The organism is Micromonospora endolithica, assembly GCF_003626595.1.
Taxonomy (GTDB): domain Bacteria; phylum Actinomycetota; class Actinomycetes; order Mycobacteriales; family Micromonosporaceae; genus Micromonospora; species Micromonospora endolithica.
Genome location: NZ_RBAK01000012.1, coordinates 112,969 through 168,925 on the forward strand (window position 1 = coordinate 112,969; position 55,957 = coordinate 168,925).

The window sequence follows — 55,957 nt, forward strand, 5'->3', positions numbered from 1 at the left end:
GTACGGGTGGACCGGGGTGAGGTGACCTCGGCGGTCGCCGCGACCGGCTCGGTACGGCCCGCGGCGAGCCGTGGACTGGCGTTCACCGCGGTCGGCACCGTGACCGAGGTCCGGGTCCGCCCGGGGGTCGACGTCACCGTCGGGCAGGTGCTCGCGGTGCTCGACGACGCCGAGGCCCACGCCGAGGTGACGCGTGCGGAGCAGGCGCTGGCCGACGCGCGGGCCGTGCTCGACGACCTCGAGGGCGAGCCGGACCCGGACACCCTCGCGTGTGACACGTCGCCCGTTTCGGCCACCCGGGGGGACGGCGCGGGAGGTGCCGCCGGCGGCACGGCGGGCGACACCGTGCGGTCGACGCCATCGGGCGACACGGGATCACCCACACCGGGAGCCGACCCCGACCAGCCGTCGCCGTCGGCCACCCCGTCGGTCACCCGGTCGGCCACCCCGACTCCGACGGGTTCGTCGGACTCTCCCGTCAAGCCCTCGGCGAGCGGTACCGGGAAGGGGCCGGCGGCTACCGTGACGGCCCCGACGCCGGCAGACCCACGAGGTTGCCCGACGGAGCCGGGTGGTTCGGGGCCGGGCGGGAACGCCGCCGGCGCCGACCCGCTGCTGCGGGCGCACCAGCAGGTTACCGCCGCGCAGCTGGCCCTGGCCGAGGCGGCGGACCGGCTCGCCGGTACGACCATCACCGCGCCGGTCGCCGGCCGGGTGCTGTCGGTGGCCGGGCCGGTGGGAACCCGGGTGTCCGCCGGTGCGCGCTTCATCGAACTGGCGGTCGTCGACGGGATGCAGGTCACGGCGACCTTCCCCGAAGCCGACGCCGGGCAGATCGCGGTGGGGCAGACCGCCACGGTGACCCCGGCCGGACGGCCGGACACCGAACTGGACGCCGAGGTGGTCCAGGTAGACCCGGTGGGCACCAGCGACGGTCAGGTGGTCCGGTTCGGGGTCCGGCTCGCGCTGGGCGACGCCCCGGACGATCTGCTCATCGGGCAGAGCGCCGCCGTGCGGATCCGGATCGCCACCGTCGCGGACGTGCTGCGGCTCCCGGCGGGGGCGGTCGAGGTACGACGCGACGGCGCGGGCACCGTACTGGTCGCCGGGGCGGCCGAACCGCGCCCGGTTGTCGTCGGCCTACGGGGGGACCAGTTCGTGGAGATCAGGTCCGGCCTCGCCGAGGGTGACCTGCTGCTCGCCGCCGGATGATCTCGAACAGCTCCGGGACAGGTCGCTCCCAGCTCGCTCCGAGGTTTCCCGGATAGACCTGGCAATCGTGTCTGATCGCCGTACCCGTGTCCTCGTCGTCGACGACGAGGAGAACATCCGTGCCCTGCTGTCGGCGACGCTGCGGCTGGTCGAGTTCGACGTCCGGGTGGCCGGCGGCGGCCATGAGGCGTTGGCCCTGGCCGAGGAGTTCGAGCCGGACCTGGTCGTGCTCGACGTGATGCTGCCCGACCTCGACGGCTTCCAGGTCGCCCGGCGGCTGCGCGGCACGGGGGCCGGGGTGCCGGTGCTGTTCCTCACCGCGCGGGGCACGGTGCAGGACCGCATCTCCGGGTTGACCGTCGGGGCGGACGACTACGTGACCAAGCCGTTCAGCCTGGAGGAGGTGGTGCTGCGGATCCGGGCGATCCTGCGCCGCAGCCGCGCCGACGACGCGCCGGCGCCGGACGGCGTGCTGCGCTACGCCGACCTCGAACTGGACGAGGACGCCCACGAGGTCCGCCGTGGCGGCCGGGTCGTCGAGCTGTCGCCGACCGAGTTCAACCTGCTGCGGTACCTGATGGTCAACGCCGGCCGGGTGGTCAGCAAGGCCCAGATCCTCGACCGGGTGTGGAACTACGACTTCGGCGGCGACGGACGGATCGTCGAGTCGTACATCTACTACCTGCGCAAGAAGATCGACGTGCAGGCACCACCACTGGTCCACACCGTGCGGGGTGTCGGCTACACGCTGCGGGTGCCCCGCACCGGGGGTGGGTGACGGTGGCACACCGTCGCGCCGTCCGCGTGCGGCGACCGCGCCGCTGGGGGCGGTGGACGCTGCGGGCCCGGCTCGTCGTGGTCGTGGCGGCGCTGACCGCGCTGGCGCTGGTGGTGGCGAACACGGCCGGGCTGGTGCTGCTGCGTCGGACCCTCACCGACCGGATCGACGAGCAGCTCACCGCGGTCAGCCGACCGTTCACCCGGGACACCGTCCCGACCTACGACCCGCGCGAGCGCACCCGCGTGCTGCCGCGCGCCCGGCTCGGCCCGGAGCAGGTGGTGCTGCTGTACGGCCCGGACGGCGGCCTGCAGGACGTCCGGCGCTCCGACGAGTCGGCCGCGGTGCCGGTGGTCGAGCCGTACGACAGGCTGGTCACTCGTGCCACCGACAACCGCCCGTACACCGTCGAGGCCGACGACGGCACAGCCGGCTGGCGGGTCCTGGTGGTCGAGCGCGGCGACGACCGGGGCATCGCGGTGCTGGCGGTGTCGCTGCGCGAGGTGGAGGAGACCACCGACCTGCTGCTGCTGATCGACGCGGTCGTGATCGTGGTCGTCCTGATGCTGCTGGCGTCGCTCGCCGCGGTGGTGGTCCGGCTCGGCCTTCGGCCGCTGACCCGGATGGAGCGGACCACGGCGCAGATCACCGGGGGCAACCTGTCCCGCCGGGTGCCCGACGCCGATCCGCACACCGAGCCGGGCCGGCTCGGTGGGGCGCTCAACCTGATGCTGGACCGGATCTCCACCGAGGTCGCCGCCCGCCGCGAGTCGGAGCGCCGGCTGCGGCAGTTCATCGCCGACGCCTCACACGAGCTGCGCACGCCGCTGACCTCCATCCGCGGGTTCGCCGAGCTCTACCGCCGCGGCGGAACGCCACCCGGTCCGGACCTGGACGAGACGATGGCCCGGATAGAGGCCGAAGCCGCCCGGATGGGCCTGCTCGTCGAGGACCTCCTGCTGCTCGCCCAGCTCGACCACGAACGCCCCCTGCGACGCCAACCGGTCGACCTGCTGGCCGTCGCCGCCGACAGCGTCCGCGACGCGCACGCCCGCGCACCCCGGCGCCGGATCCGCCTGGCCGCCCTCGACGAAACCGACGGGTTCGAACCGGTGATGGTCACCGGCGACGAGCACCGGCTGCGCCAGGTGGCCGCCAACCTGCTCAACAACGCCCTGCAGCACACGCCACCGCAGGCCCGCGTGACGGTCCGTGCCGGGCGGCTGCGCCGTACACCCGCCGGGCCGTCGCCCGTCACGGCCGTGGGAGACCCGCTGCCCGCGGCGACGCCGGTCGCGGTGCTGGAGGTGACCGACGACGGGCCGGGCCTCGCCGCCGACCAGGCCGTACGGGTCTTCGAGCGGCTCTACCGCGCCGATCCGAGCCGGACCCGCGGCAGCGGCGGGTCCGGCCTCGGCCTGTCCATCGTGGCGGCCCTCGTGCGGGGGCACCAGGGCCGGGTCGAACTGCTCACCGCCCCCGGCCGGGGGGCCACCTTCCGGGTCCTGCTGCCCTCGGTGCCCGACGCCGACCGCGACGACCTGGCCGACCTGCTGCGCACCATGCGCAGCTGACCCACCGGCGGCTGTCCGGAAACGTCCAGCGGACCCGGAGCCCTGCTCCGAACCGTCGGTCTCGTCTGACCGCCGCCCGACTCCCAGCCGGCTCCGAGGTTGCGCCGGGTCCGCTCCGAGCCGCCACCTCCAGGCTGTCGGGCATGCGTGTGCGACGACTCATCCCTGCCCGCGGCCCGTCCCTGCTCGTCAACACCGGCCTCGCTGTGGCGGTGCTGCTCGCCGGCGGCTGGGCGTACACCGCGTTCACCGCCCCGGAGACGGCGAGCGCCGGCGAGGCCCGGACGGTGCCGGTGAGCCGGGCGACGGTGACGTCGGCGGTCTCGGTACCCGGATCGGTGCGCAGCGCGGCGACCGCGAGCGCGACCTTCGCCACCGCCGGGACGATCACGGAGATCACCGTCGCCGTCGGCGACTCGGTGAAGAAGGGCCAGGTGCTGGCCCGGGTCGACGCCTCGGCCGCGAAGCGGGAACTCGCGGCGGCCGAGGCCGACCTGGACGCGGCGCAGGATGCGGCGGACCGGGCGGCCGGAGCAGACGACTCGACCACCCAGTCGGAGGCAGCGGTGACCCAGGCGGAACTGAAGGTCGCCGCAGCGCGGGAGAAGGTCGACGGCGCCACCCTGACCGCGCCGATCGCGGGCACCGTGGTGGCCGTCAACGGCAGCGTCGGGGACCCCGGCACCTCGGCAGGCGGTGCGGCCACCGGCGGCGCGACCGGAGGCGGCGCCTCCGGGGCCGGGAGCACGACATCCGCTTCGGGGGACGGCGGACTCGTGCAGATCGCCGACCTGGCCCGGCTGGAGGTCACCGCCGCGGTTCCCGAGGCCGACGCGACCCGGCTCAAGGCCGGCATGCCCGCCACGGTCAGCTGGAACGCGCTGCCCGGCGCCACCGCCGAGGCGACGCTCGCCGCGATCGACCCGAACGCCACCACCGCCAACGACGTGGTGACCTACGGCGTCACCCTGAGCCTGAAGGACCGTCCCGACGCCGCCCGGCCCGGCCAGAGCGTGCAGGTCACCGTCACCCTCGACACGTCCGAGAACGTCGTCGCGGTGTCTGCTCTCGCGGTCACCAGCGCCGGCAACCGGCACACCGTGACCGTGCTGGACAACGGCACCCCGGTCGTCCGCCCGGTCGAGGTGGGCCTGCGGGGTGACCAACTCGTCGAGATCACCTCCGGCCTGACCGAAGGCGACCGGGTCGTGCTGCCCAGCACCGGCGGCGCCGACCCGAGCACCGGTGGCGGCGGGCGCGGTGGGCCGGCGGGCGGCGGCCTGACCGGTGGCGGCGGGCGGGGCAACCGGTGACCCTCTACCTGGTCGACGGCGCTCACCGCGCCACCGAGGCTCCGGACCGCCCGGTGCTCGACATCCGTGGCCTGACCAAGGTGTACGGGCAGGGCGAGGCGACCGTGCACGCGCTGCGCGGCGTGTCGCTGAGCATCGCGGCCGGCGACTACGTGGCCATCATGGGTTCCTCCGGATCCGGCAAGTCGACGCTGATGAACATCCTCGGCTGCCTCGACGTGCCCAGCGCCGGCACCTACCGGCTGGACGGGGTCGACGTCAGCCGACTCGACGACGCCCGGCTGGCCCTGGTCCGCAACCGGCGCATCGGATTCGTCTTCCAGTCGTTCAACCTCATTCCCCGCACCTCGGCGGTGGCCAACGTCGAGCTGCCCCTGGCGTACGCCGGCGTCAAGCCGGCCGAGCGACGCCGGCGAGCCCTCGCGGCCCTGGACATGGTAGGTCTCGCCGGCCGGGCCGACCATGAGCCGAACCAGCTCTCCGGCGGGCAGCAGCAACGTGTCGCCGTCGCTCGCGCCCTGGTCACCGAGCCCGCGCTGATCCTCGCCGACGAACCCACCGGCAACCTGGACAGCCGCTCCACCGAGGAGGTGCTGGCCATCCTCGACCAGCTGCACGCCGCCGGCCGGACCATCGTCATGATCACCCACGAGACCGACGTTGCCGCCCGCGCCCGCCGGCTGGTCACCCTCTTCGACGGTCGGATCACCACCGACGTACGACAGGGCGGTGCCCGGTGAGCCTGCTGGAGATCCTCCGCTTCGCCGGCCGGGGCGTCACCACCAACAAGCTGCGCTCGGCGCTGACCATGCTCGGCATCCTCATCGGCGTCGCCGCGGTCATCCTGCTGGTCGCCGTCGGCAACGGCTCCGCGCAGGCGGTCAACCGCAGCATCGAGGCGCTGGGCACCAACACCATCACCGTGTCCAGCACCGCCCGCGGCGCAACGACGCCGTCGGCACTCACGGTCGACATCGCGCAGTCCTTGCGCGATTCGGCACTCGCCCCCGACGTGCGGGCGGTCTCACCGGTGGTCAGCACCGCCCCGACGATGACCCACGCCGGGACCGAGCACCCGGTGGCGCAGTTCCTCGGCACCTACCCGACCTACTTCGGCTCGTCGAACAGCCCGCTCGCCGCCGGCGCCGCCTTCACCGACCAGGACGTGGCCCAGAGTCGGCGGGTGGTCGTGCTCGGGCGTACCGTCGCCACCGAACTGTTCGCCGACACCGACCCGGTCGGCCAGCAGGTCACCGTCGGCGGCGCCCTGTTCACCGTCGTCGGAGTCCTCGCCGAGAAGAGTTCGGCGTCCGGCTTCTCCGACCCGGACGACCTCGCCGTCGCCCCGCTCACCGCCGTGCAGCAGGCCCTCACCGGGTACGGCCCGGTGAACTCCATCCTCGTCGAGGCCACCGGCCCGGACCGGGTGGACGCCGCCCAGCAACAGGTCACCCAGATCCTCAACCAACGCCTCAGGCTGCCGGCCGGCACCACCGCGACCGGCCGCGGTGGCGGCGGCGGCGCGGGCGCCGCGCCGTACCGGATCCAGAACGCCGCGCAACTCCTCGCCACCCGCACCGAAACCGCGCAGACCTTCACCGTCCTGCTCGGCACCGTCGCCGGCATCAGCCTGCTGGTCGGCGGCATCGGCATCACCAACATCATGCTGGTGACCGTCACCGAGCGAACCCGGGAAATCGGCATCCGCAAGGCACTCGGCGCACCGCGGCGCACGATCCTCACCCAGTTCCTCGCCGAAGCGACCATGCTCAGCGTCCTCGGCGGTGGCCTCGGCGTGGCCGCCGCGCTCATCGGCAGTCGCTTCACCATCGTCGGCGTGCAGCCGGTGATCGTGCCCAGCTCCGTCGCACTGGCTCTGGGCGTCTCCGTCGCGATCGGGCTGTTCTTCGGCAGTGTCCCCGCCAGCCGCGCCGCCGGCCTGCGCCCCATCGACGCACTCCGCTACGAATGACAGGTGAAGCATGACGACCGATCTGGACACCGCTCTCGCCGCCGAACCCCGCCCCTGGCGTAGCCGGGCCACCCCGTGGCTCATGGCAGCGCTGCTGCTCGTCGGCGGCTTCGCCGGCGGCGCCCAGGCGCAGCAGGCGTACGGACCGGACTCCGGGCCCGCACCGGCGGGACGCGGAGCAGCGGTCGACGGACCGGCCGGTGGGGCCCGCGGCGGCGGTGCCCGCGGCGGCGGCGCCGCTCCCCCGGCCGCCACCGCCACCCCGGCCACCACCGGCACCGTCAGCGACATCGACGGGGACACGATGAAGATCCGGCGCGAGTCCGGCGAGGTGGTCACCGTGCGGACGGACGACCGTACGCAGGTCCGGCTACCCGGCACGCTCAAGGACCTCCGGACCGGCGACACCGTCGTGGTGACCGGGAACACGCGGAGCGGCGACATCGCAGCCGCCACGATCACCCGACAGAAGTAGCGCCCCCGGTGACCTGGCCGCCGTCCACCACCCCGGCGATCGGGGCGCTGTCCGGAAATGCCTCGGCGAGCACGGCCACCCGTCCTGGGGGTGGACGCGCTCGACCAGCTCGGACCGGGAGTCGCGTTTCTGCGCACGGGCGACGTCCATGGCCTGGTCGCGGTGCCGCGCACGGTCCGGGCGGATGACCAGCCGTCCTCGGGTCCGGCGAGGTCACATCAGCCGCCGCCGCAGTCGCTTGTCGATGGCGACCACGGCAGCGGCGACGACGGCGACCGCCAGGATGCGTAGCCAGACGTCGCCCCCGATCGGCGCGGTGTCGAAGATGCCGTTCATGACCGGCAGGTAGGTGATGGCGAGCTGGGCGAGGGCTTGGATCGCCACGCCGGCCAGGATCCACCGGTTGGCGAAGATGCCGACGTGCCAGGCCGAGTGGATCAGGGACCGGCAGCTGAACAGGTAGAACGTCTCCACCACGACGAAGACGTTGAGCGCCGCGGTCCGTGCCTCGGCCACGCTGGCGCCCCGGTCCCGCTCCCACTGGAACAGCCACCAGGTGCCGACCACGAGCAGCGCCGCCACCAGCACGATCCGGACCACCAGAGCGCCGGTCAGCAGTGCTCGGCCCGGGTCGCGGGGCGGTCGCCGCATGATGCCGGCCTCCTTCGGCTCGAAGGCGAGCATCAGGCCGAGCAGGACGGCGGTGGTCATGTTGATCCAGAGGATCTGTGTCGGCAACAGCGGCAGCGTGGCGCCCAGGACGATGGCCACGAAGATGACCAGCCCCTCACCGAGGTTCGTCGGCAACGTCCAGACGATGAACTTGGTGAGGTTGTCGAACACCCCACGGCCCTCCTCGACCGCGGCTTCGATGGTGGCGAAGTCGTCGTCGGTGAGCACCATGTCGGCGGCCTCCTTGGCCACCTCGGTCCCGGTGCGCGCCATGGCGATCCCGATGTCCGCCTGGCGCAGGGCCGGGGCGTCGTTGACCCCGTCGCCGGTCACCGCGACCACGTGACCCCGCTGCTGGAGCGTCTCGACCAACCGCAGTTTCTGCTCGGGTGACACCCGCGCGAACACCGCGGCGCGGTCCACCGCCTCCGGGAACCGCTCGGCGGGCAACGCCTCCAGGTCTCTGCCGGTGAGCACCCGACCCGCCCGGTCCTCGCCGAGTAGGGCCAGGTGGGTGGCGATGGCGGTGGCCGTCGCCGCATGATCCCCGGTGATCATCTTGACCCCGATACCGGCGGTGTGGCAGGCCCGCACCGCCGATCCGGCGGCGCTCCGGGGCGGGTCCAGCATGGCCTGCAGGCCGGTCAGGCTCAGGGTGCCGGACAGGTCCTCCTCGCCGAAGCCGGCGGACTCGCCGGCCGGACGCACCGCCGTCGCCAGCACCCGAAGTCCCCGCCCGGCCAGTTCCTCCGCCGCACGGGTGACCGCCTGGGCGTCCAGCGGGCGGTGGTCCCCGTGGGCGCCCATCTCGGTCCGGCACATCGACAGAACCCGCTCCACGCCACCTTTGACCAGCACGACCTCACGTCCGGAGTCGCGTTCACCGTGCAGGGTGGCCATGTACTGCCGCTCGGAGCTGAAGGGGATGGTGGCGGTACGCGGACAGCCCTCCTCGAACCGCTCGCGGTCGACGCCGCCCTTCCCGGCCACCACCAGCATCGCGCCCTCGGTCGGGTCTCCGGCGAGGATCCACTCGCCGTCCTCCTCGCGTAGCCGGGCGTCGTTGCAGCCCGCGCCCGCGAGCAGGGACCAGCGCAGTGCCCGACTGGTCGCCTCGCCGGCCGGGGCGCCGGAACCGTCGAGGATCTCGCCCTCGGGCTGATAGCCCGAACCGGTGACGGTGAACTCGCCGTCCGGCGTCCACACCGCCCGTACCGTCATCTGGTTCTCGGTCAGCGTGCCCGTCTTGTCGGAGCAGATGACCGTGGTGCTGCCCAGGGTCTCGATCGCCGGCAGCCGGCGGATGACCGCCCGCCGCCGCGCCATCCGCGTCACCCCGATGGCCAACGTGATGGTGACCGCCGCCGGCAGCCCTTCGGGGATCGCCCCCACCGCCAGAGCGATGGCCGCGGTGAAGGTCTCGGTGGCGTCCTGCCCGCGCAGCACACCGACACCGAAGGTCAACCCGGCCAGGACCAGGATGGCCACCGTCAGCACCTTGCTGAACCGGGCCAACTTGCGGGTCAACGGGGTCGCCAGCGTCTCGGCCGCACCCACCAGCCGGTGGATCTGCCCCAACTCGGTCTGGGCACCGGTGGCCACCGCGATGCCGGCACCACTGCCGGCCGTCACCAGGGTGCCCGAGTAGACCATGTTCCGCCGGTCCGCCACCTCGGTGACATCCGGCAGCTCCGCCTCGTCCTTCGTCACCGGGACCGACTCACCGGTCAACGCCGACTCGTCCACCCGCAGCTCCGCCAGGCGGACCAGACGCAGGTCGACCGGCACCTTGTCGCCCGCCTCCAACACGATCAGATCGCCCGGAACCAGCTCGTCCGAGGAGAGCTTCCGCTCCTGCCCGTCGCGTACCACCCGCGCCTCGGTGCGCACCATCGACCGCAGGCTGTCCAGGGCGGATTCCGCCTTGGACTCCTGCACGTACCCGATCGCCGCGTTGATCAGCACGACACCGAAGATCACCGCCGAGTCGACGTACTCGTCGAGGACCGCGGTGACCACGGCCGCCGCCAGCAGCACGTAGATGAGCGGATGGTGGAACTGTCGGAGAACCCGCCGCAGGACACCGTCGCCACCGGCGGCCGGCAGCACGTTGCGTCCGTACCGCTCCAGCCGACGCGCGGCCTCGTCCCCGCTCAACCCACGGTGCGGGTCCGTCTCGAGCAGGAGCACCACCTCGTGGGAGGGCATGGCGTGGTGGCCGTCCCGGCGCGGTGACTCAGCCGGCTGTCCGGTACTCACCGTCACCTCGCAATCGGGACGTCGGGCTCACACCGCCGGTGTCGGAGGCGGGCCACCCCTGGCCCCGGAGCTGAGCCGGCGGCCTGAGCAGTTGAGGAAATCTTCGACCAAGCCGCCGGCGAGCGACCGGGAAACCCCCAAACGCCAAGAGGTCGTACGCGATCCACCAGGACCGCTCAGCGGAGCAGGACCGGGCCCGCGTCGATCCGGGTCCGGAACAGGATGTACGGCTTACGCCGCAGGTCCTGCCCCCGCTGGTAGTCGGCCTGGCGGTGCAGTTGGTTGGCGGTCACGTACAGGTGCCCGTCGGTGGCCACCGACATGGTGTCCGGCCAGAGCAGTCGCGGGTCGTGGACCACCGTCTCGTACTCGCCGTCGGTGCGGCGGCGCAGCACCGCGTCGTGCTCGTAGGAGGTCAGGTAGAGCCGACCGGTGTCGTCGGTCTCCAGGCCGTCGGAGCCGCCGCCCTTGTCCCCCTCGTCGATCACCGTCGCGGCGACCTCGTCGTCGGCGACCGTGCGGTCGGTCAGGGCGTCGGTGTCGACGCTGTACCAGCGACGCGACGCCAGCGGGCAGTAGTACAGGCGGGCACCGTCGGCGGCGATGGCGATGCCGTCGGAGCCCATGCTCACCGGCTTCGGTTCACCGTCGGCCGGGCGTTTCAGGAACGGCCGCCCCTCGACCACCGGCCGGAACGTCTCCAGCGGCTCCGCCTTCGTCGACGGGTGCTCGTGCAGCCGCCGCCAGGACTCGCCGGTGGCCAGGTCGACCACGATGATGCCGTTCGGGCCGGAGTCCGAGGAGTCGGTGATGTACGCGATACCGGCCGCACCGCGGCGCAGGTCGAACCGCACGTCGTTGAGGTAGGTGCGGGACAGCGCCACATCGGTCGGGAAGGTGATCACCTGGGCGACGGCGTCGGTGTCCAGATCCACCCGGACCAGCTTCGGCCCGCCGGGCCGGGTCGGCTGGAACATCGGGCTGCCGGTGTCGAGCACCCACAGCCGGTCCGCCGGATCGACCACGATGCTCTGCACCGAGACGAACGCCTGGGCGTCGTCGTCGGCCGACGGGCTGTTCCACGCCGGGTCCGGGAACGGCACCTCGATGCCGTCGCGCAGCTCGACCACCGTGGCGGGCACCTCGTCACCCCACTTCGGGAAGTTGACGAAGATCCGCCCGGTGTGCGACACGCTCACCCCGGTCGGCATCGGCCCGGTGAAGCTGTGCACCACCTCCAGCTCACCGATCGGTTGGTCACCCATCGGGCCGGTCATCGCACTGCCTCCGTCATCTTCGTCTGCTACCCGCCTGCCCACCGACGACACCCCTCACCGCCGCACCGCACCGAAGGCCCGCGTCGGGGCCCGGGCCGCTTTCCCCCATTCCAGGGTCTGGACCGCCAGTGCGTGCAAAGGTGACGACAGAGACGCTTCTTCAAGGATCGGGACAGTTCATGCGGATCGGATACAAACTGGCCAGCGAGGGGTTCGGGCCGAAGGAGATCATCCGCCAGGCGATCCGGGCCGAGGAGGTCGGCTTCGACTTCGTCGAGATGAGCGACCACTTCCATCCCTGGCTCGACGTGCAGGGCCACTCGTCGTTCACCTGGACGGTCTTCGGTGCCATCGCCGCCCGAACCGAACGGGTCGGCCTGGTCACCGGGGTGACCTGCCCGACGGTGCGCTACCACCCGGCGATCATCGCGCAGGCCGCGGCCACCCTCGCGCTCGTCTCCGACGGCCGGTTCACCCTCGGCGTGGGTGCCGGCGAGCGGCTCAACGAGCACGTCGTCGGCCAGGGCTTCCCGAGCGTGCGGGGCCGACACGAACGGCTCCGGGAGGCACTGGAGATCATCAGGTTGCTCTGGCAGGGCGGCTACCAGTCGTACGAGGGCAAGCACCTCCAGCTTGAGGACGCCCAGGTGTTCGACCTGCCCGACCGGCCACCGGTGATCGCGGTGGCGGCCAGCGGGCCGGCGTCGGTGGCGATCGCCACCGAACTCGGTGACGGGCTGTTCGCCACCGAGCCGAAGCCGGACCTGGTGCAGGCGTACCAGCGTGACGGTGGCGACGGCCCCCGCTACGCGGAGGTGCCGATGGCCTGGGCGCCCGACGAGCAGCAGGCGGTGCAGGCGGCCTGGCAGACCAGCCGGTGGGCGGTCACCGGGTGGAAGGTGATGAGTGAGCTGCCCAACCCGGTCAACTTCGAGGCCGCGTCGAGCACGGTCACCGAGGACGACATCCGGAAGCAGTTCGCCGTCGGCCCCGACCCCGACGTCCACGTCGAGGCGGTGCGCACGTACGCCGACGCGGGCTTCGACCACCTGGTCCTGCAGAACGCCGGCCCCGACCCGGACGGCTTCCTCGACTTCTACCGCGACACCCTCGCCGATCGCCTCCGCGCGCTCGGCTGACGCCGGATCGGTCGGGTCCGCCGTGCGTACTGTCCGGCGGACCGGGCAGGAGGTCGACGGTAGGTAGCGAGATTCAGCGAGAGGGGACTTCCCGATGCCGAGCACCACGATGCCGATGCTGGAGACGTACCCGAAGACGATCAACCTGGACCGGGCAAAGCTCGCGGCGGCGATCGACGCCCTCAACGACTGCGCCCAGGCCTGCACCGCGTGCGCGGACGCCTGCCTCAGCGAGGACATGGTCGCCGAACTGACCACGTGCATCCGGACGGACCTGGACTGCGCCGACATCTGCGCCACCACGGCGCGGGTGCTGTCCCGACACACCGGCTACGACGCGAACATCAGCCGTAGCCTGCTGGAGGCGTGCGCCACGGCGTGCAAGTCCTGCGGGGACGAGTGCGCCGGCCACGCCGACATGCACGAGCACTGCCGGGTCTGCGCCGAGGCGTGCCGCGCCTGCGAGCGGGCCTGCCGCGACCTGCTGGCCACCATCGGCTGAGCACCGGTAAGCACGATCATGAGGATGTCGAAGGCGGCGAGTTCGGAGGCTTGGCCTTCTGCGGGTAGATCGTCTCGTGACGGGCCAGCATGGCGACGAACTCGCCGATCTTCTTCTCGCGGGTCTGCGCCCGTTTGACGGCGTTGAGGCGGTGGATGAGCGCGAACCGGTTGGTCTTGGTCAGTACGTCGAACATGGCCTGGGCGGCGGGGTCGGCGGCGACGGCGGCCAGCAGGTCGGCCGGCACCTCCGCCTCCGACGGCGGGGCGTAGGCGGCCGCCCACCGCCCGTCCGCCTTCGCGGCCTCCACCGCGACGCGACCCGGCGGCAGCATCCGCCCCTCCGCCTCCAGCCGGGCCACATGGGCGACGTTGCGTTGGGACCAGGAACTACGGGGCCGGCGAGGGGTGAACCGGATCCAGGAGGTCTCCTGATCCCGTTTGCGCGCCTGCCCGTCGATCCAGCCGAAGCACAGGGCCTCGTCCACCGCCTGCTGCCAGGTCAACGTCGTGACCGTGCCGCCCTTCCGGGTCAGGGCGAGCCAGACACCGGGCGACCTGGCGTGGTTGGCCGACAACCACGCACGCAGCGCGTCGGCGTCCGCGACGATCAACTCATCCAGTTCGGCGCCAGCCATGACGGCAGGCTATCGGTTACAGGCGATCGGGCGTACGGATGCCGAGCACGTACAAGCCCTGCCGGAGCACCCGGGCGGTCAGGTCGCAGAGCACCAGCCGACCGTCCCGGACCGGCCCGTCGGCCCGCAACACCGGGCAGCGCTCGTAGAAGCTGCTGAACGCCGCGGCCAACCGGTACAGGTACCCGGTCAGCTGGTGGAACTCCAGGCCGTCCGCGACCTCGCCGACCACCGTCCCGAAGCCGACCAGTGCGAGGGCGAGCGCCCGCTCGGCCGGCTCGGCCAGCGAGATCGCCGCCGCCGGCCCGGCCGTCTCGCCGGCCCGCCGGAAGATGGACCGGATCCGGGCGTACGCGTACTGGAGGTAGGGGGCGGTGTCGCCGTCCAGCGACAGCATCCGTTCCCAGTCGAGCACGTAGTCCTTGTGCCGGTCGCTGGACAGGTCCGCGTACTTGATCGCGCCGATGCCGACCGCCCGGCCCACCTCGGCGGCCTCCGCCTCGCCCAACTCCGGGTTCCGCTGCCGGGCCAGCGCGGTGGCCCGGGCGATCGCCTCCTCCAGCAGTCCGACCAGCTTCACCGAACCGCCGGCCCGGCTGCGCAGCATCCGCCCGTCCGCCCCGAGGATCGACCCGAACCCGACGTGCTCGGCCCGGGCCGGTGCCGCCAGCCAGCCGGCCTGCGCGGCGGCGGCGTACACCATGTCGAAGTGCCGCCGTTGCGGCAGTCCGACCACGTAGAGCAACCGGGTCGCGCCCAGGGTGCCGGTGCGGTGCCGGATCGCCGCCAGGTCGGTGGCCGGGTAGCCGTACCCGCCGTCGGACTTGCGCACGATCAGCGGCAGCGGCTCGCCGTCCCGGCCGACCTGACCGGGTGGGAACACACAGGACGCGCCGTCGCTGTCCCGCAGCAGCCCGAGCCGGTCCAGGTCCTCGACCACCGGACCGAGCAGGTCGTTGTAGCTGCTCTCGCCGTGGAAGTCCCGCTCGGTGAGGGTCACGTCGAGCAGGTCGTAGACGGTCAGGAAGTACCGTTCGGACTGCCGCACCAGCAGCCGCCACAGCCTCAGCGTCGCCTCGTCGCCACCCTGCAACGCCACCACCCGCCGCCGGGACCGTTCCCGGAACGCCTCGTCGGCGTCGAACTTCCCCCGGGCCGCCTGGTAGAACGAGTCCAGGTCACCCATCGACAGTGTCCGCGCCGCCTCGGCCCCGCCCAGGTCGACCAGGTGCTCGATCAGCATCCCGAACGGCGTGCCCCAGTCGCCCAGGTGGTTGGCCCGCAGCACCCGGTGCCCCAGCCATTCCAGCAGTCGGGCCGCCGCGTCGCCGATCACCGTCGAGCGCAGGTGCCCGACGTGCATCTCCTTGGCCACGTTCGGCGCCGAGTAGTCGACCACCACCGTCTCCGGCTCGGCGGCCACCGGCACCCCGAGCCGCGGGTCGGTGGCCAGCGCCAGGACCAGTTCGGCCAGGGTGTCGTCGGCGACGGTCAGGTTGACAAAGCCCGGCCCGGACACCTCCGTCACGCGACACACGTCGGCCAGGTCCGCGTGGGCCAGCACCTCGGCGGCGACCGCGCGCGGCGGCCGACCGAGCCGCCGGGCCAGCGCCAGGGCCGCGTCGGACTGGAAGTCCGCCCGCGCCGAACGCCGCACGACCGGGTCCACCGGTGCGCCGGCCACCCTGGCGAACGCGGGAGCCAGCCGGTCGGCCAACAGCTTTTCCAGATCCATTCCTACGCCGATCTCGCTCGGATCCGCCACGCGGACCACTCGGGTGGGGACGCGGACGGACCGAGGACGACCGACGAGGACCGGCGGCTCGATCCGCCGGTCGCAGAGGGAAAGACTCAGCGCAGGCGGTCGCGGGACCGCCGGCGTCGCCGCGCGCCGACCTGGACGTCGGGAGACGCCATCGGGTACGCGGGCGAGCTGGTCATGGCAGCAGCCTAACCGGCCGACCCGGGGGCCGCGCAACGTCGTTCTCCGGTCATGACGGTGCCTCGCCGTGCGGCTCCCGGTTCCGCGACATCGGATTCGGACCGGCACGCCGGGGCGCCTTGAGGGGAGTTTTCCGGGATGGTGTCGTATCGGGGCGCAGCCGTTCGTAGAACCGGTGGGCGGCGGTCGCCGGACCGCCGGCCACGAGGCGTCGGGCGGCCCTCGTCCCGGGACTGAGAGGAGACGCCATGACCGAGTACCTGATCGCCTTCAACGACGAGTGGGTGTCCGAACACACGGCGGAGGAGATACGCGCGAAGGGCACCGCCAGCCGCGCGGTGATCGCGGAGATGCAGGCCGAGGGTGTCCTGATCTTCAGCAACGGTGGGCTCGACCGGTCCACCGCGGTGTGCAGTGTCGAGCTGGTCGACGGCAGTCCCGTCTTCACCGACGGTCCGTACGTCGAGACCAAGGAGCACCTGGGCGGCTTCGCCGTGGTGGACGTGCCCGACGACGCGACGGCGCGCTACTGGGCCGGCAGGCTGGCGACCGCGCTCGACTGGCCGCAGGAGGTGCACCGGTTCCGCGGCCCCGGGGAGCCCCGGCATGACGGCTCCGCGGACAGGTGACCACGGTGCCCAGATACCTGCCGTCGGTCCACGGGCCGGCCGAGCAGGCCGAGTCCGGCGCCTGTCCGTCCCGGGAGGCCATGGCGCGGCGCGCGGCGCCGCGGTCGTGACCGGTCCCACGGTCGCGCAGGCGATCACCCGCGCCCACCGCGAGGAGTGGGCGCGGTTGGTCGCCGGCCTCACGCGCCGCTTCGGCGACCTCGACGTCGCCGAGGACGCGACGGCCGAAGCGTTCGTCGCGGCCACGGAGCGGTGGCCGCTCGAGGGCGTACCGCCCAATCCCGGCGGTTGGCTCGCCACCACCGCGACCCGCAAGGCGATCGACCAGCTCCGCCGCGAGTCGCAGCGCGACGCCAAACACCAGGCGGCCCGGATCGTGTACGACGGAACCCCCGCCGAGCCGACCGGACCGGTCGGGGACGACCGGCTCAGACTGGTCTTCACCTGCTGTCATCCCGCCCTGGCCGCGGAGGCCCGGGTGGCACTCACCCTGCGCCTGCTCGGCGGCCTCACCGTCGCCGAGATCGCCCGCGCCTATCTGGTGCGGGAGACCGCGATGGCGCGCCGGATCACCCGCGCCAAGGCGAAGATCAAGGCGGCACACATCCCCTACCGGGTGCCCTCCGCCGACGACATCCGAGAGCGACTCCCGGGCGTGCTCGCGGTCGTCTACCTCGTCTTCAACGAGGGCTACCTCGCCGGCGAGGGTGCCGACCCGCTACGCGTCGACCTCAGCGACGAGGCGATCCGCCTCGGCCGCCTGCTCCGGACCCTCCTCCCGGACGACGGGGAGGTGGCCGGCCTGCTCGCCCTGATGCTGCTCACCGACGCCCGTCGGGCGGCGCGCGTGTCCCGCACCGGGGAGCTGGTGACCCTCGACGAGCAGGACCGCGGCGCATGGGACCGCACCCTCATCGCCGAGGGCAACGCCCTGGTCCGGGAGCGGGTCGCGGCGGTGGCGGCCGGCGGTGAGCCACCCGGCCGCTACCAGCTACAGGCCGCCATCAACACGGTCCACACGGATGCCCCGTCCGCCCGCGACACCGACTGGTCCACCATCGTCGCCCTCTACGGCCGCCTGGTGCTGCTCGACCCCTCGCCGATCGTGCGGCTCAACCGGGCGGTCGCGGTCGCCGAGGTCGACGGCCCCGGGGTCGGGCTGGCCGAGGTCGAGCGCCTCGCCGAGGCGCTCGACGGCTACCACGCCTTCCACGCCGCGCGCGCCGACCTGCTGCGGCGGCTGGGGCGCAGCGGCGAGTCCCGGGCGGCGTACGACCGGGCCATCGGTCTTGCCGGCAATCCCGCCGAGCGGGCCTACCTCACCCGCCGCCGCGACCAGCTCGCCGGCTGACCGACCAGCGGCGGCTGGCGGTCGACGGAGCATGTCGGCTCTCAGCTGGGCCAGGGAACGCGTCAGCCACGCGACCGCGACGGTCGCCGGGGAAGGCGCGGAAGCGTACGCTTGGCGCAGCGTCGCTCGGGACCCCGGTGGCCGACAGTCCGTCGCAAGCCCGCGATCACCCGGCGCGCCACCGCGCCCCGGGCCGTCAGACGCTCCTTGAGAGGCGGCGGTTCACGATGACCGCACCCCGGAACAATCATGTTCGATCCTTCCCGCGCGACGGTCTGGGCGACTCCGACGCTCCGGCACCCCGGCGGACGGCGGCGAGGCGCTCGCGGATCGGCGGTGTGTGGGTCGCCGCCGTGGTGTTCGCGGTCGTGCTCCTGCTGCTGCTGATCTTCGTCCTGCAGAACGGGCAACGTGCCGAGGTGTCGTTCCTCGGCGCACACGGGACCCTGCCGATGGGGGTGGCGTTGCTGCTCGCCGCGGTCTTCGGGGTACTGCTCGTCGCCCTTCCGGGCACCGCCCGCATCGTGCAGCTGAGGATGGCCGACCGTCGTCCCGCCCGGCGCTCGGTGGACCAGCCCGGATCCGGCCCGGATTCCCGGTCGGCGAGCGGGGTCGCCGGCGGCCCGCTGCCGCCCCGCCCCGACCGCTGGGAGGGCTGACCCGTGCCCGGCTCGCCACGACGAGCCGGCACGAGCGCCGCACCGGTGCCCTCCGCGACCGCCACCGACCCGACCGACCTCCGGCACGCGTCAGACGTCCCGGCCGGCGAATCGGCGCGGGCCCGGGCCGAGGTGACGACGAGCCCCGACGCGCACGATGTGTGGGTCGGCGAGGGCGGCAGCACGGCGCCGATCGCCCGCCGAATCGCGGCACCGGCGGCCGTCCGGCAGATCCTCGCCGACCCCGATCACCCGGCGGCGCCGACGTCGACAGCCTGACCGTGGCCCCGGCCCGTCGGTGCACCGGGCCGGGGCGACGGTCATCCCGTGCCGGGAGGAACCGATGTGCCGAACAGTGCCGCCGGCTCGCCCAGCGCGGCGGTCAGCTCACGTCCGAGAAACGCGTCGTAGCCGGTGGCGGGGGACGACGTGGCCAGGGGCGGCGGGCGACCGTCGATCCCGCGGAGCCGCTCCTCGGCCCGGCGGGCGGCGATGGCCGTCACCCAGGCGAGGCCCCCGACCTGGTCGGCGGCGTGCCTCGGGGCGAGCTGCCAGACCTCGACGAACACCGCCCGGGTCACCGCGACGGCGACCGACGGGCTGCCCACGCTGTCCCGCACCTGGACGAAGACTGCCCGGACGAGGCGGCGGTAGAGGCGACCGAAGGCGGCCCGGTCCCGGTCGGCGATCCGCTTGACGAGGTCGTCGACGGATTCCGGGCCGGGGACGACGTAGACAGGAGGAACCGGCATCCGATGCTCCCGGGTGGTGTGCCTGCTGGATGGGGCACCACCGGGGACCAGGGCGGTCGTTGCCCCGTTCACCCTACGCTATCGACCGGTCATCCCCCGCGTCCGCCGCGGCCTCCGGATCCGGCGGGGCCGGGTGCGCGGATACCCACGAGCCCTGCGCCGCCGGATCGACGAGGCCGCGGCCCCGAAGACCTCACCGGCGTACGGATGACCACCCCGCACGGGTAGCGCCACGCGGCACTCCGGCTCGGGTCGCGGTCGACGGGTCGGATCAGGGGCCGGTGGCGGCGAGGTCGCCCAGGTGGGCGAGCGGCGTGTGCGGCGGGCGCCACTCCAGGAACATCGCCGTGGCGTCGTCGTCGAGTTCGTCGTCCTGGTAGGCCACGACGGCGCGGACCAGGCGGCGCATCGTCTCCGGGCTGGGCAGCCGGTCGTTGAGGGCGCGGTTCACGAAGTCGACGAGGCGGTCCACCCCGAACTGCTCCCGGTCCTCGTTCCGCGCGTCGGTGATGCCGTCGGTGTAGGCCAGCAGGCGGTCACCCGGGTGCAGGTTCTCCTCGTGCACCCGGGGCCGGCGGGACGTCAGATGACCGAGGCCGAGCGGCAGCGCGGTCGGGCCGGGCAGTTCCCGGATCGCCTTGCCGTCGCGCAGCAGCAGCGCGCCGGGGTGACCGGCGTTGATCATGTGCAGTCGGCCGGTCCGCCGATCCAGTTCGGCCAGCAGCGCGGTGGCGAACATGTTCGGGTGCTCGGAGCGCACCCACCGGTCGATGCTGATCGCCGTGTCCACCAGGTCGAGACCGCACCGGCGTGCGTTGCGGTAGGCGCTGACCACGAGTGAGGCCAGGCTGCTCGCCCGGATGCCGTGCCCGCAGGTGTCGAACAGCCCGACGCTGAGCACGTCACCGTTGAGCGCGTAGTCGAAGACGTCACCGCCGACGTCGTAGCACGGTTCGAGGATGGCGGTGATCACCAGGTCGTCGGTCGCGAAGGTCAGCGGCGGCAGCAGTCCCCAGACGATCTCGGCCGCGACCTGCATGGGTAGCCGACGCCGCAGCCGCTCGACCACGTCGCCGTAGGCCCGCCGGTTCGCCAGCAGGTGCGCGACGTGGACCGCCAACTCCCGGGCCGCCCCCTCCAACGTCGGATCCTCCGCGGCCGGGGAGACGACCTCCAGCACACCGATCCGCTCGCAGCCGACGAGCAGGGGTATCCAGATCCGGTCCGGATCGTCGGCCGCGCACTGGAGTTCCAGGCTGGTGAACGCCCGCCCCGCCAGCGTCGTCTCGATCGACAGCCGGTCCCGGACCAGGCCGGCGTCGAGCAACGGCACGAGGTCGGACTGCGCGTAGTCGGCCAGGTAGATCACGATCTCGCTCGCGCCGATCGCCGGGGCGGCACGCGCGACGAGTTGGGACAGGTCGTCCGGCCCACCGCGGGGCGCGGTGAGCTGGAGCCAACGCACCGCATCGCCCGCGTCGACCAATCTCCACCTCCCCCGTGTCTCCCCACACCGTAGGAGTGCGGTGGCCGTCCTGCCAATTGCGCCACCGGCACCCGATGCGGCCGCGAACCCTCTCCAGGGCGCATGACGGACGCCGGGAGGGGTATGGTCGGTACAGACGGGCGGTCGCCCGCGATTCCGGAACACCGCAACGCGGCCCCGCACCACCGCGACGCAGCCCCGCGAGAGCGCCGGGCCCCAGAGCGTCGGCACGGCGGGAGCCTCCTGCGATCAGATGTGTTCCGCTACTCAGAAGGATCTCTGCATGACGTTGAACGGCAACTACGGCTCGGCCCTGTTCGTTTCGGTGCCGACCACCGACGGGCTCGACGCACCGGGCGTGAGTCGCGACGACAGCGAGGAGGCCATGCGCCGCCTTCGCCACCCCTTCGCGGTGTCGCCGGCCGCCCCGGCGGGACACCCGGCTGCCCCCGGCGATCGCCCCACGTCACACTCCTGACCCGATCGGCCAGGGCGACATCATCCTTTCGGCTAGCAATTGGCCAACCTTTCCGGTAGCGTTCGCGGCATAGCAGTACGACATGACGCGGTGGCGAGGCCCGTGATCGTGGGCCTTGCGACAGCGCACCTGCCCGTGTGTGCGCTCCGGCGGCAGCCGGTTCGGAGATCTTCCGATCGCTCCGATCCGACGGGCACGCGCCGGAAGGACCATTCCATGGTCACCACCACCGCCACCGAACCGACGACCGGCACCCGCTTCGGCCAGCGCAGCAGTGCCCACGGCACCGCCAGCGCCGACGACCTCCTGGCCGCGATGGCGGCCACTCCGGTCGACGATCCCGGTCGGGCGGCGCTGCGCGACCGCACCATCGAGGCGTGGTTGCCCCTCGCCCGCCACCTGGCGCGCCGCTACGGCGGACGCGGCGTACCGGACGAGGACCTGACCCAGACCGCGGTGGTCGGCCTGATCAAGGCCGTCGACCACTTCGACCCCACCCGGGGCGTGGACTTCACCGGGTACGCCATCCCCACCGTCGTGGGCGAGATCAAGCGTTACTTCCGGGACCGCACCTGGGCCATCCGGGTACCCCGTCGGCTGCAGGAGCTGCGCCTGTCGATCAGCGAGGCCAACGGCACCCTGAGCCACACGTTGGGCCGTTCGCCGACGGTGGCCGACATCGCGGCCTACCTCGACCTGTCCGAGGAGGCCGTCCTGGAAGGGCTGGAGGGTGCCCGCGCCTATCGCGCGACCTCGCTGTCCACCCCCACCGGCGCGGACAGCACCACCGAACTCGGCGACACCCTCGGCGGCCTCGACCACGACCTCGACCTGGTCGAGATCCGTCTCGCGCTCAGCCCGGCACTCGCCACCCTGCCGGAGCGCGAGCAGCGGATCCTCAGCCTGCGCTTCCACGGCAACCTCACCCAGGCCGAGATAGCCGAGCGGATCGGCGTCTCGCAGATGCACGTGTCCCGGCTCATCACCCGGTCGCTGGCCACGCTGCGCCGGCACCTGGCCGAGGACCGTGCCTGACCCGCACGGGTTTACCGACGGCGAGCCAGGGCACCATACACAGTAGACAGCCACCGGTGGTCACCCGGTCTCCGTGACCAGAACCGAATCCTTCCGATGCCCGAGGGCATCGCGCCAGCCGGGCGGACCGTACGGTCCGCGCACCCCTGCGCGCATCCGATAACCAGGAGCACCTCATGACGTCCCCCACCGCCACCACCCGGCGCGACGCCAACGCGACCGCCACCGAGCTGCGCCGCACCCACGACGAGACCAAGCCGGCCTGGAAGACCACCGAGTTCATCGCCTACGTCGTCGTCGTCCTGGGCGTGCTGATCGCCTCCCTCGTGGTGGACGGCAACGGCAACGGTGACAACGGCGCCGGCGGCGACTTCTTCCGCGCCGACCGTGCCTGGCTGTACGTGGTGATGCTGACGATCGGTTACCTGGTCAGCCGCGGGCTGGCCAAGTCCGGCAGCCGCTCCACCCACAACTGAGCGTAGGCACCTTCCCGCCGCCCGGTCGCATCCGCGACCGGGCGGCGGCATGCCTGGACATCTCGGACGCGACGACGACGCCGGTCACCCGGCCCGGCCGTCCGGCGGGGTCTCCTCCATCGCCGCGACGAGGTCGGCCACCGGCACGGTGGCGAAGCCGACCCGGGCGTCGCCCGCCCCGTACGGCAGCCACAACTCCCCGTCGTGGACGAGCGCACCGCAGGAGTAGACGACGTTCGGCACGTACCCGTCGCGGTCGGCCTCCTCGGGGCTCAGCAGCGCACCGGGCAGCCGCGCGAGCACCCGTTCCGGCCGGCGCAGGTCGAGCAGGAGCGCGCCGATGGCGTACCGGCGCATCGGCCCGACGCCGTGGGTGAGCACCAGCCAGCCGGCCTCGGTTTCCACCGGTGACCCGCAGTTGCCGACCTGGATCAGCTCCCAGCTGTCCCGGGGTGCGTGCAGCGGCACCGGTGCCGCCCACCGGTTCTCGTCGTCCAGGCAGGTCAGGCCGAGGGTCTCGCCGTCGGTACGGCACAGGGCCAGGTGCCGGCCGCCGACGGTACGGGGGAACAGCGCGACCCCCTTGTTGCGGACGCCCGGCCCCCGCATCGGGGTGGCCTCGAAGCGGCGCAGGTCCCCACTGGCCAGCGCGCGGCTGGCGATCCGCCGCCCGTCGTACGCGGTGTAGGTGGCCCGGTACACCGGCCCGGAGTCGCCGGTGAACCTGACGAACCGGGCGTCCTCCAGACCGTTGCTCTCCGCCGGGACGCCCGGCCAGAGCACCCGTTGGTGCAGCTCGGTGTCGGCGGGGAAGGCCGTGGCGTAGCTGGCGGCGTCGATGCGCCGCAGGTGTTCCAGGGTGCGCGGCCCGTTGGTGCGGGAGAGCAGGTCCGGTGGCAGGCTGCCGAGCACCCGCTCGAAGGTCGCCTCGTCGTACCGGTCGGGCAGGGCGTCCAGCACGGTGGCGGTGACCTCGTTGTCGCGTTCCTCCTCGGCCAGGCCGGCGGCGAGCAGGTCCCGACGGTGCGCCACGGCCACCCGCTGCCCGAGGACCAGCGGGCCGGACCGCTCGGCGACGGCGAGCCGGCGGCCGGGCCCGAGGACGGCGGAGGCGAAGCCGATCGACGACAGGTGTCCCTCGCCGATCTGGCGCAGGCTGACCGCGACGCGGAGCTGCCCGGCGGCCAGGCCGGTCTGGTCCGGGTGGGCCACCATCGACGGGTTGCACAGCGCGGCGGCCTCGACCGCGTACTCGTGGCTGAAGTAGGCGCCGACCAGCAACCGGGTGGTGGGGGAAAGGTCCTGGTGCCGGGCGATGCGGTGCCGGACCAGGTCGTGGTGGTGGTGGAAGGTGCCATCCAGGTCCCGGTGCCGGGTGCCGAAGCGGTCGAAGGTGTCCCGCAGCAGCCGGCCGGTCTCCGCGTCGTCGAGGTGCGCGACCCGGTCGATGAGCGCACCGGCCCGGTTGCGGACCACGGCGTCGTCCTCACCGGGGACGAAGAGCTTGACGATGACCCGGCGGGCGTCCGGGACGAGGGTACGGTCCTGCCGGACCGCCCGGACCCCGGTCACGACCAGCGCCGGGCGTGTTGCAGGGTGGCGATCAGGGCCAGGGTGGACTCGGCGCCCTGGTTGAGGTTGGGCCCGTGCGCGGTCAACCCGTCGTAGCCGCCGCCGGTCTCCGGGTCCCACATCGGGGTGCCGACGTCGTTGTCGCCCAGGAACCACCCGACCGCCTGCCGTACCCCGGTCTCCCAGCCGGGGTCGCCGGTGACGGTGGCGGCGGTGGCGCACGCGTCGGCGAAGGCGGCGACCTCGATCGGTTGCTGGTCGTGGCGGGGCCGCACCCCGTCCCGCCGCCAGCCACCGGCGGGCACCACCGACAGGTTCCCGTCACGCTGCTGGACGTCGCGTAGCCAGGCCAGCATCCGCAGCCCGCCGTCGAGGGGCGGGCCGTCGTGGCGCAGTTGGCTGGCCGCGATGACGACCTCGGCCAGCGCCGCGGAGGCGTACGTCAGTCGCGGCGCCGGCCAGGGCCACCGCGGGTCGGTTCCGGGGCCGCCGATGGTGGTGGCCGCGTCGGTCAGCAGCGCGGCCGCGGCGGCGTGGGCCGGATGACGGCGGAGCACCTCGGCGGCACCGAGCCCGGCGAAGGCCATCGCGTGCGGCGCCGGGGAGCGCCGGGTGGCGCCCCGGCTGAAGGCGACCAGCGCCTCCTCCCGGATCCACGCGGCGGGGCTGCGGGCCGCGGCGGTGCCCAGCCCCCAGAGCGCCCGGCCCCACCAGTCGCCGAGCCCGGGCTGGTCGGTCCAGCGCCGGTCGTGGCCGAGCCGGTTGTGAAAGGCGCCGGCCGCGTCCTGGGCGTGGGTCAGGAAGGCCAGGTACCGCTCGGCGAGCCGGAGCACCTCCCCACCCGGCTCCGGCTCCCGGCTGGTGACCACCAGGCCCCGCGCGACGTCGTCGGTGCAGTAACCGTGTTCCCGGCGGACGATGGCGTGCCGGGCGTGCTCGAACAGGCCGGTGTCGTCGCTCAACCGGCTCAGGTGGGTGAAGCTCGGCCGGGGCGCGGCCCGGCCACCGCGTCCCGGCGGGCGGGGCAGGCCGGTGGTCGCGGTCACGCCGACGCCGCGCTGACCGCGAAGGCGCGGTCCGCGACCAGCCCGTCGGCGAGGGCGCCGTAGCGGGCGGCCACCGCCGGCCAGCGCAGGTCCGCGGCCAGCGGCCGGACCCGGCCGGCCAGCCGGGCGACCAGGCCCGGCTCGGTCAGCACCCGCCGGATCGCGGCGGCCAGCGCCACCGGATCCTGATGGCGTACGACCAGACCGGGGCCGCCGTCGAGCAGCTCGACGGCGTGCGGGAACGCCGTCGCCACCACCGGCACCCCGGCGGCCACCGCCTCGATGAGCACACCGGAGGTGACCTGCTCCCGGGAGTCGTACGGCAGCACCACCACGTCGGCGGAGCGGACCAGCCGGCCGAGGGTCTGCTGGTCGTGGTAAACGTCCTGGTAGTCCACCGCGTGGGCGACGCCCAACTGCGCGCCGAGCTGGTGCAGCCCCGCCCGGTACGCCTCACCGTGGTGCTCGATCACCTTCGGGTGGGTGCGGCCGGCGACGGTGTAGGTGGGAGTCGGGTCGAGGTCCTGCAACCGCGCGAGGGCCCGCAACGACCACTCGATGCCCTTGCCGGGGCCGAGCAGCCCCCAGGTCAGCAGGTGCGGGCGGGTACGGCGGTCGGCGGGTGCGCCGACGTGCTCGGCAGCGCCGTGCGGGATGACGGTGACCTTGTCCGGTCGTACGGTGTAGCCGACCAGCAGCCGGTCGCGGGCCGTGTCGGTCATCGTGACGACCGCCCCGGCGGCGGTGACGATCTGCTCCAGCAGGGACCGCTGCCGGGCCGACGGCCGGCGCAGCACGGTGTGCAGGACCACGATGCTCGGCACGGTCAACCGGCGCAGCAGCGGCAGGACGTCCTCCCCGTCGGCGCCGGGGTAGATGCCGTACTCGTGTTGCACGACGGCCACGTCGAAGGTGTTCAGGACGGCGGCCGCGTCCCGCCAGCCGGCCGGGGTGTGCGACGACCAGGTGTGCGCCACCTCCGGGCCGGCCTGCTGGTCGTCACCGTGGTCGGTGACCCGCACGATGCCGCCGCGCGTGCCGTCGGCGGTCAGGTGGGCGGCGAGCGCCGCGTTGAAGGTGGCCAGGCCGCACCGGGTCGGCGGGTGGGTGCTGAGGAATCCGTAACTGGGCATGGGTGTCGGTGCCTTCCGGTCGTCGGCCGCCCGCCGGGGTTGGCGGGACGACCTCACGCGGTGACGGCGCACGCCGGCCAGCGTGTGTGGCCGGCGGAACGGATTCGGGTCGACGGGCGCCGGGCGAGTCAGCGGCCGGCGACGTCCGCATAGACGGCCAGGTAGTCGGTGACCATCCGGTCGGCCGCGTAGCGTTGCCGGGCCCGCGCCGCGCAGTCGGCCCGGTCCAGGCCCGCCGCCCGGGTGACCGCGTCGACGGCCTGCTCGACGGTGTGCACGAGGAAGCCGGTCACCCCCTCGTCGACCACCTCCGGCATCGACCCGCGGGCGTACGCGACGACCGGCGTGCCGCAGGCCATCGACTCCACCACCGACAGCCCGAACGGCTCGTCGAAGGAGATCGGGTGCAGCAGGGCGGCGCTGGCGCCCAGCACCTCGGCGCGGCGCCGGGGGCCGACCGACCCGAGGTAGACGACCTGGTCGCCGTCGACGTGCGGGGCCACCTCCTCGGCGAAGTACCGCTCGTCCTGCACGATGCCGCAGATGGTCAGCGGCCGGCCGGCGCGGCGGGCGATCTCGATGGCGGTGTGGGTGCCCTTGTCCGGGTGGATCCGGCCGAGGACGGCCAGTCCGGGACCGGCGTCCGGGGCGAACGGCAGCCCGGTGAGGTCGACGCCGTGGTGCACCGTGGCGACGTAGTCGAGTTCGGCGCTCCGGTCGGCGTCGGAGATAGACACGTACGACGAGCGGGCCCGGGCGTACGCCGGGAGGATGCCCGCGCCGGAGAAGCCGTGCACGGTGGTGAGCAGCGGGGCGGCGCAGTGCGCGGCGAAGGCGAGTGGCAGCCAGTCGAGGTGGTTGTGCACCAGGTCGAACTCCGCCGAGCGGGCCATCGCGTGCGAGACGTGCATCGCCTCCCACACCCGGCCGTCCAGGTCCGGGGCGTCGGCGTACCCACGGGGGCACACGCCGTCCAGCGCGGCCGAGGTCACCGAGTCCAGCGTCGCGAAGAGGGTCACGTCGACGCCCCGGGTGACCAGCCCCTCGGCGAGCAGGCCGGTGACCTGCTCCCAGGGGCCGTAGTGGTGCGGAGGCGTACGCCAGGCGACCGGGCCGAGCAGCGCCACCCTCACGGGGACGGTGCGTCGGCGAGGTCGGCCGGGTCGAGACGCAGGGTGGCGAGCAGCCCGGTGTGCTTGGCCGGGTCGACCCGCTCGGGCAGTTCGCGCTCGACCCAGTCGGCCCTGGCCTGCTGGCCGCGCTCGCGTAGCGTGCTGACGATTCGGTGCCGGGCGATCCTCATCGGGTGCTCCCTCGTGGGGCCGTCCGCGACGGTGCTGCTCACGGACGGCGGTGTGACGGGCCGGTCGGTCCATCACCGGCCGTCCGGACGGACGTGCCGTCGCGATCGATGGCGAACGGTCAACGCCTCTGGCGACGCTGCGGCGATGGCACCGGCGGCCCCATCGGGGGACCCGGGCGACCTGTTCACCGTACGCCTACCTGCGCGGATCCGCACGTGACCGGCGGCCGGGAGGTTGAACTCACCGCATCCGGAAGGGATGCTGTCAGTTACATCGACAGCTCACGATTGGAAGTACCTCGATGCGTCGTCTTCCGCTCGTCGCCCTCACCCTCGCCCTGCTGCTGCCCGCCGCCCCCGCCGCCGCGCACCACCGGACCGGCACCGCGCCCGACCCGACCGCCCTGGCCGCGGTCACCACCGCCGGCACCGCCTGGGGCCTCGACCCGGCGACCGGCCGGACGACCCTGACCGCCGACGAGTCGGTCAGCGCGGCCCAGGCCCGGGCGCTGCGCGCCGTCGCCGACCGGGCCGGCGCGGTGTTCCGCCGGGAACCGGGCCGGCTGCGGCTGCTCATCGCCGGCGGGCAGGCGATCTACGGCGGCGGCGGGCGCTGCTCCCTCGGCGCGAACGTGCGCAGCGGCACCACCTACTACTTCGTCACCGCCGGGCACTGCACCCGCAACGCGGCGACCTGGTACGCCAACAGCGGCCAGACCACCGTGCTCGGCAGCCGCGCCGGCAGCAGCTTCCCCGGCAACGACTACGGCATCGTGCGCTACACCGGCACGATCAGCCACCCCAGCGCCGTGTACACCTATCCCGGCACGGTCACCATCAACGGCCCCGGCACCGCGTTCGTCGGCCAGGCAGTCTGTCGCAGCGGCTCCACCACCGGCGTCCGGTGCGGCACGGTCACCGGGCTCAACCAGACGGTGAACTACGCCCAGGGCAGCGTCTCCGGGCTCATCCGCACCAACATCTGTGCCGAGCCCGGCGACAGCGGCGGCCCGCTCTACTCGGCGGCGAACGGCACCGTCCTCGGCGTCCTCTCCGGTGGCAGCGGCAACTGCACCAGCGGCGGCACGACCTACTACCAGCCGATCGGGGAGATCCTCGCCGCGTACCGGGTGACCATCCCCTGACCAGACCAGACCAGACCAGACCCGACCGGCCCGGGTAAGGGCACCTGAAGCGAACCGTAAGCGACCTCGGGCAGAGTCCTGGTTGTCGAACGAGGCACCCGAAGCCAGGAGGAACCCCGATGCGCAGGATCATCAACTCGACCTACATCACCCTCGACGGCGTGATCGAGAACCCGATGTGGACCATGCCGTACTTCGACGACGAGGCCTCCGCCTTCGCCGGCTCGCAGACCGACGCGGCCGACGCGCTGCTGCTCGGCCGGCACACCTACGAGGGCTTCGCCGCGTCCTGGCCGACCCGGGACGAGAACGACCCGACCACCGGCGCCGCCTACTTCAACAACGTGAAGAAGTACGTCGCCTCGACCACCCTGACCACCGCGGAGTGGAGGAACAGCGAGGTGCTCCAGGGCGACGTGATCGAGGCGGTCACCGCGCTGAAGGCCGCCGAGGGCAGGGACATCCTGATGTACGGCTACGGCGTGCTCACCGACACGCTGGTCAAGGCCGGCCTGGTGGACGAGGTGCGGTTCTGGATCCACCCGGTGCTGGTCGGTGGCCCGTCGGTCTCCGCCCCGCTGCCGAACACGCCCACCACGCTGGCCCTGGCGGACACGAAGGTCTTCAAGAACGGCGTGATCGTCGCGACCTACACGCCGGCCGCCGGCTAGACCGGCAGCGGTGGGACCAGGGCCCGGGCCTCGCCCGGGCCCAGGTCGCGTCCGGCGGCGTACGCGGCGGCGAACCCGTCCGCGCCGAGCGCCGCGACCAGCCGTGCCGTCGTACGGTCGATCTCGTCCTGTTTGGCCGGGGCGACCGGCGCCTCCGCCGCCTCCCGGGCGGCGTGCGCCGCGCCGAGCATCCGCGCTCCGACCCGCGGGTCCGCAACCGCCGACGCGAGCCCTTCGAGGGCGCCGCAGGCGTCCCGGGGCGCGTCGATGACGACGGAAACGTCGAACGCCCGAGCGTGCAGCGACCGCGCCCGGTCACCGTCCCCCTGTTCGGCGACGGCGTACGCCAGCTCGGTGAGCACCATCGGCAGGTGCAGCGCGTCGTCCCCACCCTGTTCCACCAGCCGTTCCAGGTGGGTGGTGGCCACGTCGAGCTTCCCGATGCGGCGGGCGGCGAAGCCGAGGCCCAGCTCGGCGAAGACCAGGGCGGCCGGGGAGTCCTGCTCGACGGCCAGCCGGTACGCGCGCCCGGCCAGTTCCCACGCCGTGTCGTGGTCCCGGGTCTGCACGGCGAGCCAGGCCAACCAGGACAGTTTGGACCCGACCTCCGGCCAGAGCCCCAACTCCTCGGCCCAGCGCAGGCCCTCCCGGTGCAGGGCGATCGCCCGTTCGTGGTCACCGGTCAGCTCGGCCAGCCCGCCCAGCCAGTCGGTCGCCTGCGACCGGCCCCACCCGTCGCCAAGCTCGGCGAATCCGGCGGCCGCCCGGTTGGCGGCACGATCCAGCTCGGCGACGTCGCTGGCCGCGTGGGCGAGCATGGCCCGGGTCACCGACACGGCCGCCTCGACCCAGGGGTCGGTGCCGGCGGCGAGGGCCCGGTCCAGCAGGCCGGCCACGCGCGTCCGGTCGTGGCTCTCCAGCAGCGCGGCGGCCACGAACCAGGTGGCCCTGCCGTCGGCGTGCCCGGCCAACGCGACGTCGACCTCGGCGTCCGGCACCCGCTCGCCGTGGAGCAACGCGAACCCGACCCGCCACACCGCCGCCTCGGCCCGCGTCGCGGCATCGCCCTCGCCGTCGGACGCCAGCGCGCGGCGAGCCTCGGAGAGCCGGCCACGGAGGAACCAGTACCAGGTCAGGGCGTTGGCCAGCCGCAGGCCCCCGCCGTGGGCCAGGGCCGCGCGCAGGTTGCCGGTCTCGGCGTCCAGGCGGGCCAGCCACTCCCGCTGGCCGGGGCCGCGCAGCAGCGGATCGACCCGCTCCGCCCACTCCGTCCAGTAGGTGGCGTGCCGCGCCCGCACCGGGTCGGTGGGGTCGAGCCGCTCCAACGCGTACGCGGCGACCGACTCCAGCAGCCGGTAGCGCGGTGTCGGGCCGGCGGTGTCCAGCACCAGCAGCGACCGGTCGACCAGTGCGGACAGCACGTCGAGGTCGGCGCCGCAGACCGCCTCGGCGGCCTCCGGCGGGCAGCCGTCCGGGTGCACCGCCAGCCGGGACAGCACCGTCCGCTCGTGCGCGGCGAGCAGGTCCCAGCTCCACCCGATCACCGCGGTCAGGGTGCGTTGCCGGACCGGCACGTCCCGCTGCGTCGTACCCAGCAGGCGGAACCGGTCGTCCAGCCGCTCGACCACGCCGGCCAGGCCGAGCGCGCGTACCCGCCGCGCGGCCAGTTCCAACGCCAGCGGCAGGCCGTCGAGGCGGCGGCAGAGCTGCGCGACGGCCGGCGCGGTCCGCTCGTCCAGGTGGAAGCCGCGCTGCTGCGCGGCGGCCCGGGCCGCGAACAACCGGGCCGCCGCCGACCGGCGGACCGCGTCGAGGTCCGACTCCTCGGTCGGTACGGGTAGCGGTCGCACCTCCCAGAGCAGCTCCCCGGCGAGGCCGAGCGGTTCCCGGCTGGTCGCCAGCACGGTCACCTCCGGTGCCTCCCGCAGCAGCCGGGCGACCAGCGTCGCGGCCGGCTCGACGACGTGCTCGCAGTTGTCCAGCACCAGCAGGGTCCGCCGGTGGCGCAGCGCCGCCACCAGGTGGTCGCCGGCGGTGCCGCCGGTCCCGGCGACCTCGCGGACGTCCAGCGCGGCCAGCACCAGGTCGGCGACGCCGGTCTCGCCGGGACGCAACGCGGTCAGCTCGACCAGCCGCACACCGTCGGGGAAGGCCTGCTCGCGGGCGACCTCGGTGGCCAGCCGGGTCTTGCCGACCCCGCCCGGCCCGACCAGGGTGACCAGCCGCCGCTCCGGTACGAGGGCACGCAGTTCGGCGAGTGCCTCGGCCCGGCCGACCAGCTCGTCCAGCCGGGCCGGCATGCTGTTGCGGATCCGCGCGGCGGCCGGCGGCGGGGTCAGCGCCGCGTCCTGCGCCAGGATCTTCCGGTGCAGCGCGACCAGGTCCGGGCCGGGGTCGAGGCCCAGCTCGTCGGCGAGCCGGTGCCGCAGGTCGGCGTAGCTGTCCAGCGCCTCGGACTGGCGGCCGGCCGCGTAGAGGGCCCGGATGTGCAGTGCCCGCAGCCCCTCCCGCAGCGGGTGCCGGCTGACCAGCTCGGCCAGGTCGGCCGTGACCAGCACGTGCTCGCCGCGGGCCAGCCGGGCGGCGGCGAGCTTCTCGTGCACCGCCAGCCGGGCCTCGGCCAGCCGGGTCACCTCGGCGCGCACCCACTGCTCGTCGGCCACGTCCGCGTACGGCTCGCCCCGCCACAAGCCGAGCGCCTCGGCGAGGCTGTGCACGTCGTCCTCGGCGGCCAGCGCGGTGAACCGCTCGGCGTCGACCGCGTCGGTGCGCAGCAGGTAACCGGGGGCGCGCGACTCGATCAGGTCCCGGGCGCCGGGTTCGGCGTCGTCGAGCGCCCTGCGCAACTGGGACACCCGGACCTGGAGGGCGCCGGCCGCGTTCGCCGGTGGGGCGTCACCCCAGAGGTCGTCGATCAGGCGGCCGGTGGAGACGACCTGGTTGCGGTGCGCGAGCAGGTCGGCCAGCAGCACCCGCACCTTGGCGCCCGGCACGGTGACCGGGGAGCCCGCGTCGGTGGCGACGGCGAGCGGCCCGAGGACGCCGAAACGCATGCCGGCCACCCTACCCGCGGTAAGCGGGTCGTAAGTGTCGCGGCGCAGGGTGAGGCCATGGCGTACGCACCGGTGAACGGTCTGTCCATGTACCACGAGTGGCACGGCGACGGTCCCGGCCGACCGCTCGTGCTGCTGCACGGCGCCCTGTCCGGGATCGGCACCTCGTTCGGCGCGATCCTGCCGGCGCTGGCCGGCGGCCGGCGGGTGCTCGCGGTCGAGTTCCAGGCCCACGCGCACACCCCCGACGCGGACCGTCCGTTGACCGTCGACGGGTTCGCCGCCGACGTGGTCGCCCTGCTCGACCATCTCGACGTGGCGGTGGCGGACGTGTTCGGCTGGAGCATGGGCGCGGCGGTGGCGCTGCGCCTGGGCACCGACCATCCGCACCGCGTCGGCCGCCTGGTGCTGGCCTCGGTCGCCTTCGACGCCGGCGGCCTGCACCCGGGCCTGCTGGACGGCATCGCGCACCTGGAACCGGAGCACCTGCACGGCTCGGAGCTGCACGAGGAGTACCTGCGCACGGCCCCCGACCCGACCGGATGGCCGGCGCTGGTCGCGAAGATCAAGAAGTTGGACGCGGACCCGCCCCGGTGGCCCCCGTCGGCGATCCGGGCGCTGGTCGCGCCTACGCTGCTGGTCCTCGCCGACTCGGACATCGTCCGGCCGGAGCACGCGGTGGAGATGTTCCGGCTGCTCGGCGGCGGGGTGGTCGGTGACCTCACCGGCCTGCCGGCCAGCCGGCTGGCCGTCCTACCCGGCACCACCCACACGACCGTGCCGCAGCGGGCGGACTGGCTGGCCCCGATGATCGACGAGTTCCTCGACGGCTGACGAGCCCCGCCGCGCGGGCGGTCAGGGCTGGAAGCGGTACCCCATGCCGGGCTCGGTGATCAGGTGCCGCGGCCGGGCCGGGTCGTCCTCCAGCTTGCGGCGCAGCTGGGCCATGTACTGCCGCAGGTAGTTGGTCTCGTGCTGGTACTCCGGGCCCCACACGTCGTGCAGGAGCTGACGCTGGCTCACCAGCTTGCCGGGATGCCGGACCAGCTTCTCCAACACGCCCCACTGGGTCGGGGTCAGCTTGACCTCCGCACCGTCGTCCCGGGTGACCGTGTGCGCCGCCAGGTCGACGGTGTGGCGACCGACCCGGACGGAGGCGCCGGCCGCGTCGGCGGTCGCGCCGAGCCGGCGGGTCACCGCCCGGATCCGGGCCAGCAGCTCGTCCACCCCGAACGGTTTGGTCACGTAGTCGTCCGCCCCGGCGTCCAGGGCGGCCACCTTGTCCTCGCTGCCGGCGCGCCCGGAGAGCACGATGATCGGCACCGTCGTCCAGCCGCGCAGCCCCCGGATGACCTCGATGCCGTCGAGGTCCGGCAGGCCGAGGTCGAGCACCACCAGGTCGGGTGGGTGGCTGGCCGCCATCTTCAGCGCGGCGGCGCCGGTGGCGGCCACGTCGACGTCGTACCGGCGGGCCCGCAGGTTGATGTGCAACGCGCGCAGGATCTGGGGTTCGTCGTCGACGACGAGGATGCGGGTCACCGCTGCGGTCCTTCCGTCGCCCCGGTCCCGGTGGCGGCGGGCAGCCGCAGCACCATGGTCAGCCCGCCGCCGGGAGTGGTCTCCGGGGTGATGCTGCCACCCATCGCCTCGGCAAGGCCGCGGGACAGCGCGAGGCCGAGGCCGACGCCGGTCAGGTTGTCCCGGTCGCCCAGGCGTTGGAACGGCAGGAAGACGTGCTCCCACTGGTCCTCCGGGATGCCCGGCCCGGTGTCGATGATCCGCAGCTCGACCTGCCCGGCGTGGGCGCTCGCGGTGACGGTCGGGGGTTGCCCGGCGGGGCTGTGTCGCAACGCGTTGGCGACGATGTTCACCAGTACCCGTTCCAGCAGTCCGGGGTCGGCGATCGCGGCGGGCAGATCGGCGGGGATGTCGGTGGCCACGTCCGTGGCCAACTCACCCAACTCGTCCAACGCCCGCGGCACGGCGTCCTCCAGCCCGATGGTGGTGGGGTGCACCCCCAGCGCCCCCGCCTGCAACCGGCTCATGTCCAGCAGGTTCGCCACCAGGCGGGCGAGCCGGTCGAGCGACTCCTCCGCGGTGGCCAGCAGCTCCGCCCGGTCCGCGTCGTCGAACTCCACGTCGGGGCTGCGCAGGCTGGTGACCGCCGCCTTGGCCGAGGCGAGCGGCGTACGCAGGTCGTGGCTGACCGCGGCGAGCAGCGCGGTCCGCATGCGGTCGGCCTCGGCGAGCGGACGGGCCGTGGCGGCCTCCTCGGCGAGCCGTTCCTGGCGGAGCGCGACGGCGGCCTGCGCGGCGAACGCCTCGACGATGCGCCGGTCGGCGGCCTCCAACCGGCGTCCACAGAGCACGACGGTGAGCCGGTCGTCCACCGGCACCGACGTCTCGCCCCCGCCCGGGCTGCCCGCCGGCGTGTCACCGACGCTCGCCACCACCCGCCAGGCGCCCTCCTCCCGGGTCCGGCCGGGACGTCCCTCGGCCCCGCTGACCGACTCCAGCACGCTGACCGCCCGCAGCGCGAACGTCTCCCGCAGCCGGTCGAGCAGCGCCGGCAGCGGGCGTTCCCCACGCAGCACGCTGCCGGCGACGGTGGCCAGCGTCTGGGCGTCCGCCGAGGCGCGGGCCGCTTCCCGGGTGCGCCGGGCGGCGACGTCGACCACGCCACTCACCGCGACGGCCACCCCCACGAAGACCCCGAGGGCGAGCAGGTTGTCCGCCTCGGCGATGGTCAGCGTGCGGAACGGCGGGGTGAAGAACCAGTTCAGCAGCAGCGAGCCGCCGAGCGCGGCGACCAGCGCCGGCCACAGCCCACCGACCAGGGCCACGCCGACGACCGCGGCGAGGAAGAGCAGGATGTCGTTGATCAGGGTGAGGTCCGGCAGGGCCCGGAGCACCAGGGTGAGCAGCGGCATGCCCAGGACCGCGAGCGCGAAGCCGAGCAGCCTGCGCCGTCGGGACAGCGCTGCCGGCACGCCGCCGGCACGCCTACCCTGGCCGGCCGCCGGGTGGGTGACCAGGTGGACGTCGATCGGCCCGGAGAGCGCCGTGGTGGTGACACCGACGCCTCGGGAGAACAACTGCGCGAACCGCCCCCGCCGGCTCGCCCCCAGCACGAGCTGCGTGGCGTTCACCCCCCGCGCGAAGTCCAGCAACGCGGCCGGCACGTCGGTGCCGAGCACGTGGTGGTAGGTGCCCCCGAGGCTCTCCACCAGCACCCGCTGCCGGGCCAGCTGGGCCGGATCCGCGCCGGCCAGGCCGTCGCTGCGCGCCACGTGCACGGCCAGCAGGTCGGCGCCCTTGCTGCGGGCGGCGATCCGGGCCGCCCGGCGGATCAACGTCTCCCCCTCCGGGCCGCCGGTGAGCGCGACGACGACCCGTTCGCGGGCCTCCCAGGTGTCGGAGATCCCCTGCTGGGCCCGGTACGCGTCGAGCTGCTCGTCGACCTTGTCGGCGAGCCAGAGCAGCGCGAGTTCGCGCAGGGCGGTGAGGTTGCCGACCCGGAAGTAGTTGCCCAACGCGGCGTCGATCTTGTCCGGACGGTAGATGTTGCCGTGCGCCATCCGGCGGCGCAGCGCCTCCGGCGTCATGTCGACCAACTCGACCTGCTCGGCGGCGCGGACGATCTGGTCGGGCACGGTCTCCCGCTGGGTGGTGCCGGTGATCTGCGCGACGACGTCGTTGATCGACTCCAGGTGCTGCACGTTGACCGTGGACAGCACGCTGATCCCGGCGTCGAGCAGCTCGTGGACGTCCTGCCAGCGCTTGGAGTTGCGCGAGCCGGGCACGTTGGTGTGTGCCAGTTCGTCGACCACGGCCAGCTGGGGCCGCCGGGCCAGCAGCGCGTCCAGGTCCAACTCGGTGAACTCGGCGCCCCGGTGCACCAGCGTGCGCCGGGGCACCTGCTCCAGGTCGCCGACCATCGCGGCGGTGTGCGCCCGGCCGTGCGTCTCGACCAGACCGATCACCACGTCGGTGCCACGTTCGGCCCGCCGGTGGGCCTCCTCCAGCATCGCGTACGTCTTGCCGACGCCCGGCGCGGCACCCAGGTAGATCCGCAGCTCACCCCGCGCCATCCCCACCCCCTCCAGGAGAAAGGAAGGGCCCCCGGTTATCGCCTTCTGTATAGCAGGGGGCCCTTCTTAACACGTCAACGCGCCGGGAACTCCCGGTCCAGCGCCAGGTTGAGTTCCAGCACGTTCACCCCGGGCTCGCCCATGAACCCGAGCGACCGACCGGTGGTGTGCTCGGCGACCAGCCGCCGCACCGCCGCCGGGTCCGCTCCCCGCTCCCGGGCCACACGGGCGACCTGGATCTCGGCGTACGCCGGGGAGATGTGCGGGTCGAGGCCGCTGCCGCTGGCGGTGACCGCGTCGGCGGGTACGGCCGGCTCGGCGGGGGCGTCGCCCCGGACCGGGGTGACCACACCACCCTCGGCGACGTAGTCCGTGCCGGGCTGGGCCGGCTCCACCGGCACCCCCTCGTAGGTGGCGAGGAACGGGGTGGCCGGGGCGGCCTGGTTGACGCTGACCACCCGGGTGACCGGACCGGTCAGCCCGTCGGCGCGGAACACGGCGAGCACCGCGCCCACCCCGTCGGCGGTGCAGTAGGGGCGCCGCCCGTCGACCCCGTCCAGCCGCCCGACGGCCAGACTGCGCTGGCAGACCTGGGTGAGCAGGCTCTGCGCCGACTCCGCCGGGTCGGTGGCGAGGGTGTCGACCACGCTCTCCGGGCCGAGGTTGCTGGCGGCGGTGGCGGTGGGGTCGTACCCGTCGCCGGCCGCCGAGGGGCGGGACTGGAAGTAGCGCGGGACCGGGTTGCCGTCCGCGTCGGTGAAGGACTGGCCGATGAGGGCACTGCCGACGGTCCTGCCGTCGGCCGCGACGAACGACCCGTCCGCCCGGTCGGCGAGGCCGGGGATCCGGCCGACGACGACCAGGGCCAGTGGGTAGGCGATCCCGAGCAGCACGGTGAAGACGAGCAGCGCGCGCAGGGCGGCCAGGTGTTGGGCGAGCCAGGTGGGTAGGCGCATCACGAGATCCCTGGGATGAGCTGAATGAGCAGGTCGATGAGCTTGATGCCGACGAACGGCACCACGATGCCGCCGAGGCCGTAGACCAGCAGGTTGCGGCTGAGCAGCTTCGACGCCGACGCCGGTCGGTAGCGGACGCCCCGCAGCGCGAGCGGGATCAGCGCGACGATGACGATCGCGTTGAAGATGACCGCGGCGAGGATCGCCGACTCCGGGCTGGCCAGCCGCATCACGTTCAGCCGGTCCAGCGAGGGATAGATGCCGGCGAACATGGCCGGGATGATCGCGAAGTACTTGGCGATGTCGTTGGCGATGCTGAAGGTGGTCAGCGCGCCCCGGGTGATCAGCAACTGTTTGCCGATCTCCACGATCTCGATCAGCTTGGTCGGGTCGGAGTCGAGGTCCACCATGTTGCCGGCCTCCTTGGCGGCCGACGTGCCGGTGTTCATCGCCACGCCGACGTCGGCCTGGGCGAGCGCCGGGGCGTCGTTGGTGCCGTCGCCGGTCATCGCGACCAGCCGACCGCCCTCCTGCTCCTTGCGGATCAGGGCCAGCTTGTCCTCCGGGGTGGCCTCGGCGAGGAAGTCGTCCACCCCGGCCTCGTCGGCGATCGCCCTGGCGGTACGCGGGTTGTCCCCGGTGATCATCACGGTGCGGATGCCCATCGCGCGCATCTCGTCGAACCGTTCCCGCATGCCGGCCTTGACCACGTCCTTGAGGTGGATCACGCCGAGGGCGCGGGCCGGCTCCCCGTCGACGTGTTCGGCCACCACCAGCGGGGTGCCGCCGATGCCGCTGATCTCGTCGACGATCTGGCCGACCTGCTCGGTGGGGTGGCCACCGTTGTCGCGTACCCACTTCATCACCGCGGCGGCGGCCCCCTTGCGGATCCGGCGGGCACCGCCCTCGACGCCCTCGGCACCCAGGTCGACGCCGCTCATCCGGGTCTGCGCGGTGAACGGCACGAAGGTGGCGTGCGGGATCAGGCCCGGTTCGCGTTCCCGCAGGCCGAACTCGTTCTTGGCCAGCACCACGACCGAGCGGCCCTCCGGGGTCTCGTCGGCCAGGCTGGACAACTGGGCGGCGTCGGCGACGGACTCCGTCAGCACGCCCTGGACCGGGAGGAACTCGGCCGCCTGCCGGTTGCCCAGCGTGATGGTGCCGGTCTTGTCGAGCAGCAGGGTGTTGACGTCACCCGCCGCCTCGACGGCACGGCCGCTCACCGCCAGCACGTTGCGCTGGACGAGCCGGTCCATGCCGGCGATGCCGATCGCCGACAGCAGCGCGCCGATGGTGGTGGGGATCAGGCAGACCAGCAGGGAGACCAGGACGATCCCGGTGACCCCGGCGTCCCCGATCGCCTGCGTGTCCGGTGCGGCGGCCTGGTAGCCCATCGAGAAGATGGCGAGGGGCTGGAGGGTGACCACGGCCAGCAGGAAGATGATGGTGAGCGCGGAGAGCAGGATGTTCAGCGCGATCTCGTTCGGGGTCTTCTGCCGGTTGGCCCCCTCCACCAGGGCGATCATCCGGTCGATGAAGCTCTCGCCCGGCTTCTGGGTGATCTTCACGATGATCCGGTCGGAGAGGACCCGGGTACCGCCGGTTACCGCGCTGCGGTCGCCGCCGGACTCCCGGATGACCGGGGCGGACTCGCCGGTGATCGCCGACTCGTCGACGCTGGCGATGCCCTCGACCACGTCGCCGTCACCGGGGATGATGCCGCCGGCCTCGACCAGGACGACATCGCCCTGCCTGAGCTCAGGGGCCGGAACGGCCTGCTCCCGGTAGCCGTTGGCGGTGGCGCCGGGCGTCCAGCCCACCAGCCGGGTGGCGACGGTGTCCTTCTTGGCCTGGCGCAGCGTCGCCGCCTGGGCCTTGCCGCGCCCCTCGGCGACCGCCTCGGCGAGGTTGGCGAAGAGCACGGTGAGCCAGAGCCAGACGGTGATCGACCAGGCGAACACCGACGGGTCGGTCACCGCGAGCACGGTGGTGAAGAGCGCCCCGATCTCGACGATCAGCATGACCGGGTTGCGCCACAGGGTGCGCGGGTCGAGCTTGCGCAGGGCGTCGGGCAGGGATTTGATCAACTGGACGGGGTCGAGCAGGCCGCCGCCGACCCGGTCGCCCTGGGTGGCCGGGGTACCGGCGGTGGGCGCGTCGGCGGTGGCCAGGGGTGCGGTCATGTCCTTCTCTCTCATGCTTCTCACAGCCCTTCGGCCAGCGGGCCGAGCGCGAGCGCGGGCAGGAAGGTCAGCGCCACCAGGATCACCGTGACGCCGACGACCATCCCGACGAACAGCGGCCGGTGGGTCGGCAGGGTCCCCTCGGAGGCGGGGGTCGGTTGCTGGCGGGCCAGCGAGCCGGCCAGGGCGAGCACGAAGATGATCGGCAGGAACCGGCCGAGCAGCATGCACAGGCCCAGCGCGGTGTTCCACCACGGGGTGCTGACGGTGATGCCGGCGAAGGCCGAGCCGTTGTTGTTGCTCGCCGAGGTGAACGCGTACAGCACCTCGGAGAGGCCGTGCGGGCCGGCGTTGAGTGCGGTGGAGTTGTTGCCGGTGGCGAAGGCCGCCGCCGTCCCGGCCAGCACCAGCGCCGGGGTGACCAGGAAGTACAGCGAGGCGAACTTGATCTCCCGAGAGCCGATCTTCTTGCCCACGTACTCCGGGGTCCGGCCGACCATCAGACCGGCCACGAACACGGTGATCACGGCGAGGATCAGCAGGCCGTACAGGCCGGCGCCGACACCACCGGGGGCCACCTCACCGAACATCATGTTGACGATCGGCATCATCCCGCCCAGCGCGGTGTACGAGTCGTGGAAGGAGTTGACCGCGCCGGTCGAGGTGAGCGTGGTGGCGGCGGCGAAGGTGGCCGAGTTCGACACGTCGAACCGGACCTCCTTGCCCTCCAGCGCGGCGCCCACCGCCTGCGGCACCGTGCCGTCGCCGGCCAACTCGAAGACGTTGGTCAGCGCGATGCTGGCCACCGCCAGGATCGCCATCACCGCGACGATCGCGTAGCCCTGCCGGTTCTGCCCGACCATCCGGCCGAACACCCGGGGCAGGCTGAACGGGATCAGCAGGATCAGGAAGATCTCCAGCCAGTTCGTCCAGGTGGTCGGGTTCTCGAACGGGTGGGAGCTGTTGGCGTTGTAGAAGCCGCCACCGTTCGTGCCCAGTTCCTTGATCACCTCCTGGCTGGCCACCGGCCCGCCGGTGATGGTCTGGGTGCCGCCGGTCAGGGTGGTCACGTCGGTGCCCGCGGAGAGGTTCTGCACCACCCCGCCGGCCATCAGCACCACCGCGCCGAGCACCGCGATCGGCAGCAGGACGCGCAGCGTGATCCGCGTCAGGTCGACCCAGAAGTTGCCCAGCTCCCCGGTGCGGCTACGGGCGAAGCCCCGGACCAGCGCGACCGCGACCGCGATGCCGACGGCGGCGGAGACGAAGTTCTGCACGGCCAGCCCGGCCATCTGCACCAGGTGGCCCATGGTCGACTCACCCGAGTACCACTGCCAGTTGGTGTTGGTCACGAACGACACCGCGGTGTTCCACGCGCCGTGGCTGATCACCGGGTCGAAGCCGAGCGACAGCCACAGGTGGTTCTGCAGCCGCTGGAACGCGTACAGGAACAGGATCGAGACGGCGGAGAAGGCGAGCACGCCGCGGGCGTACACACCCCAGCTCTGCTCGGCGGCCGGGTTCACCCCGACCAGCCGGTACACGCCGCGCTCGACCCGGGAGTGCCGCGTTCCGGAGACCACCCGGTACAGGTGGTCGCCGAACGGCCGGTGGACGGCGACCAGCGCCACCACCAGCGAGAGGAGGAACAGCACGCCGGCTGTCGTCATGGTCATCAGAACCGCTCCGGGAACAGCAGGGCGACCACCAGGAAGACGGCCAGGCCGATCGCCAGCACCAGACCGACGGCGTTGACGGCGCTCACAGCTTCTCCACGCCTCTCACCAGCAGGGCGAGCGCCGCGAACAGCGCCACCGTCACCAGCACGAACACCACGTCAGACACGGCTGACTCCTCATCACGGAACGGATCGTCGCGACCGACATCCGGCCGCGCCGAGCAATTGCAGCGCCACTCCCGGCCGGCCGACAGGGTCCATAACGCGACCGTGACGGTGCCGGGCGATTTATTGACGCGGTTTTGACGGTTTCCCCTCGGCAGGTGATCCGGGCCACCCGGATGAGCCGGGAGCAGACCCGGTCAGGCGGCCCGCCGCGGGCCCCAGCAGGGCAGGATCGGCGGCAGATCGTCCAGCAGCGCGGACGATCCGCGCGGGACCACGGCTTCCGGCTCGTCGTCGGGCCGACCGCGCCCGTACTGGTCCGGCAGGTCGCCCCAGCCCCGGACGGGGGCCGGCGGAAGGGACGGGTCGACGGTGGGCGACTCCGGGGATCGCACCGTGCACAGGTGGGTCCAGTCCTGACCCAGGTCGAAGACGTACGCGAAGCGCTCCCCGACCCTCAACTGGTCCAGCCGGGCGGACCGCCCGTCCCGGGTGTTCCGGAAGGCCGGCCCCGCACGCCAGGACGCCCAGCTGACGTCCATCCCGGCGGGCAGCACGAACACGTGCAGATGCGCCCGGTCCCAGCGGCCGAAGGCGACGTCGACCGCGTCGGCCAGTTGGGCGAAGGTGTGCTGCCTATGCGCGGCGAAGACCCGGCCCGGGCGCGGCCACCAGTCCCGGCCGCGCCCGCTCACCAACTCCACCGAGATCGACAGCGCGGCGTCCGCGTCCGGTACGGCACCGGCCGGCGCACCCCGGCGCCGCACCGCCGGATCACGCCGCACGCGCGCCTCCGCTCGTCCCGTCCGGGGGCACCGGCCCACGATCCGGGTCGCCGGCCCCGGTCTCCCCCAGGACCGCCATCCGGTGGAAGCCCAGCCCGAGCACGGCGGCGAAGCCGATCACCGAGGCGAGGGCCCAGCCCTCCGCCGAGCCGGTGAGGTCACCGAAGCGGTTCACCAGGAATCCGACGAAGGTCGCCATCGCCAGCGCGGTCACCGCACCCACCGCGCGGAGATCCGCGACCCGGGCGGCGAACACGCCCACCACGATCGCCACCAGCAGCAGACGACCCGCCTGGTCGGCCGGCGGGAAGATCACCGTCGAGAGCACGGCGGCGCCGATCGTGGCGACCGCGCCCGCCGCGACGGTGACCGCGACCGGTGTCCGGCCCGGGTCTTGAGTGCAATCAGGTACGCCGGTCATGGCACGCCTCCGCGTCGATTCGGGTCCGTACGTGGACCCGGTCCGTGGCCAACACCAGCGCGTCGGCCACCTCGCGTCGAGGACTTTCACGGCGCCGCTACGCCTCCGGCGCGAATTTTGACGCCGCCGTGACGCGCACCGGGGGCCACCGCGCACCGGCCGACCGTCGGCGACACCGGCCGTCGGGACGGCTGGTTGCCGTCGGGCAAAGGTCGCGCTCGCGGGAAAAACCCGTAACCTGCCGGCATGGGGGAAGATCGACAGCCGCAGCGGGATCGCGCGTCTCCCCCGTCCGCCGGCCCGGAGGCCGCGGACCTGCTGGACGAGCCGTTCACCGCCGCGACCGTGACCGAGCTGCGGCACCTGCTCGCCGCCCACGTCGCTTCGTCGGGACTCACCGGCGATCCGGCGGACGACTTCGTCCTCGCCGTGCACGAGCTGGTCACCAACGCGGTGCGGCACGGCGGCGGGATCGGGCGCCTGCACCTCAGCCGTTGCGACGGGGTGCTGCGCTGCACGGTGACCGATTACGGCGCCGGGCAGGACGACGTGCCGGTGGACCTTCCGGACGCCGACGTACCCGGCGGCCGGGGTCTCTGGCTGGCCCACCACCTGACCGGGACGTTGGCACTGCGGCGGCGACCCGACGGCCTCGCCGCCACGGTCAGCGCCCACCTGCCCGCCGCACCTCCGGACGCCGGCACGGGTGTGGGCGCGACCCGTCGGGGGTAGCGAGAATCCAGCAGCCCGATCCGAGGAGGACGTCGTGACAGATCCGAGGTACGTGGCACCAGCGGTGGCGGCCCACCTGGTCGACGACGAAGGCACGCGCGCCGAGGGCGCCGGGCCGGTGGTCGGCGCGGACGACGCGGCGGCCGACGCCGCACGCGCGGGCGCGGACGTGGACCTGTCCGGGGCCGTCCGCGACGACGACGGTACGCCGGTGGGCGCGGCCGACGCCGAAGCCGACCGCCGCCGGGCCGCCGGCGAGGTCTGACCCCCGCACCCCACCCGACGCCGGCACCCACGCGGGTGCCGGCGTCCTGCGTGGGTACGCGGTCAGCCGTCCAGCCGGCGGACCATGTTCATGATCGTCTCCAGCTGGGCCCCGCCCTTGATCGGGTAGTTGGTCGCGCCGAGGTAGCCCCACCAGTCCCAGCAGCCGTTCGGGTTCACCGCCGACGTGGTGGCCTGCGGGTAGAGCACGATCAGCCGGTTGGTGTCCGCGTACTGGTTGAGGTTGGCGCGGTCGACGAACGCGGTGCCGACCTTGCCGGCGCCCTGGAGGCAGCCGTGCAGGGCGACGAGCAGGCGGCAGCTCTGCCCGGCCGCGCAGGACGACGGGACGTACGCGAAGCCGTTGGAGTCCATGCTCAGCCCGTTCGCCCAGCCGTTGACCGCGAAGGTGTTCTGGTTGAACCGGATCAGGGTGCCGCCGAGCGGACCGGTGTTCGGGGCGGCCACGCTGCCGAGGAGCTTGCGCAGGAAGGCGCCCTGCGGGTCGGTCCCGCAGTCGTTGAAATACGGCGACGCGGTGGCCGTGCAGCCGACCGTGCCGTACGGGGTCACCCAGCCGTGCCCGGCGGAGCTGCCCGAGTCGTACTGCACGCTGGCGCCGAAGTGCTGGTAGTAGCGGACCAGGTCGTCGTTGACCGACGCCTTCACGGTGTTGTCGCCGCGTCCGTGGAAGACGTACACCGGCCGGCCGGAGAGGTTGCCCACCGGATCGACCCAGCCGTACGACGCCCAGGTGCGGGTGTAGGTCTGCAGGGCCGCCAGGTTGGTCGGATAGATGTTGTCGCCGCAGCCGTAGAGCGCCTGCGCGATCACGTTCTGCGCGCAGTAGTACGGCCCGGCGGCGAAGATCGCGGCACCCCGGATCCGGGACGAGTACGCCACGTGCAACTGGGTGGCCATGTACCCGCCGGACGAGACGCCGGCGACGTACACCGCCGAGACGTCGTAGGTGCCGAGCGAGCCGGCGACCGGGGCGTTGGTGGACGGCGTCGCGGCGGACGCGGCCGAGGGCAGACAGAACAGGAGCAACAGGGCGGTGGCGACGGTGGTGGCGATTCTCAGCGGCGTTCTCATCGGTCTCTCCTGTCCGCGAGCGCCGGCGGGACGGTGCCGGCGTGCGGCGACGCTAACGTGACATGCACCACAGCGAATATCCGCCGGGCCACCACCTGAGCTCGGAACGACATGTCCACCGGACCCACCTGCCCTCCGCGGGCGGGTCGGCTGCCATCGGACAACCGACAACCGGCCCCGACGGGCGTGGCGGGCCTACCGAACGGGTACCACCCGACCATGGGCAAACTCACCACCTCGCCGCCGCCCCCACAGGCCACCGAGCTGCGGCGGTGGACGCTGTCGGAGGCCGCGGACCTGCGCGGTCTCCGGGCGTCCCTGCACGAGGAGCTGACCGGGAACGTGCTTCCCGAGGGCGGCTCGCTCGAGGAGGTGCCCGAGCTGATCGTGCTGATCGCCACCGAACTGGCCACCAACGCGCTGCGGCACGGCATCCCGCCCACGATCGTCCGGCTGCTCGCCACCGCCGACTGCCTCATCCTCGACGTGGCCGACCACGACCTGAGCACGATGCCGGACGTGGACGACTCCCGGCCCGAGGTGGCCGGGGGCCGGGGCCTCCAGATCGCCCGCGCGGTCTCCCTCGACGTCGGCTGGTACGCCACCGCGGAAACCAAGAACATCTGGGCGTCGTTCCCCCGGGCCTGACCTGCGCGAGCCCGGTCCGAGGTCGCTCCCGCTGCCGGCGGGGACCACGGCCTAGACTGGCCGCGTGAGGACCCTCGGATGACCGGTGACGACCGGCTGCCCGGCCATGTCTGCTGGGCGTACGACGACCAGCGGTCCTTCGCGGTGGAGGCGGAGCGTTTCCTCCTCGCCGGTCTCGCTGCCGGTGAGCGGGTCCGTTACGTGACGTCCGGCCCCGCCGACCGGGTGACCGATCACCTCGCCGGGCAGCCCGTCTTCGCCGCCGCCGTGGCCCGGGGCGCGGCCGAGGTCGTGTCGCTCGCCTCGACCTACCACCCCGGCGGCACCGTCGAGCCGGCCACCCAGATCGCCACCTACGCCGCGGCCACCGACGCGGCCCTGGCCGCAGGGCATACCGGGCTGCGCGTGGTCGCCGACGCTACGGACCTGGTCCGCACCCCGGCACAGCGGGAGCAGTTCGCCCGCTACGAGCACCGGATCGACCGCTGGATGCGCACCCGGCCGTTCCGGGCGATGTGTGCGTACAACCGGTTGGAGCTGGGCGGGCCGGCCGTGGCCGAGCTGGCGTGCCTGCATCCCGCCGGCAACATCGAGGACCCGCTGTTCCGGCTGTTCGCCGCCGCGCCCGGGGCCGGCGACGTGGAACTCACCGGCGAACTCGACACCGCCAACCGGCAGCTGTTCCGCACCGCGCTGGACCGCGCCGACCTGCGGCCGGTCGACGGCGAGCTGGTGGTCCGGGCGACCGCCCTGCGTTTCCTCGACCACCACGCGATGACCACCCTGAACGAGTACGCGCACCGCCGGGGCGCCACCGCCGTACTCCGGACGTCGCGGCCCGGCACCGCCCGGCTGGTGTCCCTGCTCGACCTCCGCACCCTCCGGGTGGAGGTGACCCGATGAGGACCGGCGCGGCCGCCCAGCACAAGGGCTACTACCACGAGGCCATCCGCTACGACAGCGACGAGGACCTGCTCGCCGTGGTCCTTCCGTTCCTGCTCGGTGGGGTCGAGGCGGGCGAGCCGACGTTCGTGGCGCTGGGCGAGCGCACCGGCGGGCTGGTGCGCTCGGCACTGCCCACCGGCTGCGGGGTGCGGTACCTCCCCGGCGGAGCGGTGTACGCCCGCCCGGCCGGCGCGATCCGCAGCTACCGGCAACTGCTGGCCGAGCAGGTCGCGGCCGGCGCGCACCAGATCCGGATCGTCGGTGAGTTGTCCCCGCCGATGTTCGGCGCGACCTGGGACTGGTGGGCCCGGTACGAGTCGGCGATCAACCACGCGTACGACGACTTCCCGCTCTGGAGCATGTGCGCGTACGACACCCGGCTGACCCCGGAGGCCGTGCTGACGGACGTGGCCCGGACCCATCCCCGGTTCGCCACCCCCGACGGCGGGCACATACCCAGCGCCACCTGGACGCCGCCGGAGACCTACCTGCGGGAGAACCGCCCGATCGTGCCCGACCCGATCCAGGCCGGCCCGCCGACCCTCGAACTGGTCGACCCGACCGCGTCCGAGGCGCGGGCCGCCGTCTACCGGGCCGACCGGGGCCGACTCCCGGCCGACGACGTCGACGACCTGGTGGTCGCGGTGAGCGAGACGGTCACCAACGCGCTGCGGCACGGGCGGCCACCGGTGCGCCTGCGGCTCTGGACGGGCGAGGACCGCGTCGTGGTCTCGGTCCGGGACGGCGGTCCAGGCCCGACCGACCCGTACGCCGGGCTGCTGCCCGCCGCCAACGGCTCGACGGGTGGGCTCGGCCTGTGGATCACCCACCAGTCGTGCAGTCACGTGGCCCTGCACCGGGAGCCGGACGGCTTCACCCTGCGGCTGATCGCCGGCAACCCGGACTGACCGCCCTGCCACCCGACGGTGGCGGCGGTCACGGAAGCGGGGCGGTCGGCGGTGCCGGGGGTACCGTCGGCGGGCGGGCCCCGGTGCGCCCTCACCTCATCAGCGGAAAGGGACGTGACCGTGGCGGACGTCGAGGACCTGATCGGCGACGCCCTGGCGGCGGTGCGGGGCACCGACGTACGCCTGGCGGAGCGGCAGCTGGACCGGCTGATGATCGCCGGTGGCGGGTCGGACGGTGGGACGGCGGTGGACGCCGCGCTGACCCGGAGAATGACCGCCGGCGTGGGCCGGACGGCTCCGCGCGGCTGGCAGCCGGCGGACCTGGCGCGGATCACGACCCGGCGGCTCGGCGGCGCGTCCGCCGGGCTGGTGGTGGACGCGCTGGCCGCGCACCGTCGCGACCTGCCCGAACCGGTGCCGGCGTGGTGGGACGCGCAGCTTCGCGATCTGGACGCGCGGGTGTGGTGGGACGGCGACCGGCACCTGACCGCCTGGTCGACCCGGCACGGCCTGGACCGGTTCTCCGCGCTGCGGGCGGCCGTGGAGGTGCTCGCGCTGGTCGAGGGGCTGCCGCCGATCGCGGTGCTCCGGCCCCCGCCCGGCGCGACCGCGACGAACCGCGCCGTGGTCGCGTCCGCCCGGCCCGCCGGTGGCTCGCGGATGCTCGACCGGGTACGGGCGCTGCTGGCCAAGGCCGAGTCGACCACGTTCCCCGCCGAGGCCGAGGCGCTCACCGGCAAGGCCCAGGAGCTGATGGCCCGGCACAGCATCGACCAGGCGCTGCTCGCCCCCGGCGCGGAACGCGGCGACCTGCCCGACGGGGTACGCCTCGGCACCGACCCCCCGTACGCGGGCGCGAAGGCGCTGCTGGTGCAGGAGGTCGCGGCGGCCAACCGCTGCGAGGCGGTCTGGTCCGACGACCTCGGGTTCACCACCGTGCTCGGCTGGCCGGCGGACCTGGCGGCGGTGGAGCTGCTCTACACGTCGCTGCTGGTCCAGGCCACCGCCGCGATGTTGCGGGGGCGGGGCGAGCGGCGGGGCGGCGGCGAGCGGCGGGGCGGCGGCCGGCGCACCAGGGGCTACGACGAGTCCTTCCTCAACGCGTTCGCGGTCCGCGTCGGGGAACGCCTGCGGTCGGCCAGCGACGAGGCGAGCCGGCAGGCGGTCGAGGAGGCCGGCACGGACCGGCTGTTGCCGGTGCTCGCCGCCCGCACCGAGGCGGTCCGGGAACACCTGGACACGCTCTTTCCCGGAGTCACCCGGGCCCGGCTCACCGTGCACGACGAGGAGGGCTGGTCGTCCGGCACCTCCGCCGCCGACCGGGCGTCGCTGAGTGCCGGCGCCGGGCCGCCCCGCCGGCAGGTCCGCGGCGGTCGCCGTACCTCCGGCTGACCCCCGCCCCGCACCCGAACCCCGCGGCTCGCGGCTCGCGGCAAGATCGACTCGGTGTCACTGAAGTCGGGGTGTCGAGGTGCGATTGTCAGCCCGACTTCAGTGACACCGAGTTGGTCTACCCGGCGGGCAACACCGCCGGGCAGTGGCTGCCCCGGGCCGGCACCCGCAGTGCGATCAGGTACCGGTCGACCGCCGTCTGCACGCAGGCACTGCGGGTGTAGCTGCCGTGCCCCCACCCGTCGTACGTGAGCAGCACCCCGCTTCGGCCGAGCTGCCGGGCCACGCCGGTCGCCCAGGCGTAGCCACTGGCCGGGTCGTGCCGCCCGTTGACCAGCAGCAGCGGCGTTGCGGTGCGGACCCGGAGCCGATGCTGCGGGTTCGCCACCGGAGCGGGCGTGCCGAGGCAGGTCGCCACCGCCGCGAGGGCCTGCGGGTAGCGCAGGTCGGGGGCGATCCGGGCGAGCCGGCGCAGGTGGCGGTCGTACTCGCGGTGGTCCCGGACCGGCAGGTGCCAGTCGGCGCAGAACACCGCGAACGGGTAGGTCGCCACGTCCCTCCCGTCGGCCGAAGCCCCGGTCGACGTCCCGGCTGACGTCCCGGTCGAGGTCCCGGCGGGTGGCGTCGTACCGCGCCGCATCGTGTCGATGTCTGCCGCCAGACCCGACCAGTCCGGGCCGTACAGCGCCCGCTGGGCCAGTCGGGACAGGTCGAACGGGGTCAGCAGCACGGCCGGCCGGTCCGGGTCCGACAGCTCGCCGTGCTCGGCGCGGGCGAACAGTCCGGCCCACACCGCCCGGACGTCGGAGCCGTGCAGGGCGCAGCTCGCCGCCCCGGCGCACCACGCGACGAACTCGTCGAACGCGTCCTGCACGGTGGCCGCCTGGGTGTCCAGGAAGGCCCGGGTGCCGAGGCTGTGGTCCATCACGCTCTCCAGCACGATCGCCCGGACCCGGTGCGGGAACTCCTCGGCGTACTGCGCTCCCAGCAGCGTCCCGTAGGAGCTGCCGTGGAAGGTCAACCGCGACTCGCCGAGGGCGGCGCGGAGCGCGTCCAGGTCCCGGGCTGTGCTGCGGGTGTCGACGTGGTCGACGATCGGTCCGGTCCGGGCCCGGCAGTCCGCGCGCAGCCGGGCGTTGCCGGCCAGCGTCCGGTCGAACTCCGCCCGGTCGGAGATGACCTTCGGCTGCGCGGCGAGCAACGCGGCGGAGCAGCGCACCGGGCTGCTCCGGCCGGTGCCGCGCGGGTCGAAGCTGACCACGTCGAAGTGCCGGCGCATCTCGGCGCTGAACCGGTCGTCCTTCCGTACCCGGTCGACGCCCGAGTCACCCGGCCCGCCCGGCCCGAACACCAGCGACCCGACACGGGCCGCCCGGTCGGTGGCCGTGCGGCGGGCCACGGCCAGGTCGAACCGCTGCCCCTCGGGGTGGTCCCAGTCGATCGGCAGCGAGAGGACGCCGCACTCGGCGCCGGGCGGGACGGGAGTCTGCTCGTCGGGCGGTGCGACGCACGGCGACCAGACGATCGCCGGGGCCGTCGGAGCCGGTCGGGGCGCGGCCGTCGCCGGCACGGCCGGGGCGGCGAGCGCGAGAACCACGCCGGCCGCCAGGACCCGGGGCGGGCGTGACCGGCGTCGCGCCGGGCCGCCCGCAGGGGCGGATTTGCTCGTACGCAGCACGGGATGCTGTCCTTTCCTCGAAGGAGCATTGCGGTGAGAACTCGCCCTCGGGCGAGGTGGTGCTGCTTCCACCCGGGCCGTCGAGTTGCAGCTCGACGGCCCGGGGCCTCCCTAGTCGACGTCCTTCAGGACGCGTTCCAGGGTCTCCAGTCGGGTCTCCATCACGCCCAGCCGGTTGTGGAGTGCCGCCAGTAGGTGGGCATTGCTCTCCTGCGCCTGCACGGCGGTCTGGGCCAGCCGCCGGTACTCGTCCTCCCGGGCCCCCGCGACCCGGGCCCGGCGGGTCTTGGCGAACTGCACGATGATCACGATAGGAAAACTGACCAGCAGCGTGAAGATGCCGATCGCCCCGACCACCTCGGTCCAGTCGTGGCCGTCCATGTAGGTCACTGCTGGCTCCCGTCGTCCGGCTCGTCGTCCGCGCCCACCGTCTCCCCGCCCACCGTCTCCGCCGCGGTGGCGACGGTCTCGGGGGTGAGCGTGAACGCGAACGGGTTCACCTCGTAGTACTTCATCGCCTTCCCGTCCTCCGACAACTCCAGGTGCGCCGACACCAGCCCGGCCGCCGCGAGTTTGCGCAGGTGGACCTGCACCAACGCCCGACTGATGCCCAGCTCACGCGCCAGCTGACTGACGTAGGCACGGCGACGGGCCAGCACGCCGACCACCCGGAGTCGGTGCGGATTGGCCAGCGTCGCCAGCACCCGCACGAGGTCGTCCCCGGTGACCGGCGGCTCGGCCGTCACAACTGCCCCTTGCACATGCTAAGAAAAGTTAGCGGGTAAGGCCGTCCGTCACAAGTGGATGGTCACCGGAACTTCGCGGTCCCGGCACCGATGAGTTCCGGTGCGCCCGGACGTCCACCCCGGCATGAGCACGGTGCGCTGTCAGATATCCATGTCCCTGGACGGCTTCGTGGCCGGCCCCGAGCAGAGCCTCGCGCACCCGGTCGGGCGCGGTGGCCTGCGCCTGCACGAGTGGATGTTCGCCGCCGACCGGTGGCGGGAGCAGCACGGCCTGGCCGGAGGCGAGCGCGGCGTGGACGCCGACGTGGTCGAGGAGATGACCCGGGACGTCGGCGCGTACGTCATGGGCCGCCGGATGTTCGGCGGCGGCGACGGCCCGTGGGACGAGACGTGGCAGGGCTGGTGGGGTGCCGATCCGCCGTTCCACACGCCGGTCCTGGTGCTCACGCACCACCCGCGGCCGCCGCTGCCGATGGCCGGCGGCACCGAGTTCCGGTTCGTCACCGAGGGGATCGCCGCGGCGCTCGATCAGGCGCGCGAGGCGGCCGGCGACCGGACGGTGGCGATCGCGGGCGGCGCGAGCACGGTCCGGCAGTACCTCGCCGCCGGCCTGGTCGACACCCTTGACCTGCACATCGTGCCGATCCTGCTGGGGGCCGGGGAACGACTGTTCGTCGACGTCGGCGAGCCCGACCTGGAACAGGTGCGGGTGATCGCCGGCCCGACGGTCACCCACGTGACCTACCGGGTGCGGCGCTGACGAGCGGCGGCCGGCGGGCGGGCACGGGGCCGCGCCGCGGTCGACGGGCGGGCCGGGCCGGTACGTGGCCGGGCGTGCGGCACGGGGCGCACGCCGGCGACGGTTCTCAGCGGCCCGGGGGGCCGCTCGGGGTCGGCACGGGGGCGGGCGGCGCGGCCGGCCCGTCCCCGCGGGCCTCGTGGCTGCCGAGCAGCAGCACGGCCAGGGCGAGCACGGCGGCGGCGCGCCGGGCCACGACGACGGACCGGGACACCGGTCACCCCCGTTCGGGTACCACGTTGTCCAGTTGGCACCGGGCGGGCCGGTCGACGCCACCGGGGCGCTGTCCTGGCAACGAGCGGACTCGTGGGCGGGACACGCGTCGCCGGGCCGACGTGGTCGGCCCGGCAACGCGCGTACGCGAAATCAGCTCTTGAAAGCGTCCTTGATCTTCTCGCCGGCCTGCTTCAGCTTGGAGGCGGCCTGGTCGTTGCGCCCCTCGGCCTCGAGCCGCTCGTTGTCGGTGGCGCGGCCCGCGCCCTCCTTGAGCTTGCCGGCGGCGTCTTCGGTCGCGTTATTGACCTTGTCGTCGAAACCCATGTCAACCTCCGGATCGTTGGTGCCGGTACACCCCTGATGTACCCCCGGGTGTCCCGGTCCAACCATCTGTGATCACCGAGAGTCAACCCCGGACCTCATCCGGCCGGGCGGAAGCCCCGCAGCCGGAGGCTGTTGGCCACCACGAAGACCGAGGAGAAGGCCATCGCGGCACCGGCGATCATCGGGTTGAGCAGGCCGGCGGCGGCCAGCGGCAGGGCTGCCACGTTGTAGGCGAAGGCCCAGAACAGGTTGCCCTTGATGATGCCCAGGGTGCGCCGGGAGAGCCGGATCGCGTCCACGGCCGCCATCAGGTCGCCCCGGACCAGGGTCAGGTCGGACGCCTCGATCGCCACGTCCGTACCGGTGCCCATGGCCAGTCCCAGGTCGGCCTGGGCGAGCGCGGCGGCGTCGTTGACCCCGTCGCCGACCATCGCCACCACCCGGCCCTCGCCCTGGAGCCGCTTCACCACCTCGACCTTGCCGGCCGGCAGCACCTCGGCGATCACCTCGGCGATGCCGACCTCGGCCGCCACCGCCCTGGCGACCGTGGTGTTGTCCCCGGTCAGCAGGACCGGGGTCAGCCCCAGCCCGCGCAACCGGGCCACCGCCGCCGCGCTCGTCGGCTTGACCGTGTCGGCCACCGCGAGCACGCCACGGGCCCGCCCGTCCCAGCCGGCCAGGATCGCCGTCCGTCCCGCGGCCTCCGCCGCGCTCGCCGCCCCGACGACCTCCTCCGGTACGTCCAGACCCCGCTCCCGCAGCAGCCGGACCCGCCCGACGACCACCTCGCGGCCCTCGACCGACCCGGCCACCCCGAGACCCTCGACGGCGGCGAACCCGGTCACCGGCGGCAGCGGGCCCGCCTCGGCCGCCGCGGTCGCGACCGCCTGGGCGATCGGGTGCTCCGACGCGGACTCCAGCGCGCCGGCCGTCCGGAGCAGGTCGGCCCGATCCTCGCCGGCCGCCGGCAGCACGTCCACCAGGCTCATCCGGCCGGTGGTGACGGTGCCGGTCTTGTCCAGCACCACGGTGTCCACCCGCCGGGTGGACTCCAACATCTCCGGACCCTTGATCAGGATGCCGAGCTGCGCGCCCCGACCGGTGCCGACCAGTAGCGCGGTCGGGGTGGCCAGGCCGAGGGCGCACGGGCAGGCGATGATCAGCACCGCCACGGCGGCGGTGAACGCGGCGGTCGGGCCCGCGCCGGTGCCGAGCCACCAGCCCAGGGTGCCCGCCGCGAGGGCGATCACGATCGGTACGAAGACACCGGAGATCCGGTCGGCCAGCCGCTGCACCGCCGCCTTGCCGGTCTGCGCCGCCTCGACCAGCCGGGCCATCTGGGCGAGCTGGGTGTCGCCGCCGATCCGGGTGGCGGTGACCACCAGCCGGCCACCGGCGTTCACCGTCGCACCGACCACGGCGTCTCCCGGCCCCACCTCGACCGGCACCGACTCGCCGGTCAGCATGCTGGCGTCCACCGCCGAGCTGCCCTCGGCGACCACCCCGTCGGTGGCGATCTTCTCGCCCGGGCGCACCACGAACCGGTCCCCCACCGCCAGCTGGTCGACCGGGATCCGGGTCTCGGTGCCGCCGCGCAGCACCGCGACGTCCTTCGCGCCCAGCTCCAGCAGGGCACGCAGGGCCGCCCCGGCGGTCCGCTTCGAGCGGGCCTCGAAGTAACGGCCGGCGAGGATGAACACGGTCACCCCGGCCGCCGCCTCCAGGTAGATGTTGCCGGCCCCGTCACCCCGGACGATGTCCAGCCGGAACGGGTGGGTCATCCCCGGCTCGCCGGCGGTGCCCAGGAACAACGCCCACAGCGACCAACCGAACGCGGCCAGGGTGCCGAGCGACACCAGCGTGTCCATCGTCGCGGCGCCGTGCCGCAGGTTGATCCACGCGGCCCGGTGGAACGGCAGACCGCCGTAGACCACGACCGGGGCGGCCAGGGTCAGCGACAGCCACTGCCAGAAGTCGAACTGCCACGCCGGCACCATGGCCAGCACGATCACCGGCACGGTCAGCAGGACCGAGACCCACAAGCGGGTACGCAGGCCGCGCAGCTCGTCGACCGGCTCGGCGGCCGGCTCCGCACCCGCCGGGGCGGGCGGCGGCGGCAGCACGGCGGTGTAACCGGTCTTCTCGACCGTGGCGATCAGGTCGCCCGGGGTGATCTCGTCGGCGTACCGGACGGTGGCCTTCTCGGTGGCGTAGTTGACCGAGGCGGTCACGCCGTCCATCCGGTTGAGCTTCTTCTCGATCCGGGCCGCGCAGGAGGCACAGGTCATGCCCCCGATCGACAACTCGATCAGGTTGGGGGCCGCCGGTAGCGGCCCACGCGTGGTGGTCATCGCGCGCTCCCGTCAGTCGTGCCCGTGGCCGGGCGTGCCGTGGTCGTCCGCCGGAGCGGGGGTGCTCGTCGTGGCCGTCGCCGTCGGGCTGGCCGTCGCCGGTGTGCCGGCGTTCACGGTGAACTCGGCGGTACGCACTCGTCCGCCGTGGCGGAAGTCCAGGTAGAGCCGGTACGTGCCGGCCGACGGCACCTCGGCGAGGAAGGTCACCTCCGGGCCGGGCCGGGTCCGCCCGTCCCCGGGACTCCCGTCCGGGTGCACGTGCAGGTACGCCAGGTCGCCCCGGCGCAGCGCCACCAGGTGCCCGTACGCCCCCAGGTAGGGCTCCAGGTCGGTGACCGGCGCGCCGTCCCGGAGCACGGTCAGGGTCAGCGCGGAGGTCTCGCCGGGCCGGAGGTCGCCGGCCAGCGTCACCGTGTAACCGTCGACCGTGGTGGTGGCCGCCGGGGGCGGCAGCGGGCGCTCGGACAACGCGCCGGGGACGGTCACGTCGGCGCCCAGGGTCAGCGGTTGCCCACCGGTGGGGGTGAAGTCGGCGAACGCCCGCCACACTCCCGGCCCGGCCAGCGGGGTGGCCACCCGCCAGGTGCCGTCCGGCGCCATCTCGGGGTGCACGTGCCGGAACCCGGACAGGTCCCGGCGGGCGACGATCAGGTGCATCCGCTTGTCGTGCGCCACGTCGTACGCGGTCACCGGCTGCCCGTCCGGGCCGGTGACCCGGAAGGCGAACTCCCCGGCCGGGGCGTCCACCGGAGCGAAGGTGTAGCCGCGGTCGGAGACGAGCAGCCCGCCCGGCAGGTGGGCCGCGTCGCCAGCGCCGCCGCTGTCCCCGTGACTGCCGCCGGTGTCGCCGTGGCCGGCCCCGGTCTCGCCGTGGCCGTTCTCGGCGGCGGGGACCACGGGGCCGGCGACCTGGCCGACCCCGTACGCCGCGCCGAACACCGCCGCGAGCCCGAGGGCGAAGCCGCTCAGCTTGATCGCCGTGTTCATGGTGCCACCTCAGTTTCCGGGTCCGGTGACCCGTCAGGCGTCGGCGAGG

The 55,957-nt window shown here is 73.6% G+C and carries 54 protein-coding genes and 1 pseudogene (2 of these 55 running past the window's edge); 26 read left to right on the forward strand and 29 right to left on the reverse strand.

Translation table 11 applies throughout. The features are described 5' to 3' along the window. The 7 genes and pseudogenes from D7223_RS25335 to D7223_RS25365 all read left to right on the forward strand — a co-directional run. A protein-coding gene (locus tag D7223_RS25335; protein ID WP_120730951.1) for an efflux RND transporter periplasmic adaptor subunit crosses the window boundary here: on the forward strand, positions 1-1,212 show its 3' portion. 150 nt of this gene lie to the left of the window's left edge; the window shows 1,212 of its 1,362 coding nt (coding positions 151-1,362); the start codon falls outside the window, past its left edge; the stop codon is at positions 1,210-1,212. A gap of 67 nt (positions 1,213-1,279) precedes the next feature. Further along, entirely contained in the window at positions 1,280-1,990 is a 711-nt protein-coding gene (locus D7223_RS25340; protein ID WP_420330346.1) for a response regulator transcription factor, read from the forward strand. Between the two features lie 2 nt (positions 1,991-1,992). Next, positions 1,993-3,730: pseudogene (locus tag D7223_RS25345) on the forward strand (sensor histidine kinase); the annotation flags it as partial. After that, a complete protein-coding gene (locus tag D7223_RS25350) occupies positions 3,708-4,877 on the forward strand; it encodes an efflux RND transporter periplasmic adaptor subunit (RefSeq protein ID WP_120730952.1) in 1,170 nt (389 codons plus the stop codon). The pseudogene D7223_RS25345 and the gene D7223_RS25350, both read left to right, overlap by 23 nt. After that, positions 4,874-5,617: an ABC transporter ATP-binding protein gene (locus tag D7223_RS25355; RefSeq protein WP_120730953.1), complete on the forward strand. Its 744-nt coding sequence runs from the start codon at positions 4,874-4,876 to the stop codon at positions 5,615-5,617. Before D7223_RS25350 ends, D7223_RS25355 begins: the two co-directional genes overlap by 4 nt. Further along, a complete protein-coding gene (locus D7223_RS25360) occupies positions 5,614-6,849 on the forward strand; it encodes an ABC transporter permease (protein ID WP_120730954.1) in 1,236 nt (411 codons plus the stop codon). The genes D7223_RS25355 and D7223_RS25360 overlap by 4 nt, the downstream gene beginning before the upstream one ends. A 10-nt stretch (positions 6,850-6,859) precedes the next feature. Then, positions 6,860-7,324 carry a hypothetical protein gene (locus D7223_RS25365; RefSeq protein ID WP_120730955.1) on the forward strand — a complete coding sequence of 155 codons (465 nt, stop codon included), beginning with the start codon at positions 6,860-6,862 and terminating at the stop codon, positions 7,322-7,324. A 213-nt stretch (positions 7,325-7,537) separates the two neighbouring features. Here the strand turns inward: D7223_RS25365 and D7223_RS25370 are convergent, their stop codons facing one another. Together D7223_RS25370 and D7223_RS25375 are read right to left on the reverse strand one after the other, a co-directional pair. Continuing rightward, positions 7,538-10,204 (reverse strand): cation-transporting P-type ATPase, encoded by a 2,667-nt coding sequence (locus D7223_RS25370; RefSeq protein ID WP_120730956.1) that lies wholly within the window; start codon positions 10,202-10,204, stop codon positions 7,538-7,540. 227 nt (positions 10,205-10,431) lie between these two features. Then, positions 10,432-11,532: an L-dopachrome tautomerase-related protein gene (locus D7223_RS25375; RefSeq protein ID WP_120730957.1), complete on the reverse strand. Its 1,101-nt coding sequence runs from the start codon at positions 11,530-11,532 to the stop codon at positions 10,432-10,434. 179 nt (positions 11,533-11,711) lie between these two features. Between D7223_RS25375 and D7223_RS25380 the strand changes: the two genes are divergently transcribed. Next, a complete protein-coding gene (locus D7223_RS25380; RefSeq protein ID WP_120730958.1) occupies positions 11,712-12,671 on the forward strand; it encodes a TIGR03557 family F420-dependent LLM class oxidoreductase in 960 nt (319 codons plus the stop codon). Positions 12,672-12,765: 94 nt separating this feature from the next. Continuing rightward, positions 12,766-13,173, forward strand: a complete 408-nt coding sequence (locus tag D7223_RS25385; protein ID WP_120730959.1) for a four-helix bundle copper-binding protein — start codon at positions 12,766-12,768, stop codon at positions 13,171-13,173. Between the two features lie 16 nt (positions 13,174-13,189). On the opposite strand, the gene D7223_RS25390 is transcribed toward D7223_RS25385, so the two are convergent. Both D7223_RS25390 and argS read right to left on the reverse strand, forming a co-directional pair. After that, positions 13,190-13,810 carry a YdeI/OmpD-associated family protein gene (locus D7223_RS25390; RefSeq protein WP_120730960.1) on the reverse strand — a complete coding sequence of 207 codons (621 nt, stop codon included), beginning with the start codon at positions 13,808-13,810 and terminating at the stop codon, positions 13,190-13,192. Between the two features lie 16 nt (positions 13,811-13,826). Then, the gene (gene argS / locus D7223_RS25395) at positions 13,827-15,545 is read right to left on the reverse strand and encodes an arginine--tRNA ligase (RefSeq protein WP_120730961.1); all 1,719 of its coding nucleotides are present in this window, start codon (positions 15,543-15,545) and stop codon (positions 13,827-13,829) included. Positions 15,546-16,000: 455 nt separating this feature from the next. Here argS and D7223_RS25400 point away from each other — a divergent pair, with 455 nt between their 5' ends. The 4 genes from D7223_RS25400 to D7223_RS25415 all read left to right on the forward strand — a co-directional run bounded on the left by D7223_RS25400 (position 16,001) and on the right by D7223_RS25415 (position 18,670). Continuing rightward, positions 16,001-16,381, forward strand: a complete 381-nt coding sequence (locus D7223_RS25400) for a YciI family protein (protein ID WP_120730962.1) — start codon at positions 16,001-16,003, stop codon at positions 16,379-16,381. Between the two features lie 106 nt (positions 16,382-16,487). Then, complete coding sequence (locus D7223_RS25405; RefSeq protein WP_238162211.1) at positions 16,488-17,732, forward strand: RNA polymerase sigma factor; 1,245 nt, start codon at positions 16,488-16,490, stop codon at positions 17,730-17,732. 227 nt (positions 17,733-17,959) lie between these two features. Beyond that, entirely contained in the window at positions 17,960-18,391 is a 432-nt protein-coding gene (locus D7223_RS25410; protein ID WP_120730964.1) for a LapA family protein, read from the forward strand. Positions 18,392-18,436: 45 nt separating this feature from the next. Next, positions 18,437-18,670 carry a hypothetical protein gene (locus D7223_RS25415; RefSeq protein ID WP_120730965.1) on the forward strand — a complete coding sequence of 78 codons (234 nt, stop codon included), beginning with the start codon at positions 18,437-18,439 and terminating at the stop codon, positions 18,668-18,670. Positions 18,671-18,711: 41 nt separating this feature from the next. On the opposite strand, the gene D7223_RS25420 is transcribed toward D7223_RS25415, so the two are convergent. Next, the gene (locus D7223_RS25420) at positions 18,712-19,143 is read right to left on the reverse strand and encodes a sigma-70 family RNA polymerase sigma factor (protein ID WP_120730966.1); all 432 of its coding nucleotides are present in this window, start codon (positions 19,141-19,143) and stop codon (positions 18,712-18,714) included. 271 nt (positions 19,144-19,414) lie between these two features. Further along, the gene (locus tag D7223_RS25425; protein ID WP_120730967.1) at positions 19,415-20,629 is read right to left on the reverse strand and encodes a PP2C family protein-serine/threonine phosphatase; all 1,215 of its coding nucleotides are present in this window, start codon (positions 20,627-20,629) and stop codon (positions 19,415-19,417) included. A 283-nt stretch (positions 20,630-20,912) separates the two neighbouring features. Between D7223_RS25425 and D7223_RS25430 the strand changes: the two genes are divergently transcribed. From D7223_RS25430 to D7223_RS25440, 3 genes are all read left to right on the forward strand, one after another. Beyond that, complete coding sequence (locus D7223_RS25430; RefSeq protein ID WP_120730968.1) at positions 20,913-21,107, forward strand: hypothetical protein; 195 nt, start codon at positions 20,913-20,915, stop codon at positions 21,105-21,107. Positions 21,108-21,323: 216 nt separating this feature from the next. Next, complete coding sequence (locus D7223_RS25435; RefSeq protein WP_120730969.1) at positions 21,324-22,142, forward strand: SigB/SigF/SigG family RNA polymerase sigma factor; 819 nt, start codon at positions 21,324-21,326, stop codon at positions 22,140-22,142. Between the two features lie 176 nt (positions 22,143-22,318). Continuing rightward, complete coding sequence (locus D7223_RS25440; RefSeq protein WP_186832287.1) at positions 22,319-22,618, forward strand: hypothetical protein; 300 nt, start codon at positions 22,319-22,321, stop codon at positions 22,616-22,618. 84 nt (positions 22,619-22,702) lie between these two features. Here D7223_RS25440 and D7223_RS25445 read toward each other — a convergent pair whose 3' ends face one another. The 5 genes from D7223_RS25445 to D7223_RS33095 all read right to left on the reverse strand — a co-directional run bounded on the left by D7223_RS25445 (position 22,703) and on the right by D7223_RS33095 (position 27,672). After that, positions 22,703-24,190 (reverse strand): glycoside hydrolase family 130 protein, encoded by a 1,488-nt coding sequence (locus tag D7223_RS25445; RefSeq protein ID WP_120730970.1) that lies wholly within the window; start codon positions 24,188-24,190, stop codon positions 22,703-22,705. Beyond that, positions 24,187-25,236 carry a glycosyltransferase gene (locus tag D7223_RS25450; RefSeq protein ID WP_238162212.1) on the reverse strand — a complete coding sequence of 350 codons (1,050 nt, stop codon included), beginning with the start codon at positions 25,234-25,236 and terminating at the stop codon, positions 24,187-24,189. Before D7223_RS25450 ends, D7223_RS25445 begins: the two co-directional genes overlap by 4 nt. Then, positions 25,233-26,369, reverse strand: coding sequence for a glycosyltransferase (locus D7223_RS25455; RefSeq protein WP_120730971.1), 1,137 nt, complete (start codon positions 26,367-26,369; stop codon positions 25,233-25,235). Before D7223_RS25455 ends, D7223_RS25450 begins: the two co-directional genes overlap by 4 nt. A 128-nt stretch (positions 26,370-26,497) precedes the next feature. After that, the gene (locus tag D7223_RS25460; RefSeq protein WP_120730972.1) at positions 26,498-27,502 is read right to left on the reverse strand and encodes a glycosyltransferase family 4 protein; all 1,005 of its coding nucleotides are present in this window, start codon (positions 27,500-27,502) and stop codon (positions 26,498-26,500) included. Continuing rightward, a complete protein-coding gene (locus D7223_RS33095; protein ID WP_186832288.1) occupies positions 27,499-27,672 on the reverse strand; it encodes a hypothetical protein in 174 nt (57 codons plus the stop codon). The genes D7223_RS25460 and D7223_RS33095 overlap by 4 nt, the downstream gene beginning before the upstream one ends. Positions 27,673-27,974: 302 nt before the next feature. Between D7223_RS33095 and D7223_RS25465 the strand changes: the two genes are divergently transcribed. Next, on the forward strand, positions 27,975-28,817 hold the full coding sequence (locus tag D7223_RS25465) for a S1 family peptidase (protein WP_120730973.1): 843 nt from the start codon (positions 27,975-27,977) through the stop codon (positions 28,815-28,817). A gap of 119 nt (positions 28,818-28,936) precedes the next feature. After that, on the forward strand, positions 28,937-29,488 hold the full coding sequence (locus tag D7223_RS25470; protein ID WP_120730974.1) for a dihydrofolate reductase family protein: 552 nt from the start codon (positions 28,937-28,939) through the stop codon (positions 29,486-29,488). Here the strand turns inward: D7223_RS25470 and D7223_RS25475 are convergent. Beyond that, on the reverse strand, positions 29,485-32,541 hold the full coding sequence (locus D7223_RS25475) for an AfsR/SARP family transcriptional regulator (RefSeq protein ID WP_120730975.1): 3,057 nt from the start codon (positions 32,539-32,541) through the stop codon (positions 29,485-29,487). The two genes, D7223_RS25470 and D7223_RS25475, sit on opposite strands and share 4 nt — an antisense overlap. Positions 32,542-32,598: 57 nt before the next feature. Here D7223_RS25475 and D7223_RS25480 point away from each other — a divergent pair, with 57 nt between their 5' ends. Beyond that, a complete protein-coding gene (locus tag D7223_RS25480) occupies positions 32,599-33,375 on the forward strand; it encodes an alpha/beta fold hydrolase (RefSeq protein ID WP_186832289.1) in 777 nt (258 codons plus the stop codon). 21 nt (positions 33,376-33,396) lie between these two features. Here D7223_RS25480 and D7223_RS25485 read toward each other — a convergent pair whose 3' ends face one another. From D7223_RS25485 to D7223_RS25520, 8 genes are all read right to left on the reverse strand, one after another. Next, the gene (locus D7223_RS25485; protein ID WP_120730976.1) at positions 33,397-34,080 is read right to left on the reverse strand and encodes a response regulator; all 684 of its coding nucleotides are present in this window, start codon (positions 34,078-34,080) and stop codon (positions 33,397-33,399) included. Then, positions 34,077-36,632, reverse strand: a complete 2,556-nt coding sequence (locus D7223_RS25490) for a DUF4118 domain-containing protein (RefSeq protein WP_120730977.1) — start codon at positions 36,630-36,632, stop codon at positions 34,077-34,079. The genes D7223_RS25485 and D7223_RS25490 overlap by 4 nt, the downstream gene beginning before the upstream one ends. A 74-nt stretch (positions 36,633-36,706) precedes the next feature. Beyond that, the gene (locus D7223_RS25495; RefSeq protein ID WP_120730978.1) at positions 36,707-37,588 is read right to left on the reverse strand and encodes a potassium-transporting ATPase subunit C; all 882 of its coding nucleotides are present in this window, start codon (positions 37,586-37,588) and stop codon (positions 36,707-36,709) included. Further along, a complete protein-coding gene (kdpB, locus tag D7223_RS25500; RefSeq protein ID WP_120730979.1) occupies positions 37,588-39,771 on the reverse strand; it encodes a potassium-transporting ATPase subunit KdpB in 2,184 nt (727 codons plus the stop codon). Before kdpB ends, D7223_RS25495 begins: the two co-directional genes overlap by 1 nt. Before the next feature lie 20 nt (positions 39,772-39,791). Beyond that, positions 39,792-41,447 (reverse strand): potassium-transporting ATPase subunit KdpA, encoded by a 1,656-nt coding sequence (gene kdpA / locus D7223_RS25505; RefSeq protein WP_120730980.1) that lies wholly within the window; start codon positions 41,445-41,447, stop codon positions 39,792-39,794. Beyond that, positions 41,447-41,536 carry a K(+)-transporting ATPase subunit F gene (kdpF, locus tag D7223_RS25510; protein WP_074475088.1) on the reverse strand — a complete coding sequence of 30 codons (90 nt, stop codon included), beginning with the start codon at positions 41,534-41,536 and terminating at the stop codon, positions 41,447-41,449. Before kdpF ends, kdpA begins: the two co-directional genes overlap by 1 nt. Before the next feature lie 275 nt (positions 41,537-41,811). Further along, positions 41,812-42,399, reverse strand: coding sequence for a plasmid pRiA4b ORF-3 family protein (locus D7223_RS25515; protein WP_238162213.1), 588 nt, complete (start codon positions 42,397-42,399; stop codon positions 41,812-41,814). After that, entirely contained in the window at positions 42,389-42,820 is a 432-nt protein-coding gene (locus D7223_RS25520) for a hypothetical protein (RefSeq protein WP_120730981.1), read from the reverse strand. Before D7223_RS25520 ends, D7223_RS25515 begins: the two co-directional genes overlap by 11 nt. Positions 42,821-43,066: 246 nt before the next feature. On the opposite strand from D7223_RS25520, the gene D7223_RS25525 reads away from it, so the two are divergent. Both D7223_RS25525 and D7223_RS25530 read left to right on the forward strand, forming a co-directional pair. Beyond that, positions 43,067-43,552, forward strand: a complete 486-nt coding sequence (locus D7223_RS25525) for an ATP-binding protein (RefSeq protein WP_120730982.1) — start codon at positions 43,067-43,069, stop codon at positions 43,550-43,552. 34 nt (positions 43,553-43,586) lie between these two features. Continuing rightward, positions 43,587-43,817, forward strand: a complete 231-nt coding sequence (locus D7223_RS25530; protein WP_120730983.1) for a hypothetical protein — start codon at positions 43,587-43,589, stop codon at positions 43,815-43,817. Between the two features lie 62 nt (positions 43,818-43,879). Here the strand turns inward: D7223_RS25530 and D7223_RS25535 are convergent, their stop codons facing one another. Beyond that, positions 43,880-44,911, reverse strand: a complete 1,032-nt coding sequence (locus D7223_RS25535) for an extracellular catalytic domain type 2 short-chain-length polyhydroxyalkanoate depolymerase (RefSeq protein WP_120730984.1) — start codon at positions 44,909-44,911, stop codon at positions 43,880-43,882. Positions 44,912-45,130: 219 nt separating this feature from the next. On the opposite strand from D7223_RS25535, the gene D7223_RS25540 reads away from it, so the two are divergent. From D7223_RS25540 to D7223_RS25555, 4 genes are all read left to right on the forward strand, one after another. Further along, the gene (locus D7223_RS25540; protein ID WP_120731027.1) at positions 45,131-45,559 is read left to right on the forward strand and encodes an ATP-binding protein; all 429 of its coding nucleotides are present in this window, start codon (positions 45,131-45,133) and stop codon (positions 45,557-45,559) included. 78 nt (positions 45,560-45,637) lie between these two features. Continuing rightward, positions 45,638-46,462, forward strand: coding sequence for an MEDS domain-containing protein (locus D7223_RS25545; RefSeq protein ID WP_120730985.1), 825 nt, complete (start codon positions 45,638-45,640; stop codon positions 46,460-46,462). Continuing rightward, the gene (locus tag D7223_RS25550; protein ID WP_120730986.1) at positions 46,459-47,412 is read left to right on the forward strand and encodes an anti-sigma factor RsbA family regulatory protein; all 954 of its coding nucleotides are present in this window, start codon (positions 46,459-46,461) and stop codon (positions 47,410-47,412) included. The genes D7223_RS25545 and D7223_RS25550 overlap by 4 nt, the downstream gene beginning before the upstream one ends. A gap of 120 nt (positions 47,413-47,532) precedes the next feature. After that, the gene (locus D7223_RS25555) at positions 47,533-48,804 is read left to right on the forward strand and encodes a DUF2786 domain-containing protein (RefSeq protein ID WP_120731028.1); all 1,272 of its coding nucleotides are present in this window, start codon (positions 47,533-47,535) and stop codon (positions 48,802-48,804) included. Between the two features lie 118 nt (positions 48,805-48,922). On the opposite strand, the gene D7223_RS25560 is transcribed toward D7223_RS25555, so the two are convergent. The 3 genes from D7223_RS25560 to D7223_RS25570 form a co-directional block, all read right to left on the reverse strand. Beyond that, on the reverse strand, positions 48,923-50,482 hold the full coding sequence (locus tag D7223_RS25560; protein WP_238162214.1) for an alpha/beta hydrolase: 1,560 nt from the start codon (positions 50,480-50,482) through the stop codon (positions 48,923-48,925). A gap of 111 nt (positions 50,483-50,593) precedes the next feature. Next, complete coding sequence (locus D7223_RS25565) at positions 50,594-50,872, reverse strand: hypothetical protein (protein ID WP_202864698.1); 279 nt, start codon at positions 50,870-50,872, stop codon at positions 50,594-50,596. Then, positions 50,869-51,228: an ArsR/SmtB family transcription factor gene (locus D7223_RS25570; protein WP_120730987.1), complete on the reverse strand. Its 360-nt coding sequence runs from the start codon at positions 51,226-51,228 to the stop codon at positions 50,869-50,871. Before D7223_RS25570 ends, D7223_RS25565 begins: the two co-directional genes overlap by 4 nt. A gap of 100 nt (positions 51,229-51,328) precedes the next feature. On the opposite strand from D7223_RS25570, the gene D7223_RS25575 reads away from it, so the two are divergent. Further along, positions 51,329-51,988: a dihydrofolate reductase family protein gene (locus D7223_RS25575; protein WP_238162215.1), complete on the forward strand. Its 660-nt coding sequence runs from the start codon at positions 51,329-51,331 to the stop codon at positions 51,986-51,988. A gap of 106 nt (positions 51,989-52,094) precedes the next feature. Here D7223_RS25575 and D7223_RS33100 read toward each other — a convergent pair whose 3' ends face one another. The 5 genes from D7223_RS33100 to D7223_RS25595 all read right to left on the reverse strand — a co-directional run. Then, positions 52,095-52,241 (reverse strand): hypothetical protein, encoded by a 147-nt coding sequence (locus D7223_RS33100; protein ID WP_186832290.1) that lies wholly within the window; start codon positions 52,239-52,241, stop codon positions 52,095-52,097. Between the two features lie 152 nt (positions 52,242-52,393). Beyond that, positions 52,394-52,567, reverse strand: a complete 174-nt coding sequence (locus D7223_RS25580; RefSeq protein ID WP_120730988.1) for a CsbD family protein — start codon at positions 52,565-52,567, stop codon at positions 52,394-52,396. Positions 52,568-52,662: 95 nt separating this feature from the next. Beyond that, positions 52,663-54,918 carry a heavy metal translocating P-type ATPase gene (locus D7223_RS25585; protein ID WP_120730989.1) on the reverse strand — a complete coding sequence of 752 codons (2,256 nt, stop codon included), beginning with the start codon at positions 54,916-54,918 and terminating at the stop codon, positions 52,663-52,665. A gap of 12 nt (positions 54,919-54,930) precedes the next feature. After that, the gene (locus tag D7223_RS25590; RefSeq protein WP_120730990.1) at positions 54,931-55,908 is read right to left on the reverse strand and encodes a hypothetical protein; all 978 of its coding nucleotides are present in this window, start codon (positions 55,906-55,908) and stop codon (positions 54,931-54,933) included. Positions 55,909-55,941: 33 nt separating this feature from the next. Next, positions 55,942-55,957: the 3' portion of a heavy-metal-associated domain-containing protein gene (locus D7223_RS25595; RefSeq protein WP_120730991.1), read on the reverse strand. 194 nt of this gene lie beyond the right edge of the window; 16 of the gene's 210 nt are visible here — the last part of the coding sequence; its start codon lies beyond the right edge, outside the window — the gene reads right to left on this strand; its stop codon occupies positions 55,942-55,944.

What these genes read in the sequence shown, in the direction of transcription:
- D7223_RS25455 (WP_120730971.1), bottom strand. Translation starts at nt 26,369, where the DNA reads ATGCCCAGTTACGGATTCCTCAGCACCCACCCGCCGACCCGGTGCGGC.
- D7223_RS25380 (WP_120730958.1), top strand. Translation starts at nt 11,712, where the DNA reads ATGCGGATCGGATACAAACTGGCCAGCGAGGGGTTCGGGCCGAAGGAG.
- D7223_RS33095 (WP_186832288.1), bottom strand. Translation starts at nt 27,672, where the DNA reads ATGAGGATCGCCCGGCACCGAATCGTCAGCACGCTACGCGAGCGCGGC.
- D7223_RS25525 (WP_120730982.1), top strand. Translation starts at nt 43,067, where the DNA reads ATGGGGGAAGATCGACAGCCGCAGCGGGATCGCGCGTCTCCCCCGTCC.
- D7223_RS25465 (WP_120730973.1), top strand. Translation starts at nt 27,975, where the DNA reads ATGCGTCGTCTTCCGCTCGTCGCCCTCACCCTCGCCCTGCTGCTGCCC.
- D7223_RS25540 (WP_120731027.1), top strand. Translation starts at nt 45,131, where the DNA reads ATGGGCAAACTCACCACCTCGCCGCCGCCCCCACAGGCCACCGAGCTG.
- D7223_RS25410 (WP_120730964.1), top strand. Translation starts at nt 17,960, where the DNA reads ATGACCGCACCCCGGAACAATCATGTTCGATCCTTCCCGCGCGACGGT.
- kdpA (WP_120730980.1), bottom strand. Translation starts at nt 41,447, where the DNA reads ATGACCATGACGACAGCCGGCGTGCTGTTCCTCCTCTCGCTGGTGGTG.
- D7223_RS25535 (WP_120730984.1), bottom strand. Translation starts at nt 44,911, where the DNA reads ATGAGAACGCCGCTGAGAATCGCCACCACCGTCGCCACCGCCCTGTTG.
- D7223_RS25390 (WP_120730960.1), bottom strand. Translation starts at nt 13,810, where the DNA reads ATGGCTGGCGCCGAACTGGATGAGTTGATCGTCGCGGACGCCGACGCG.
- D7223_RS25495 (WP_120730978.1), bottom strand. Translation starts at nt 37,588, where the DNA reads ATGCGCCTACCCACCTGGCTCGCCCAACACCTGGCCGCCCTGCGCGCG.
- D7223_RS25370 (WP_120730956.1), bottom strand. Translation starts at nt 10,204, where the DNA reads ATGCCCTCCCACGAGGTGGTGCTCCTGCTCGAGACGGACCCGCACCGT.
- kdpB (WP_120730979.1), bottom strand. Translation starts at nt 39,771, where the DNA reads ATGACCGCACCCCTGGCCACCGCCGACGCGCCCACCGCCGGTACCCCG.
- D7223_RS25440 (WP_186832287.1), top strand. Translation starts at nt 22,319, where the DNA reads ATGACGTCCCCCACCGCCACCACCCGGCGCGACGCCAACGCGACCGCC.
- argS (WP_120730961.1), bottom strand. Translation starts at nt 15,545, where the DNA reads ATGGATCTGGAAAAGCTGTTGGCCGACCGGCTGGCTCCCGCGTTCGCC.
- D7223_RS25350 (WP_120730952.1), top strand. Translation starts at nt 3,708, where the DNA reads ATGCGTGTGCGACGACTCATCCCTGCCCGCGGCCCGTCCCTGCTCGTC.
- D7223_RS25385 (WP_120730959.1), top strand. Translation starts at nt 12,766, where the DNA reads ATGCCGAGCACCACGATGCCGATGCTGGAGACGTACCCGAAGACGATC.
- D7223_RS25480 (WP_186832289.1), top strand. Translation starts at nt 32,599, where the DNA reads ATGGCGTACGCACCGGTGAACGGTCTGTCCATGTACCACGAGTGGCAC.
- D7223_RS25365 (WP_120730955.1), top strand. Translation starts at nt 6,860, where the DNA reads ATGACGACCGATCTGGACACCGCTCTCGCCGCCGAACCCCGCCCCTGG.
- D7223_RS25430 (WP_120730968.1), top strand. Translation starts at nt 20,913, where the DNA reads ATGACGTTGAACGGCAACTACGGCTCGGCCCTGTTCGTTTCGGTGCCG.
- D7223_RS25590 (WP_120730990.1), bottom strand. Translation starts at nt 55,908, where the DNA reads ATGAACACGGCGATCAAGCTGAGCGGCTTCGCCCTCGGGCTCGCGGCG.
- D7223_RS25475 (WP_120730975.1), bottom strand. Translation starts at nt 32,541, where the DNA reads ATGCGTTTCGGCGTCCTCGGGCCGCTCGCCGTCGCCACCGACGCGGGC.
- D7223_RS25490 (WP_120730977.1), bottom strand. Translation starts at nt 36,632, where the DNA reads ATGGCGCGGGGTGAGCTGCGGATCTACCTGGGTGCCGCGCCGGGCGTC.
- D7223_RS25545 (WP_120730985.1), top strand. Translation starts at nt 45,638, where the DNA reads ATGACCGGTGACGACCGGCTGCCCGGCCATGTCTGCTGGGCGTACGAC.
- D7223_RS25580 (WP_120730988.1), bottom strand. Translation starts at nt 52,567, where the DNA reads ATGGGTTTCGACGACAAGGTCAATAACGCGACCGAAGACGCCGCCGGC.
- D7223_RS25470 (WP_120730974.1), top strand. Translation starts at nt 28,937, where the DNA reads ATGCGCAGGATCATCAACTCGACCTACATCACCCTCGACGGCGTGATC.
- D7223_RS25400 (WP_120730962.1), top strand. Translation starts at nt 16,001, where the DNA reads ATGACCGAGTACCTGATCGCCTTCAACGACGAGTGGGTGTCCGAACAC.
- D7223_RS25520 (WP_120730981.1), bottom strand. Translation starts at nt 42,820, where the DNA reads ATGACCGGCGTACCTGATTGCACTCAAGACCCGGGCCGGACACCGGTC.
- D7223_RS25435 (WP_120730969.1), top strand. Translation starts at nt 21,324, where the DNA reads ATGGTCACCACCACCGCCACCGAACCGACGACCGGCACCCGCTTCGGC.
- D7223_RS25420 (WP_120730966.1), bottom strand. Translation starts at nt 19,143, where the DNA reads ATGCCGGTTCCTCCTGTCTACGTCGTCCCCGGCCCGGAATCCGTCGAC.
- D7223_RS25375 (WP_120730957.1), bottom strand. Translation starts at nt 11,532, where the DNA reads ATGACCGGCCCGATGGGTGACCAACCGATCGGTGAGCTGGAGGTGGTG.
- D7223_RS25585 (WP_120730989.1), bottom strand. Translation starts at nt 54,918, where the DNA reads ATGACCACCACGCGTGGGCCGCTACCGGCGGCCCCCAACCTGATCGAG.
- D7223_RS25550 (WP_120730986.1), top strand. Translation starts at nt 46,459, where the DNA reads ATGAGGACCGGCGCGGCCGCCCAGCACAAGGGCTACTACCACGAGGCC.